A 54,826-nucleotide genomic window follows, 5' to 3' on the forward strand; every position below is an offset into this window, starting at 1 on the left:
GGAGAGCTGGAAGGTGAGCGACCGTACAGCCTTCAGGGCGCTCGCGGCCCCGCGCTCGCCGCGCTCCGCGGCGGCTTCGAGCTCGCCGCGCTCGACGGTCGTCAACGAGAACTCCGCCGCGACGAAGGCACCGCACGCGAGGGAGAGGAGGAGCGCTAGGAGGAGCAGAAGCACTTCGGTCATCGGTTCACCTCCGTCCCATGATCAGTCAGGGGCAGAAGGATCGCTCGGTATCGGCTGTCGAAGCCGGAGCTGTCGGAACCAGTGCTACTGGGAGGCTCGCCCATGGGCGGACGCTCACACCTTTCGGTCGTCGGGATGAGACACCATGGTAAAGGATGGGCAAAGCGCCGTGGTGGACCGGCCTCCCCTCTCTTCCTTCACCCCTCGAGCGGCTTCACCCAGCGGCGCCAGCGCTCCTCGCGCTCGTACCCGGCGGCTGTCCACAGAAGCCTCCCCGTCTCGTTCGCCTCCAGGACCATCGCGTCGGCGCGACGTCCGCCGTGCGCGGCGAACCGCTCCTCCGCCGCGCGCAGCAGAGCCATGGAGATGCCCTGCCTGCGATGGGACGGCAGGACGGCGAGCCGGTACAGCGAGGCACGCCAGCCGTCCCAGCCGGCGATCACGGACCCCACGATCCGCCCGTCCGCCACGGCGAGGATGAGAGCCTCGGGATCGCGCTCGACCAGCCGCGTCACCCCGCTCACATCGTCCGAGATCGAGGTCCCCTCGGCCGACTCCTTCCAGAAGGCCAGGACGTCATCGGCGTCGGCGGGCACAGCGGCACGTATCTGCGGAACGACCATGGCCGGATCCCATCACGGGGAACCGAGACCCCGCCACGGAGTTCCGCCGGGCGGGACACCTCAGGCGTCCCGGCGCCGCACCGCCAGCCATCCGCCGGCCACCGAGACCAGCGCCCACAGGGCCAGGACCCCGATACCGGTCCATGGGCCGAGGCCGTCGGGCGACTCCATCCGCATGACCGCCTGGCCCGCCCGGTCCGGCAGGAAGCGGGCGGCCCCCTCGGAGGCCGAGCCGAGCACGAACGGCACAAGCAGCACGAAGGGTATGAGCAGGCTCAGGACGACCGTCGCGCTGCGCAGCACCGCAGCGAGCCCGGCGGCCAGCAGGGTCATCAGCGCCAGGTACAGGCCGCATCCGAGGATCGCCCGGTAGGTTCCCTCGCCGCCCAGTTCGAGGGCGGAGCGCCCCATGAACGCCTGCCCGCCTACGAAGGCCGAGAGGCCGCCGACCTCTCCGGACAGGAAGGCGAGTCCGCCCACCATCGCGATCTTCGACAGGTAGAAGCGCGCGCGGCTCGGCACCGCGGTCAATGAGGTGCGCAGGGCGCCGTTGTGGAATTCGGAGGACATCGCCGTCGCGCCGAAGGCAAAGGCCGCGATCGTGCCGAAGTTGGCTCCGTAGAAGGCCGCGAGAAGCGGATCGTCCCCTATCGGGCCGGACTCCGCCCCACCGGTCAGGGCTGCCGTCAGCATCTGGATCCCCGCGGTGGCGACACAGACGGCCACCAGCGCCGCGAGGGTGCCGCGCAGGGACCTTATCTTGATCCATTCCGAGTGCAGGACGGGAACGGTGAGCAGAGGGGTGCTCATGACGAATCCTCCTTGACGGTTCGTGTCAGCGGGTAGCGGCGAAGGGGGCGTGCTCGGTGGTCAGATCCAGGTAGGCCTGCTCCAGCGACGCCCGCTCGTCGACCAGTTCCAGCAGCGGGATGCCTTCCCTGGCGGCCATGGCGCCGATTTCTCCGGCGCGTATGCCCTCGACCGTCCAGCGCCCTCCCTCGGCGGCGACCAGTTCGCGGCCGTCCCGGGCAAGAGCCTCCCGCAGCCGGACGGGGTCGGCCGTGCGCAGCCGCGCCCTCGGGGTGCTGCGGGAGTCGATGAACTCCCGCATCGAAGTGTCGGCCAGCAGCCGGCCCTGCCCCAGGACGACCAGGTGGTCGGCGAGGGCGGCGGTCTCGGTCATCAGATGGCTGGAGACGAGGACCGCGCGACCCTCGGCAGCCAGTGACCGCATGAGCTCCCGGATCCAGATGATGCCCTCGGGGTCGAGACCGTTGGTCGGCTCGTCCAGGAGCAGCGCGCCGGGGTCGCCGAGCAGCGCGGCCGCTATGCCGAGGCGCTGGCGCATGCCCAGGGAGAAGGTCTTGATCCTTCGCCGGGCCGCCGAGGCGATCCCCGTCTGCTCCAGGACCTTCTCCACGCGGGTCTGCGGAATGCGGCCGGCCGCCGCGAGGAAGCGGAGGTGGTCCCTGGCCGTGCGACCGCCGTGCGCCGAGTTCGCGTCGAGGAGGGCGCCCACCCGGTGGAGGGGGTCGGGGAGTTCGGCGAAGCGGCGGCCCCCGATCGTGGCTGTCCCCGACGTGACCCGGTCAAGTCCCAGGAGCAGTCGCATCGTGGTGGACTTCCCCGCGCCGTTGGGCCCCAGGAAACCGGTCACCCGGCCGGGCACGACGTCGAAGGTGAGTCGGTCCACGGCCCGGGTGCGACCGAACTCCTTTGTCAGTTCTCGGATCTCGATGCTGTTCATGTCTCAAGGTTCGCCCTTGGCCGCACCCGTCGACCTCCCCCGAGCGAGGGTTCCGTCTCCCCCGTGCAGGGGAGTCGCCCCAGGGCTGTGAACTGCCACGATGAGGACATGCAGCGACTGTTCCGTGCAGCTCTCCGACCCGTCACCTACTCACGCTGGGTGCACCTGTGTGTGCCCGTGCTCATGCTGGCCGTGTGGATGTTCATAGAGCGCGACACGCCGTGGATGCCCCTGCTCCTCGTCATACCGCTGGGACTGCTGCCCTGGATGCGGCTGGCCGAGGGGCTCCAGGCGCAGTTCCTCCTCGCGCCGCACGACCGGGACACCGACAGCGGCCGTTTCAGCACCGTGGCGTCCAAGCGCTGGGGCGACCGCTGGCGGACCCTCCTGTGGCTGGAGATACGGCTCCTCCTCTCGGTGGTGACCGTGGGCGCGAGCGTGGTGCTGCCCGTCGCGACGGTCGACCTGATCCGCGTCGGGGTGGGCGGACAGCCCGTCGAGGACAGCGTCCTGCCCTTCACCCCGCCTTCCTGGGCGGCGTGGCTGCTGGCCCCCGTGCCCCTGCTCCTGCTGGTCGGTGTCGTGATCCTGCTGGGCAAGCTGGTCACCTCCATCGCCCGGCGGCTGTTGGGCCCTTCGTCGGCGGAACGGCTCACGGCGCTCGAAGCCCGCACCGAGCAGCTCCTGGAGCGCACACGCATCGCGCGGGAGTTGCACGACTCGATCGGCCACGCGCTGACCGTGGCGGTGGTTCAGGCCGGTGCCGCGCGGGCGGCCGGCGACCCGGAGTTCACCGACCGCGCGTTGAGCGCGATCGAGGAGACGGGCCGGGCGGCACTAGAGGACCTGGAACGGGTTCTGCTCGTCCTGCGGGAGTCGGGACAACGGCCGTCCCAGCGGCCGACGCTCGCGGAGGCCGATCGCCTACTCGCCTCGGCGAGGGCCTCGGGCGCCACCGTCGACGCGGAACTGAGAGGCCCCCTGGAGCAGTTGACGGGGCCGGTCACTCAAGAGGGGTACCGGATTCTCCAGGAGGCGCTCACCAATGTGCTGCGGCACTGCGGACCGGTGCCGGTGCGCGTCAGGATCGGCATGGTGGCCGACCGGCTGGACCTGGAGGTGATCAATCCGCTGCCGGACAAGCCCTCCACAACGGCCGGCGGCACCGGGGGGAGTGGCAGTGGGTTGCGCGGAATGCGAGAGCGGGCCGCCTTGCTCGGCGGGGAAGTCGACACCGGACCGCACAGAGGGGACTGGAGGGTGCGCGCGAGGCTGCCGCTGGAGCGCATACGCTGACCGGATGTCAGTGACCGTGCTGCTCGTCGATGACGAACCCCTGGTGCGCGCGGGTCTGCGCGCCGTCCTGGAGGCCCAGCCCGACATCGAGGTGGTCGGTGAGGCTGCCGACGGTGCCGCGGTCGTCCCGCTCGTGCGGCAACTGCGCCCGGACGTGGTCGCGATGGACGTCCGGATGCCGCTGCTCGACGGCATCGAGGCCACCAAGGCGGTCCTGCGGACCGTCGACTCACCGCCGAAGATCCTCGTGGTCACCACCTTCGAGAACGACGAGTACGTCTATCAGGCGCTGCGGGCCGGCGCGGACGGCTTCCTGCTGAAGCGCGCTCGTCCGGCGGAGATCGTGCACGCGGTGCGGCTGGTGGCGGAGGGCGAAACGCTGCTGTACCCCGCCGCTGTCCGGGCGCTCGCCGCCGAGTACGGGAACCGGCAGGCTCGCAAGGCACTGGAGCGGGCCGCCCTGACCCAGCGCGAGCAGGCCGTCCTCCGTCTGATGGCGAAGGGCATGACCAACGTCGAGATCGCCCGGGAGCTGATCGTCGGGGTGGAGACGGTGAAGTCCCATGTGAGCGCGGTCCTGGCCAAGCTGGGGGCGCGAGACCGGACGCAGGCCGTCATCACCGCCTACGAGTCAGGTTTCGTCACCCCCGCCTGAACCCCGGCGGCCCGTACAGGAACGGGCGGGCCGTGTATCTGCCCACACGAACGGGCGGGCCAGCCGTCTGCCCTCCCGTACACGAACGGGCGGGCCAGGCGTGCGGCTCCCGTACACGCAAGGGCGGAATAGGTATCCGCCTCACCCATGGTCGCTCACAAGGGCTACTGGCTCGACCCGTGACCGACAAGAGCTCCCTAGGAGGTGCGTGCGATTCGGTAGAGCACGTTCGGACGCAGCGGGCCTTCGGGTGCGGTGGGGTCGTCGAAGTCGTCCTCAGGGGCCCGGGTCATGCCGATGCGGCGCATCACCGCCTGGGAACGGTGGTTGGTGGCCGTCGTCACGGCGAGGATCTCGGGTAGCCCGAGCGTCTCGAAGCCGTGGGCCAGGACCGCCTGCGCGGCCTCGGTGGCGTAGCCGTTGCCCCAGGCCGAGCGGGCGAGCCGCCAGCCGATCTCCACGCCTGTGAACGGCAGGCCGTCGTCCACCTCGTCCAGGCCGGCGAAGCCGGCGAACGCGCCGGTGTCCCGTACCTCGACCGCCAACCACCCGTAGCCGCGCCGGTCGAAGTCGGCCTCGAAGCGGGCCACGGAAGCATCGCTCTGCTCACGGGAGAGGAGGTCGCCCAGGTGCTCCCGGACCTCGGGGTCGGCGTTCATCGCCGCCCACGGTTCCAGGTCGGAGTCGCGCCATCGGCGCAGGATGAGGCGGTCGGTGATGAGTTCGGTCATGGCGCCCAGCCAACGCGAGCCGGGTCCCCGGGGCAATTCCTTTTCCCTCGGGGGTGTGCAGGCCAGGGGTGGTGAGCCCGGCCTGATCGACAGGACAACCCCTAGCGTCGGGCCGTGCCGAGGACGCAGGGGGAGGAGGGCAGGCGGGGGCCTTGTTCGGGGAGGTTGAAGGAGCGGTGGGAGAGGAGGGTGAAGCCGGCGGACGTGATGGCGGAGAGAGGAGCGCGGGAGGTGTGGCAGCCGCCGAAGAGAAGGGGCCAGACCGTGCGGTCGAGGGCGCGTTGTAGTCGGGCCAGTGCGGGGGAGTCGGCGGCACCGTGTTCGAAGAAACGGAGTTCGCCCTCCGGGCGGAGGACTCGGCGCAGCTCGGAGAGGGTCTGGGGCACGTTCCGTACGGTGCACAGGACGAGGGAGGCGACGGCCGCGTCGAAGGATCCGGTGTCGACCGGCAGTGCCTCGGCCGTACCCGGGAGCACGGTCACCGGGACGGGAGCCCGGTGGGCGGCTTCCTCGGCGAGGCGCCGCAGATGGGGTTCCGGCTCGACGGCCACGACCTCGGTGACTCCGGCGGGGTAGTGGGCGAAGTTCAGACCGTTGCCGGCGCCGATCTCGACCACGCGGCCGGTGAGGCCGGAGAGGAGTTCGGCGCGCAGGGCACCGAGACCGCCGTGGGCGTCGGCGGACACACTGACGCGGGCGTAGAAGCGGGCGAACAGGGGGTGATGGACGTGGGGTCCCGGGGCGGAGGGCCGTCGCGGAGTCGGGTTCGGCGTCACGGTGCGCACCTCATCCGGTCACGAAGCAGAACTCGTTGCCCTCCGGGTCCCGCATGACCTGGAAGGAGCCCTGCTCGTCCTTCACGAGGCCGCCGACCCGTACCGCGCCGGAGGGCAGCGCCTCGTCTGCGGCCCGGGATGGGTCGGGGACCTCCAGGTCGAGATGGACCCGGTTCTTCGCCGACTTGCCCTCGGGCACGCGCTGGAAGGCGAGTCGGACGAACCCCGGCGGGTCGACGTACGACCAGTCGTCGCTCCGGTCGACCGGGTCGCCGCCGAGGAGTCCGGACCAGAAGCGGACGAGTGCGGCCGGACCGGCACAGTCGAAGACGATCTCCTGAACATGAGCGCGCATGGACCCCAGCGTACGGAGTCCACGGCCCTCGCCTCAGGCTCCGGCCGCCTCCGCGAAGGCCGCCGCGTCCCAGGTGCCGCCGAGTGCTGGGGCGAGCCAGCCGGCCGCCGCCGTCCGGAACTCCTCCGGGGCGAGCGACCCGGAGCGCTCCGGTACCGCGCCGAGCAGCGGTGCGCCCGCCGATTCGGGCAGGTCGGCGAGGTTGCAGAGGGCCGCGAGGTCGGGTTCGGCAGGCCAGCTGCCGACGACGACACCGAGCTGCTCGATCCGGCGGGCCCGGAGCGCCTCGCCCGTCAGAGCCGTCGAGTTGAGGGTCCCCAGGCCGGCCGGAACGACCACGAGGACCGGCGCGTCGAGGAGAGCGGCCACGTCGGCGAGCGTCCCGCCCTCCTCGTCGAAGCGGACGAGGAGCCCGCCCGCCCCTTCCACGAGCACCAGGTCGTGATCGGCGGCGAGCTTCCTGGCCGCCTCGGCGACCTCCCGGGGCCCGACCGGGGCGAGACCGGCCCGCCGGGCGGCCGTACCAGGGGCCAGCGGCTCCGGGAAACGGCCCAGCTCGGCGGAGGTCACGGCGCCGGAGAGCCGGACGACCTCGTCGGCGTCGCCCCGCTCGTCCGGTCCGACTCCGGTCTGCGCCGGCTTCAGGACGGCGACTGACCGGCCCGCCGCGGTGGCCGCGGCGGCCACCGCGGCGGTCACGACCGTCTTGCCGATCTCCGTCCCCGTACCGCTGACGACGATGATTCCCACTGCTGCCCAGTCCTTCCGTTGAGCCCGCCGACCCCGGGGCCAGTGAGCTTGTCGAGTCCGCCGAGCCGGTGGGTCCGGCGCCCCTTTCGAGGCCGCCCGACCCAGGGGCCGGTGAGCCTTTCGAGTCCGCCGACCCAGGGGCCGGTGAGCCCTTCGAGCCTGCCGAGCCCCGGGAGCCGGCGAGCCTCTTGAGTCCGCTGTGCCCGGCTGACCGGTGAGCCTTGCTAGGCCGGCGCGCCCGGCGGTCCGGTGAGCCTTCTAAGCCCGCCGAGTTCGGGGGTCCTGTGAGCCGTTCGACCCCGCCGAGCCCAGGGGCCCAGTGAGCTGTTCGATCCTGCCGAGCCCGGGGGCCCGGGGAGCCGTTCGGCCCCGCCGGACCCCTGAGCCGGCCTAGTCGGTTCAGCCCGCCGACGCGGCGGCGCGGACGGCGGCGCAGATGCGGGCCAGGTCGTCGTTACCGGTCACGTACGGCGGCATGGTGTAGATGAGGTCCCGGAACGGGCGGAGCCACACGCCCTCCTGGATGGCCGCGCGTGTCGCCGCCTCCATGTCGACCTCGTGGTCGAGCTGGACGACGCCGATCGCGCCGAGCACCCGCACCTCGCGCACGCCCGGGAGGTCGCCCGCCGCGGCGAGCCCCTCCCGCAGGCCGGTCTCGATCCGCTTGACCTCGACCTCCCAGTCCTGGGAGAGCAGGAGGTCGAGCGAGGCGAGGGCGACGGCCGAGGCGAGCGGGTTCCCCATGAAGGTCGGCCCGTGAGCCAGGATCGGCACCTCGCCCTGCGAGATGCCGTCGGCGACCCGGCTCGTGCAGAGCGTCGCGGCCATGGACAGGTAGCCGCCGGTCAGCGCCTTGCCCACGCACATCACATCGGGGGAGACGCCTGCCTGGTCGGCGGCGAACAGCTTGCCCGTCCGGCCGAACCCGGTGGCGATCTCGTCGAAGACGAGCAGCACGTCGTGCGCGTCGCACGCCTCGCGGAGCACCCGAAGGTAGCCGGGGTCGTGGAAGCGCATGCCGCCGGCGCCCTGGACGACGGGTTCCACGACGACGGCGGCCAGCTCGTGCGCGTGGCGACCGATCTCCGTCCGCAGCAGTTCGGCGTAGGACTCCTCGTACGCGGCCGGCGGGGCGTCCACGAACACCTGCCGCTGAAGGACGCCCGACCACAGCTCGTGCATCCCGCCCTGCGGGTCGCAGACCGACATCGGCTGCCAGGTGTCCCCGTGGTAGCCGCCGCGCCAGGTGAAGAGCCGCTGCTTCTCGGGCCGGCCGAGTGAGCGCCAGTACTGGAGGCACATCTTGGCCGCCACCTCGACGGAGACGGAGCCCGAGTCGCTGAGGAAGACGTGCCGCAGCGGCTCGGGGGTGATCTCGACGAGCCGGGCGGCGAGCAGGACGGCCGGCTCGTGGGTGAGCCCGCCGAACATGACGTGGCTCATCTTCTCCAGCTGGCCGCGCACCGCCTCGTTGAGCACGGGGTGGTTGTAGCCGTGGATCGCCGACCACCACGACGACATGCCGTCGACCAGCTCGTCCTGACCCTCCACCGGTTCGGCGAGGCGGAGGCGCACTCCGGACGCGGACGCGACGACCAGCGGCTCCGCACGGCCCGGCATGGGGCCGTACGGGTGCCAGACGTGCGCCCGGTCCAGGGCGAGGAGTTCGTCGTTACGCATTCGGCGCCAGGTCCGTGCCGGCACCGCGGCGGCGTACCGCGACCAGGTCGGTCCGGGCGGCGTTCGGCGCGGCCTCGGCGGCCGGCGCCACAGCCGGCTCCTCCGCCGGCGCCTCAGCGTGACCGCCGCACGGACCGCAGCCGCCACCGGCGTGCGAGCCGCAGCCCGCGCCCTCGGCGGGCGCCTGCGCACCACAGCCGGCGCCCTCGGCGGAGCCGTGCGAGCCGCAGCCGCCGCCCGCCGCGGCGAGCGCGTCCGCGCGGTGCTTCGGCAGCGTGGTCGTGCCGGCGCCCTCCACCTCGAAGCCCGCGTCCGCGATCATGTCCAGGTCGGCCTGGCCGGCCTGGCCCTCGCTGGTCAGGTAGTCGCCGAGGAAGATCGAGTTCGCGATGTTCAGCGCGAGCGGCTGCATCGAGCGCAGGTGCACCTCGCGGCCGCCCGCGATCCGCACCTCGACGTCGGGGCAGACGAACCGGACCATCGCCAGGATCCGCAGGCAGCGCTGCGGGGTGAGGTTCCACTCCTTGGCGAGCGGGGTCCCCTCGAAGGGGATGAGGAAGTTGACCGGCACCGAGTCCGAGTCCAGCTCGCGCAGCGCGTACACGACGTCGACGAGGTCCTCGTCGCTCTCGCCCATGCCCGCGATCAGGCCCGAGCACGCCGACAGGCCGGCGGCGTGCGCCTTCTGCACGGTGTCCACCCGGTCCGCGTAGGTGTGGGTCTTGGTGATCCCCTCGTACGTCGCCTCGGACGTGTTGAGGTTGTGGTTGTACGCGTCGGCGCCGGCCTCGCGCAGCCGCTCCGCCTGGCCGTCCGACAGCAGACCGAGGCAGGCGCACACCTCGACGCCCTCGTTCTGCTCCTTGATCGCCTCGATGGTCTTGCCGACCCGCTCGACGTCGCGGTCCGTCGGACCGCGCCCGCTGGCCACCAGGCAGACCCGCTTGGCACCGCCCGCGACGCCCGCGGCGGCGGCCTGGGACGCCTCGTCCGGCTTCAGCCACGTGTACTTGAGGATCTCGGCCTTGGAGCCGAGCCGCTGGGAGCAGTACGAGCAGTCCTCGGGGCACAGCCCCGACTTCAGGTTGACGAGGTAGTTGAGCTTCACCCGACGCCCGAACCACTGGCGGCGCACCTTGCCGGCCGCCGCCACCACATCGAGCAGTTCGTCGTCGGAGGTCGCCAGGACGGCGAGCGCTTCTTCACGGGTCGGCAGCTCGCGCCGCAGCCCCTTTTCCACCAGCGTGTTCAGCAGGTCCATAACCGCAGATCCTTGCCTACCGCCCGCCCCCGGGCCAAGGAGGAACCGAACAAACGCCTCCGATTGAGGTGTGTGGATGACCACATCCCGACCTCGGCATGCTCCGGTTAGGGTCTGTGCGCTGCCTACAAAAGGATCGCCGTATGCCACAGGCCGACGACGCACGGGCCGCGGGCCCGCGCCGGACCGCGTTCGACTGGACCGACGCCGAGGCGCGCCGCCGGGCGGAGGCCGGTCTCGTCCGTACGCTGCGGCCCCGCGCGGCCGAGTCGGAGCTCCTCGACCTGGCGAGCAACGACTACCTCGGGCTCACCCGCCGCCCGGAGGTCACCGAGGCGGCGGCCGAGGCGGCACGGCGCTGGGGCGCCGGAGCCACCGGCTCGCGGCTCGTCACCGGCACCACCCGGCTGCACACCCGCCTGGAGCGCGAACTCGCCGACTTCTGCGGCTTCGAGGCGGCCCTGGTCTTCTCCTCCGGATACACCGCCAACCTGGCGGCGCTCACGGCGCTCGGCGGCCGGGACGCGCTGATCGTGTCCGACGCCGCCAACCACGCGTCGATCGTGGACGGCTGCCGCCTCGCCCGCGCCGAGACGGCCGTCGTCCCGCACACCGACCCCGAGGCGGTGCGCAAGACGCTGGAGGCGCACCCCGGGAGGCGTGCCCTGGTCGTCAGCGACTCCGTCTTCTCCGTCGACGGGGACAAGGCCCCGCTGTCCGAGCTCGCCGACGCCTGCCGTGCGCACGGTGCCGGGCTCGTCGTGGACGACGCCCACGGCTTCGGCGTCCTCGGTACGGGGGGTAGGGGGGCCCTGCACCAGGCCGGGCTCGCCGGGGACGAGGACGCCGTCGCCACCCTCACCCTCTCCAAGTCCCTGGGCAGCCAGGGCGGCGCCGTGCTCGGCCCCGCGCGGGTGATCGAGCACCTGGTCAACGCGGCCCGCACCTTCATCTTCGACACCGGGCTCGCCCCGGCCGCCGCCGGCGGGGCGCTCGCGAGCCTGCGGCTGATCGCCGCCGAGCCGGGCCTCGCCGAGCGGGCGCGTACCGTCGCGATCACCCTGCACCGGCTGCTCACCGACGCGGGCCTCACCTCTGCCAGGCCCGACGCGGCGGTCGTCTCGGTCCGCGCGCCCTCCCCGGAGGCGGCGCTGGCGTGGGCGGCGGACTGCCGCGACCAGGGCCTCCTCGTCGGCTGCTTCCGGCCGCCGTCGGTGCCCGACGGCATCTCGCGGCTGCGGCTCACGGCCCGCGCCGACCTGACGGACGCGCAGATCGAGCGGGCGGTGGCGACGATCCTGCGGACGGCGCCTGTCGTCTGAGCGGGTGGTGCCGACGATTCTGCGGACGGTGCCTGTCGTCTGAGCGGGTGGTGCCGACGATTCTGCGGACGGTGCCTGTCGTCTGAGTGGGCGGTGGCGACGCTCCTGCGGACGGTGCCTGTCGTCTGAGTGCGTGGTGGCGACGCTTCTGCGGAGCGCACCCGTCGTCTGAGTCGGCGGACCAAGCGCGTTCGCACGTCGCAGAGTTCACCGCTTCGGGCGACAGATGGGGACATATCTTGGTGGAACCCCGCCCCGGGCGGCACGATCGGTGGCACTCTGACGCGAAGCGCAATCCGGGGCAGTGTTCCCGGCGGGAAAGGGACAGCGTCGCCATGGCAGATCACCAGGAAGCATCCGTCACGCTGCCGAGCGAACCCGCCTCGGTCCCCACGGCCCGGCGGTACGTCGCGGAGGTGCTCGCCGGCTGGGGCCTCGACGATGGCGGCGACACCGCCGACGCGATCCGTCTGATCGTCTCGGAGCTGGCCACCAACGCCGTCCTGCACACCTTCGGCCAGTCGCCGACCTTCACGGTCGACGTACGGCTGGTGCGCGAGGAACTCCTGCACGTCGGTGTGACCGACAGCCACCCCCGCCGGCCCCGGCGCCTTCCGGCCGCGGTCCAGCAGGACAACGGCCGCGGCCTCGTCATCATCCGCTCCCTCGCGGCCGAGGCCGGTGGCCGCCTCTCCGTCACGCCGACCGAGGAGGGCGGCAAGACGGTCGCGATCACGCTCCCCTGGACGGCCGCCCGCGTGGCGATCTAGCGCGGGTGGAGGAGCGGGGCGGCGCCACCCCACTCCTCGCCGCGGTCCGGGGCCCGGCTCAGTGGCCGGGGGCCGTCAGCGGACGCGGCCGTAGTAGACCTTGGACGACCAGATCTTGTCGAGCTTCACCCAGGATCCCGTCTTGGGCGAGTGCCAGATCTTGCCGCCGCCGGCGTAGATCCCCACGTGGTAGACCCTTCCACCGGAGTGGAAGAAGACCAGGTCCCCCTGTTGTCTGCTGGACGCGGAGATGTGCCGGGTCTTGTTGTACTGCTGCTGCGCGGTGCGAGGCAGCCACTTGCCCGCCTTCTTGTACGCGTAGAGCGTCAGACCGGAGCAGTCGAACCGGGTGGGTCCGGTGGCTCCGTACCGGTACGGCGATCCCTTCTTCGATACGGCGACGCTCAGTGCCTTGTTCGCGTGTGTGGTCGCTGCCTGGGCCTCCGGCGCCGCTCCTGGTGCGAACAGCGTGCCGCCGACGGCGGCGAGGGTGAGAGCCGAGACGGCTCCGGCCCGGGACAGCAGGGACGGGACGTGCATCTGCGCAGTCATGCGCAACCCTTCGTCAGCCGCCTGCGAAGGATGACCTGTCGGGTTCGGGCTGGCGAAGATGCCCGGCCGCGGCTGCGGCTTCACCCCAAGGAACGGCGTCGCTGCCGGAACAGCGCGTACGTCCCGTAAAAATCGGGTCCTCCACTCCTGCCGATCCAATCCTGTCGACCAGACGTCCGGGACAGCGGCAGGACTCGGCGTCCGCCCGGACCGCCCCGCCGCGGCGGCGGGGGCTTGTCGTCGTCAGGGATCTTGACCCACTACATGGGCGAAAACCGAGTTGAAACGGCGATATGTGAGGCTCCTCACGACTGATCCGTTCGGGTGGACAGAAAGCCTTTGTGATCTTTGGAGGTTTGGCCGACGAGCCCCGTACCTGCGATGGAACGTTCGATTCCGCCAGATGTGTACACCTGCTGTGCAACTTGCCCACGTCGCATGTCGATTCGTCGACTACGCCGAACGGGGGAGGGATTCTGCGGCGCGCGTCGGCCGTACGGACCTTGACGCGACACGCCGGAATGTCAACTCGCGCGAGTGCGGGGAACGGTGACGCGGTCGGTCCGGCGCTCACCGTCCAACACCCGCAGGGCGCGCGCCAATGTCTCGGCGTGCACCTCACTCTCGCCCCGCATATGCATGAGCGTCAGGGCTTCGCACAACGCCTCGGCGCGTCCGACCAGGGCTTGTGCCGCACGGAGCGCCCCATAAGTATGCGAGCTTCTGGATGGGTTGATCCTCCCCAGGAGGTCGACGACTTCGAGGTACGCGTCGACGAATTCGCCCTCGGCCCGCGTCAGGGCGGGCAGGGGCGGCAGTTCGGGGACCACGGCCGCCTCACCGCGCCGCGCCGCCGGCGGAGCCCCGCCGGCTCGTGAGCACGTGGTCGACCAGGCCGTACGCGACCGCCGCCGGGGCGTCCAGGACCGTGAGGCGGTCGATGTCGGCGTCGATCCGTTCCCGGCTCCGGCCGGTGTGTTCGGTGAGCATCGCGGCCACCAGGGCCCGCAGCCGGAGCAGTTCGCTTGCCTGGAGGTCGAGGTCGCTCGGCTGTCCCCGCAGCGGCTCGTCCAGGGTGGGCTGTTCGAGTGTGATCCGGGCGCCGGGCAGCATCATGCGCTTGCCCGGGGTGCCGGCGGCGAGCAGGACGGCGGCGGTGAAGGCGGCTTGGCCCAAACAGGTGGTCTCCACGTCGCTGGAGAGCGTCCGCATCGTGTCGTAGATCGCGGTCATGGCGCTGATCGAGCCGCCGGGGGAGTTGATGTACAGCGAGATGTCCCGGCCCGGTGCCGCGTAGTCGAGGTGCAGCAGCTGGGCGATGACGTCGTTGGACGAGGTCTCGTCGATCGGGGTGCCGAGGAAGACGATCCTCGATTCGAGGAGTTTGGAGTACGGGTCGAGGGTCCGGGTTCCGAAGTGGGTCCGCTCCGTGAACTCGGGCAGGACGTAACGGGCGTCCATGGCGGGCACCTCCATCTGTAAAAAATGTACAGGATGTACAGACCGTAAGCTGTGGAGCATGACCTACGAGATCCCGGTGACGCAAGCCCGGGCCGAGCTCGCCGACCTCATCAACCGCGTCGTGTACGGCGGTGAGCGCGTCGTCGTCACCCGCCACGGGAAGCCGCTCGTCGCCCTCGTCTCCGCCGCTGACCTGGAGGAACTCGAGGCCGCGGAGAAGCCCGCCGACGAGCAGGTGGTCAGTTCGGTCTCCGGACTCCACGCGGTCGACTCCGCTCCCGGCGAACAGCGCCGCTTCGGCATCGCCGCCCACCACCGCGACCCGGGCGCCTCCTGAGGGGCAACGTGAACGCGGGAGCCTCGGGAAGGGCCCGGCCCGCGAACCGGGGCGCCCCGCCGTCGCTGTGCCGCGACCGCCTCGCGCAGTAGCCGACGACGGGGGCTCCCCGCGAACGCGGTCAGGAGCCGCGTGCCGCCGGGGGTGACGGCCACGGCGCCGTATACGTCGCGGACCCGCCCCCCCCGTTTCGGCCATCGCCGGTGCCGCCGCCATCGCGCTCGCCCTGTCCTGCCACCCCGCCGCCCACCCCCGACGTCCTCCTCGGTGCGGTGCTCCGGCTCTGCCTGGAGGAGCGAATCAAGGGAGCGGACCGGCAGGCCTTCGCGCGGTTGATCATCCAGGTGTGGACGGAGACCCCGCGCAGGCGCTCTTCGGTGACGTCGCCGTCGACGTCCTGGAGGACGGCCTGTGCGGGCTGACTCGATGTCCGTGCCGTCGGGCGCGGCCGTGTCCCCGGCCGTGGACGCCTCCCGCGGCGCCGACCCGGTCGGATGATCATGCAAACGCAAAGGCGCAGTTAACGAGCCGGAAAAACTTCCGCCCTAACGTGCAATCTCTGACCGCGCACCGCATCTCCTCAGTTCAACACGGTGTTGACGGTCGGTAGGGTCCGCAGCTGTCCGGGTTCCGTCCCGGTCGACGACTGTGAGGTGGAAGAGTGCAACTGAGCCCGCACGAGCAGGAGCGCCTGCTCATCCATGTGGCGGCCGACGTGGCCGAGAAGCGCCGGGCCCGCGGGGTCCGCCTCAACCACCCCGAGGCCGTCGCGCTCGTGACCTCCCACATCCTGGAAGGTGCCAGGGACGGACGGACCGTCGCGGAGCTGATGGCCTCCGGGCGGAAGGTGCTCACCCGTGACGAGGTCATGGACGGCATCCCGGAGATGATCCACGACGTCCAGGTCGAGGCCACCTTCCCGGACGGCACCAAGCTCGTCACCGTCCACGACCCCATCGTCTGACGGGCGGCCGCAGATGATCCCCGGAGAGATCCTTTACGGGGACGGTCCCGTCACCCTCAACGAGGGGCGCCCCGTCACCCGCCTCACCGTGCTCAACGCCGCCGACCGCCCCGTCCAGGTCGGCTCCCACTACCATTTCGCCGAGGTCAACCCCGGCCTCGCGTTCGACCGCGCCGCCGCGCATGGACAGCGCCTGCACATCGCGGCCGGGACCGCCGTCCGCTTCGAGCCCGGCATCCCCGTCGAGGTCGAGCTCGTCCCCCTGGCCGGCCGCCGGATCGTGCCCGGCCTGCGCGGAGCGACCGCGGGCCCCCTCGACGCCACCGACGAGCACAAGGACGGCGACCGTGCCTGACCTCCACCGTGCCGTGTACGCCGACCTGTTCGGCCCCACGACCGGCGACCGCATCCGCCTCGCCGACACCGACCTCCTCGTCGAGATCGAGGAGGACCGCTGCGGCGGCCCCGGGCGGGCCGGCGAGGAGGCCGTCTTCGGCGGCGGCAAGGTCGTCCGCGAGTCGATGGGCCAGGCGCGCACCACGCGCGCCGAAGGTGCCCCCGACACCGTGATCACCGGCGCCGTGGTGATCGACCACTGGGGCGTCGTCAAGGCCGACATCGGCATCCGGGACGGCCGGATCACCGCGCTCGGCAAGGCCGGCAACCCCGACACCATGGACGGCGTCCACCCCGACCTCGTCATCGGCCCCGAAACCGAGGTCATCGTCGGCAACGGCCGGATCGTGACCGCCGGCGCCGTCGACGCCCATGTCCACTTCATCTCGCCGACCGTCGTCGAACAGGCCCTCGCCACCGGTGTCACCACCCTCGTCGGCGGCGGCACCGGACCGGCCGAGGGCACCAAGGCGACCACGATCACACCGGGCCCTTGGCACATGGCCCGGATGTTCGAGGCCCTGGACACCTTCCCCGTCAACATCGGCCTGCTCGGCAAGGGCAACACGATGTCCCGGGAGGCGATGCACTCCCAACTGCGCGGCGGCGCCCTCGGCTTCAAGATCCACGAGGACTGGGGTGCCACGCCCGCCGTCATCGACGCCTGCCTGGGCGTCTGCGAGGAGACCGGCGCCCAGCTCGCCATCCACACCGACACCCTGAACGAGGCCGGATTCGTCGGGGACACCCTCGCCGCCATCGCCGGCCGCACCGTCCACGCGTACCACACGGAGGGCGCCGGCGGCGGGCACGCCCCCGACATCATCTCCGTCGTCGGCGAGCCGTACATCCTGCCCAGCTCGACCAACCCGACCCGGCCGCACACCGTCAACACCATCGAGGAACACCTCGACATGCTGATGGTCTGCCACCACCTCAACCCGGCCGTCCCCGAGGACCTCGCCTTCGCCGAGTCCCGCATCCGGCCCTCGACCATCGCCGCCGAGGACATCCTCCACGACCTGGGCGCCATCTCGATCATCTCCTCCGACTCCCAGGCCATGGGCCGGATCGGTGAGGTGATCATGCGTACCTGGCAGACCGCCCACGTCATGAAGAAGCGGCGCGGCGCGCTGCCCGGCGACGGCCGCGCCGACAACCACCGGGCCCGCCGCTACGTCGCCAAGTACACGATCAACCCGGCCGTCGCCCAGGGCATGGACCACCTCATCGGCTCGGTCGAACCCGGCAAGCTCGCCGACCTGGTCCTGTGGGAGCCGGCCTTCTTCGGGGTGAAGCCGCTCGTCGTCGTCAAGGGCGGCCAGATCGCGTACGCGCAGATGGGCGACGCCAACGCCTCCATCCCGACGCCCCAGCCGGTGCTGCCCCGCCCGATGTTCGGCGCGCTCGGCCGTGCCGCCGCGGCCGGGTCGGTCAACTTCGTCGCGCAGGCCGCGATCGAGGACGACCTTCCCCGCAGGCTCGGGCTGCACAAGGAGTTCACCGCCATCGGCTCCACCCGCCGGATCACCAAGGCCGACATGCGCGAGAACGACGCCCTGCCCCGGGTCGAGGTCGACGCCGACTCCTTCTCGGTGACCATCGACGGCGAGCCGGTGGAACCCGCACCGGCCGTCGAACTTCCCATGGCCCAGCGTTACTTCCTCTTCTGAGGAGGTGCCTCCGATGACGTCACGATCGGCTCTCCTCGTGCTCGCCGACGGGCGGTTCCCCGCCGGCGGGCACGCCCACTCCGGCGGCGCCGAGGCCGCCGTCCGGGCCGGCCGCATCACGGACGCCGCCGACCTGGAGGCGTTCTGCCGCGGCCGGCTGCACACCACGGGCCTCACCTCCGCCGCCCTCGCCGCCGGGGCCGCGCACGGGCTCGACCCGTACGAGCTCGACGCGGCCGCCGACGCCCGTACCCCCTCGCCCGCTCTCCGCGCCGCCGCCCGCCGGCTCGGCCGCCAGCTGATGCGGGCCGCCCGCGCGACCTGGCCGAGCCCCGAACTCGACGCGCTGGCGGCGGCCTTCCCGCGCGGCGCGCACCAGCCCGTCGTCCTCGGCGCCACCGCCAGGGCCGCCGGACTCGGCCCCGAGGACGCCGCGCACTGCGTCGCGTACGAGACCGTCGGCGGTCCCGCGACCGCCGTCGTACGCCTCCTCGGCCTCGACCCCTACCAGGCCACCGCCGTCCTGGCCCGCCTCGCGCCCGAGATGGACGGGGTCGCCGAGCGCGCGGTCGCCGCAGCCCGGCAGGGCGTCGACGCGCTGCCCGCCGCCTCCGCGCCCCTCCTCGACATCACCGCCGAACAGCACGCGGCCTGGCCCGTCCGCCTCTTCGCGTCCTGACCCGCCCGACCCAACGGAGCCGCCCCATGCACCTCGACCACGACCACACCCACCACGGCGCCGTCTCCGCCGACGCCCACCGCCCCGACGGCACCCGCCGCGCCCTGCGCATCGGACTCGGCGGGCCCGTCGGATCCGGCAAGACCGCGACCGTCGCCGCGCTCTGCCGGGTGCTGCGCGACACGCTCTCCCTCGCCGTCGTCACCAACGACATCTACACCCGGGAGGACGCCGAGTTCCTGCTCCGCAACGCCGTCCTGCCGCCCGAGCGGATCCAGGCGGTGGAGACCGGCGCCTGCCCGCACACGGCGATCCGCGACGACATCTCCGCCAACCTCGAAGCAGTCGAGGAACTGGAGGACGCCGTCGGCCCGCTCGACCTGATCCTCGTCGAGTCCGGCGGCGACAACCTCACCGCCACCTTCTCCAAGGGGCTCGTCGACGCCCAGATCTTCGTCATCGACGTGGCCGGAGGCGACGACATCCCGCGCAAGGGCGGACCCGGCGTCACCACCGCCGACCTCCTCGTGATCAACAAGACCGATCTCGCCCCTTATGTCGGTTCCGACCTGGCGCGGATGGCCCGCGACGCCGAGGAGCAGCGCGGCGAACTGCCCGTCGCCTTCACCTCGCTGCGCGCCGAGAACGGCATCGGCCCCGTCGCCGACTGGGTCCGGGCCCGACTCGGGGCATGGACCGCGTGAGCCTGAGCGCCACCGCACGGATCGCCGCCACCGCCGACGGAGGGCTTCCGCTCCTGGTGAGCGACGGGCCCCTCGCCCTGCGCCGCACCCGAGCGGCGGGACCGTACACCCGGGTCACCGTCGTGGGGGCGATGAGCGCCCCGCTCGGCGGTGACCGGCTCGCGATCGAGACCGAGGTACGGGACGGGGCCCGGCTCCTGGTCGACGCGGCCGCCGCCACCCTCGCCCTGCCGGGCCGGAGCAGCGAGCCGGCCGCGTACGACGTCCGGATCTCCGTCGGCGAGGAGGGCGTGCTGCGCTGGCTGCCCGAGCAGGTGGTCTCCGTGCACGGCTCGGAGCTGCGGATGCGGACCACGGTCGAACTCGCCCCCACGGCCCGGCTCGTCCTGCGCGAGGAGCAGATCCTCGGCCGGCACGGCGAACCGCCCGGCACCCTCGTCACCCGGCTCACCGTCCGCCGGGCCGGCCGTCCGCTGCTCGACCAGGAGCTGGCCTTCGGCGCGGGCGCGCCGGGTGGCTGGGACGGCGGCGCGGTCCTCGGCGGTCACCGGGCCACCGGCCAACTCCTCGTCGTGGACCCCGCGTTCGTCGCGAAGCCGGTGGAGTCCCGGCCGATCGGCGAGCACGCCGTCGTCACCCCGCTCGCCGGGCCCGCCGCGCTCGCCACGGCCGTCGCCCCGGACGCCCTCGCGCTCCGCCGGGCGCTCGACTCGGTGCTGGCCGAGGTCGCCCCCTGCTGACCGGCTCCGACAGGTCACCGCTCAGCGGTACACACCTCTCCGGTTATTGGTTCGGCAAAGAAACGCGCGTTCGCTCTTTCATCGTGAGCCCCAAGGGCGAAAGGATCCCCCGGACAACCCGATACGCGGCGCCGTCACGGGGATGGCGCCCACCCTGGGGGAGGACCATTTGAGACGTACAGCAATGCTCGGCTCGGCCGGCACGCTGATAGCCGGCACGCTGGTCGCCGGCGCCATCGCCGCGCCGGTGGCGAACGCCGACAGCCGGCACCTGCGTGACGCGGAGTCGATCGGCGTCGCCGTCGCCGCCGCGCGCGCCGCCCAGGCGGGCATCGACTGGCAGGACTGCCCCGCCGACTGGGGCCTGGAGAAGCCGATCCAGTGCGGCTGGGTCACCGTCCCGGTCGACTACGCCGAGCCCAACGGCAAGAAGATCAAGATCGCGGTCGACCGCATCAACGCCACCGGCACCCCCGCCGAGCGCCAAGGCGCCCTGCTCTACAACCCGGGCGGCCCCGGCGGCTCCGGCATGCGCTTCCCGCGCCGGGTCACCACCAAGAACAAGATCTGGGCGGGCGCCGCCAAGGCCTACGACTTCGTGGGCTTCGACCCCCGCGGTGTCGGCCACTCGGCCCCCATCTCCTGCGTCGACCCGACCGAGTTCGTCAAGGGCCCCAAGCTCGACCCGGTCCCTGACAGCGAGGCCGACAAGCAGGCGCAGCGCAAGCTGGCCGCCGAGTACGCCAAGGGCTGCGCCGAGAAGAGCGGCGACATGCTGCCCTTCATGACCACGCCCAACACGGCGCGCGACCTCGACGTCGTCCGCGCCGCGCTCGGCGAGAAGAAGCTGAACTTCGTCGGCGTCTCGTACGGCACCTACCTCGGCGCGGTCTACGGCACCCTGTTCCCGACGCACGTCCGCCGCATGGTCCTGGACAGCGTCGTGAACCCCTCGACCCGCAACATCTGGTACGAGGCCAACCTCGGCCAGGACATCGCCTTCGAGGGCCGGCTCACGGACTGGATGACCTGGGTGGCCCAGCACGACGCCACCTACCACCTCGGCGACACCCTCGCCGAGGTCCGCGAGCAGTGGAACACCCTGCGCGCCGACGCCAAGAAGGCGCCCCTCGGCGGCAAGGTCGGTCCGGCCGAGCTCATCGGCTTCTTCCAGAACGCCCCGTACTACGACTCCATGTGGGCCCCGGTGGCCGAGGCGTGGAGCGCGTACGCCGCGGGCGACCCGCAGCCGCTGATCGACAACGCCGCCGCGGACCTCACGGACACCGCCGGCAACATCTCGTCGGAGAACGGCAACGCCGTCTACACCGCCGTCGAGTGCGCCGACGCCCCCTGGCCGACCAGCTGGAAGAAGTGGGACCGGGACAACTCCCGCCTCCACGAGCAGTACCCGTTCATGACCTGGGCGAACGCGTGGATGAACCTCCCGTGCGCGACCTGGGCCGCCCCGAGCCGGCGCCCGGTCGTGGTGGAGACGAACAAGGGCCTGCCGCCCGTGCTCATCACCCAGTCCGAGCGTGACGCCGCCACCCCGTACGAGGGCGCCGTCGAGCTGCACAAGCGCTTCAAGGGCTCGCGCCTGATCACGGAGAAGGACGCCGGCTCGCATGGCATCACCGGCCTCGTGAACCCGTGCCTCAACCCCAAGGTCGAGGACTACCTGCTGACCGGCAAGCTCGACGCCACGGACCAGACGTGCGCCCCGCACGCCACTCCGCAGCCGTAGCACCCGCCACAGCGACCTGAGGGAGGGGCGGCCGTCCGACGGCCGCCCCTTCTGCCGTCCCCCGGCTACCGGGCCGAGGAAGCCGACCAGGCGTCCTCCGCCGCGTAGTCGAAGAAGTCCACCCCGTACTTCGCGAGACCGGGGAACGCCTCCCGCCAGTCACGGTCCGCCAGGTGCCCTACGAGCCACGCCACGGTCTCCGGCAGCGACGCCGCGTACGACACCACCGGCCGGTACCCCAACTCGCGCCCGGCCGCGGCCATGTCGTAGACGACCGGGTGCTCCGCCGTCCACGGGGTGAGCCCCACGACGCCCTCCGGCGGCCCCGCGATCGGCACCGTCTCGCTCTCCACCCCCATGACCGCGTCGATCGCGGCCCCGATCTCCGCCACCGTCGGCGCCTCGGGGTCGGCGCCGTTCAGGACCCGGCTGCCCGGCCGCGCCGCCGCGAGCCGGACGAGCTCCGCCAGGTTGTCCACGTGCGCCGGGTGGAACCGCGAGGCACCGCCGTACGCGAGCGGGCGCACCGGACGCCCGTCGAGCGCCCGCTTCACGAACCACAGTTCGCGCGGACCGGGGCAGTGCGGCCCGTGGATCGCGCCGGCCCGCAGCAGGGTCGTCGGCAGGGCGTCGCCCGCCGCGAGCAGCTCCCGTTCCAGGGCCACCTTCCGCGTGCTGTACGTGGAGTCGCCGGGCGCGACCGTACGCCAGTCCTCCGCGACCGGCACCGGGAAGGCGGGGAAGCCGTCCGGCCGGTCCTGGGTGTCGAAGCTGCGGCCCTTCCCGTCCTCGTAGACCGCGCCGCTCGACACCACGACGGCCGAGCCGATCCGGCCGGCGAGTCCGGTCAACTGCCTTCCGTGCGCGCGGTCGTAGGCGACGATGTCGACGAGCACGTCACAGCCGTCACCGAGCGCCGCCGCGAGCGCCCCCTCCTCGGTCCGGTCGAGCCGCACCGTACGGACCTCGTCGGGCCACCGCCCGTCCCTGCCGCCGCCCCGCGAGGCGGCCGTCACCTCCCAGCCGTCCGCGACGAGGGCCCGTACGGCCGCCCGCCCCACCTGTCCCGACGCACCCAGCACGAACGCGTTTCCCTTGGTCATGATCGCGACGCTAGAGGCGCCGGGACCCGCGGCCCAAGCGATTGCGCCGTGCGCGGATCCGCCCTCAGCGTTCCCCGCGGGGGAACTTCCGCGGATCTCCGTCGTCCGGCGCCTCCGCGGCCTTGACCACCGCCGCGTAGTCGTCGACGTACTCCTGCCCGGACAGGCGCAGGATCTCGTACATGATCTCGTCCGTCACCGCGCGCACCACGGCCCGCTCGTCCGCGGAACCCGCGAACCGGGAGAAGTCCAGCGGCGCGCCGAACCGGATGGTGACGCGGCGGATCCGCGGCACGACCTTCCCCGGCGGCTGGATCTCGAACGTGCCGACCATCGCGCACGGCACCACCGGCACACCGGCGGTCAGCGCCATCACCGCCACCCCCACCTTGCCCTTGTAGAGGCGCCCGTCGTGCGAGCGGGTCCCCTCCGGGTAGATGCCGAGCAGTTCGCCCTTGGCCAGCACGCCGAGCCCCTCGCGGATCGCCGCCTTCCCGGCCTCCTTCCCGGAGCGGTCCACCGGGATCTGCCCGGCCGCCCGGAAGAACGCGGCCGTCAGCCGCCCCTTGAGCCCCGGACCGGTGAAGTACTCCTGCTTGGCGAGGAAGGTGATCCGCCGGTCGAGCACCGCCGGCATCAGGAAGTGGTCGGAGAAGGAGAGGTGGTTGCCCGCGACGATCGCCGCGCCCTCCTCCGGGACGTGTTCGAGCCCCTCGATCCGCGGCCTGAACAACAGCCTCAGGAGCGGTCCGAGCAGTACGTGCTTCATCAGGTGGTAGAACACCCGCGACCCCCGTTCGTCGTCCGTCACGACCCGTTGTATCCGTGCGCGGGCCCGTGGTCCACTGGTGGGGGAGCGTCACCATGACAGGCGAGCGCGGAGCCAGGCGCCCCGGCCGCGTCCTCACCGCGCTGCTGTGCGCGGTGACGGCGGCCGGGTTGTACGGCTGCTCCGACTCGGGCCCGCCGGAGCCGAGCCCCGTGCCGACGCCCCCGCCCGCCACCACGTCCCCGGCGGCGCCCACGTCCCCGCCCCCGGCGTCCACCGGCCGGTCGCCGTTCACCGGGCTGCCCGCGCGCCCCGCCCCCGTCCTGGCCGTGAAGCTCGACAACGTGCCCGCGGCTCGTCCCCACACCGGGCTCGGCGCCGCCGACCTCGTCTACGTCGAGCAGGTCGAGGGCGGAGTCACCCGCCTCCTGGCCGTCTACTCCTCCCGCCTTCCCGAGCTCACCGGGCCCGTTCGCAGCGCCCGCGAGTCCGACATCGCGCTGCTCGGCGACTTCGGGCGGCCCGTCCTCGCCTACTCCGGCGCGCAGTCCGCCCTGAACCCCCTGCTGCGGGCCGCGCCCCTCGACCTCGTCACGGAGACCACCGCGCCCCAGGCCTTCCGGCGCTCGCCCGCCCGGGCCGCCCCGCACAACCTCTACCTGCGTCCCGCCCGGGCGCTCGCCACCGCCCCGGGGGCCGACGACGCACCGGACATCGGCTTCCGCTTCGGGCCGGCGCCGGCCGGCGGCACGCCGGTCGAGACCTCGACCGTCCGCTTCCCGGCGGCGCGCTACACCTTCACCTGGTCCGCCGCCGACCGCGCCTGGCGGGTGGCCATGGACGGCCGCGAGGCCCGCGCCACCGACACGGGACCGCTCGGGCCCGCCACGGTGGTCGTCCAGCGCGTCACCGTCCGGCCGTCCCGCTTCCACGACCGGTTCGGATCGGTCTCCCCGTACAGCGAGACCGTCGGCAGCGGCACCGCGCTCGTGCTGCGCGACGGCCGCGCCCACGAGGCCCGCTGGTCCCGTCCCACGGCCTCCTCCGGCACCACGTTCACCACTCCGGCCGGTGCGCCCATGCCCTTCGCCCCCGGCCAGGTCTGGGTGGTCCTCGCCCCGCGGGCCTGAGGCCGGTCGGGCGGATCGGATCCGGATGCGCCCGGAGGCGTTCAGGGCTGCGTCGGGCCGGGGCGTCCCGGTGGGCGGGCGTGCGGGGCGGGCGTCTCCGAGCTGTCCGCCGCGGCCATGCCGATCGTGGCGACGATCAGCAGCACCAGGCCGAACCAGAGCCAGCCGCTGCTGCCGAGCGCCACCGTGTAGGCCGTCGTGAGCACCAGCGCCGCGCAGGTGAGCACCGTCATCGTCTTCGTGGGACCGGACATGTGTCCGCCCTCCTCCCGACCGGGGGCCGTGGAAGCCGTCCCTGCCATCGTGACCCCGGGAGAGGGGCGCGCGCTACTCCCCGGACGCTCCGGCGTGCGCCGGTACGCGAACCGGGTCCGGCGCCGAGAACGGCACCGGACCCGGAAACGGTCCGCGGGGGAGTCGGCGACGCCGTCAGCGACTCCGGAGCGAGGCCAGGTACGCGTTGTACGCCTCCAGCTCCTTGTCACCGTCGCGGTCGGCGGCCCGGTCCTTGCGGACGGCCTGCCGCTGCTCGGAGTGGTACCACTGGTAGACCAGCGCGATCAGGACGATCACCGACGGGATCTCGCTGAACGCCCAGGCGATGCCGCCCGCCGCGTTCTGGTCGGCGAGCGCGTCGATCCCGAGCGAGGCCGGCGGGTTCTTGTACGCGTCCACCAGCGGCCCGGTCGCCATCATCATCGCGATGCCGAAGAAGGCGTGGAACGGCATCCCCGCGAACAGCTCCAGCATCCGCATCACGTAGCCCGGCCGGTGCGGGCCCGGGTCGACGCCCATGATCGGCCAGAAGAAGACCAGGCCCACCATCAGGAAGTGCACCATCATGCCGATGTGCCCCGCCTTCGAGCCCATCAGGAAGTCGAAGAGCGGGGAGAAGTACAGCCCGTAGAGGCTCGCGACGAACATCGAGATCGTGAACGCCGGGTGCGTGATCACCTTCATGTACCGGCTGTGCAGCAGCTTCAGGAGCAGCTCACGCGGTCCGAGCGAGCCCCGGCCGGCCACCGGGAGCGCCCGCAGCGCGAGCGTCACCGGCGCGCCGAGCAGCAGCAGGATCGGCGACAGCATGGAGATCACCATGTGCTGCACCATGTGCACGCTGAACATGACCATGCCGTAGTCGTTGAGCTTGGTGCACATCATCAGGGCGACGGACAGCACGCCGACCGTGAAGAACACCGTCCGGCTCACCGGCCACGCGTCCCCGCGCCGCCGCAGCCGCGCCACGCCCCACCCGTACAGACCGAGTGCCGCGAGGCAGCCGATCAGGAAGAAGAGGTCGGGAGAGAACTCCAGGCCCCGGCCCAGCGTGAACGGCGGCAGATCCGTGGTCATGCCGTGCCCGCTGTGATCCATCCGTACACTCCTGGAGCCCGATTCGCGCTTGTTGTCCGCACCAGACTAGAACCGCCCCCGGTCGCGACCGCGACCGGGGGCGGATGTCACGTACGGGAGTCGTCAGAGCACGCACTCCGCCTCGGCGTAGCGGTCGGCCGGGACCGTCTTGAGGGTCTCCACGGCCTGGGCCAGCGGGACCATCGTGATCTCGGTGCCGCGCAGCGCGGTCAGCATGCCGAACTCGCCCCGGTGCGCGGCCTCGACCGCGTGCCAGCCGAAGCGGGTCGCGAGGACGCGGTCGTACGCGGTGGGGGTGCCGCCGCGCTGGACGTGGCCCAGGATGACCGGTCGGGCCTCCTTGCCGAGGCGCCGCTCCAGTTCCACGGAGAGCTGGTTGGCGATGCCGGTGAAGCGCTCGTGGCCGTAGATGTCGGTGCCGGCGGTCTTGAAGTCCATCGAGCCCTCGGCCGGCTTCGCGCCCTCGGCGACGACCACGATCGCGAACCGCTTGCCGGCCTCGAAGCGCTCGCCGACCCGGGCGGTCAGCTCGTCGATGTCGAAGGGGCGCTCGGGGACCACCACGGCGTGCGCGCCGGCGGCCATGCCGGAGTGCAGCGCTATCCAGCCGGTGTGGCGGCCCATGACCTCGACGACGAGGACCCGCTGGTGCGACTCGGCGGTGGTCTTCAGCCGGTCGAGGGCCTCGGTGGCCACGGTGACGGCGGTGTCGAAGCCGAAGGTGACGTCGGTGGAGGCGATGTCGTTGTCGATCGTCTTCGGGACGCCGACGATCGGGAGACCGGCCTCGGACAGCAGGTTCGCCGCCTTCAGGGTGCCCTCGCCGCCGATCGGGATGATCGCGTCGAGCCCCAGGTCGGCGACGTGGCCCTTGGCCTTCTCGACGCCGCCGACGAGGTGCGCGGGCTGGACCCGCGAGGAGCCGAGGATGGTGCCGCCCCGGGCCAGGATGCCGCCGACCGCGTCGAGGTCGAGCTTTCGGTAGTCGCACTCCAGGAGGCCCCTCCACCCGTCGTGGAAGCCGATGACCTCGTCGCCGTGGTCGACGACGGCGCGGTGCACGACGGAACGGATGACAGCGTTCAGACCGGGGCAGTCTCCGCCGGAGGTGAGCACGCCAATGCGCATAGCCCAAAAACCTTTGCAACGTGGGCCGACTCCCGGACCACGTCGTCCGGCTGGATCCCCGCCACCCTATAGCCGCAGCGTGGCGGGGCCGAACCGGATGTCCGCACAGTGGACAACGTACCTTCGTACGAGGGACCGGGAGCGGCCCCCGGGGTGACTCAGGCGGGCTGGGTCGCCGCCGCGATGCGCTCGGCGCGCAGCGCCTCGTACCACCGGTCGTCGGTCGGCGGCAGCGCGTTCACGTCGAGGGCCAGCTTCAGGAGCAGGTCCGCGATCTGCGGGTTCCGCGCCATGACGGGGCCGTGCATGTACGTGCCGAAGACGGTGTCGTTGTACGCGCCCTCGGTGCCGTCGCCGGTGCCGTTGCCCTTGCCGAAGACGGTCCGGGCGAACGGCCGGGCCGTCGGGCCGAGATGGGTGATGCCCTGGTGGTTCTCGAAACCGGTCAGCTGGGGGAGGCCGAGGCGCGGGTCGATGTCCGCGAGGACGTCGCCGACGCAGCGGGCGCCCTCGCCGCGGGTGGTGGTGACGTCGAGCAGGCCGAGGCCCGGCTGCCGCTCGCCGAGGTCGTTGATGAACTCGTGGCCCAGGATCTGGTAGCCGGCGCAGACCGAGAAGATGATCGCGCCGTTGGAGGCGGCCCGGGGCAGACCGCCGTCGCGGAGCAGCCGCTCGGCCGCGAGCCGCTGCGGCCGGTCCTCGCCGCCACCGATCAGATAGATGTCGCCGGAGGTCGGGATCGGCTGGTCGCTGCGGACGTCGACGCGCTCGACGCTGAGGCCGCGCTGCTCGGCGCGGCGCTGGACGACGAGCACGTTGCCCTGGTCGCCGTAGGTGCTGAGCAGGTCCGGGTAGACCCAGACCAGGCGCAGGCTGCTGTCACTCATGCTGCAAGTCCTCTACGGGTCAGTTGCCGACGCGGCGGCGGACGTCCTGGAACGCGGTGTAGTTGGCGATCAGCTCGATCTGCCCGGGCGGGGCCATCATGACGGCCTCGTCCAGCGTGTCGCAGACGCGGAAGTCGACACCCGCGACCTCCAGGCGGACCGCCAGGTCGAGCCGGCGGTCGCCGATCACCATGATCGGGTGGCCGGCGAGCCGGCCGTAGTCCACGTCCCACAGCCAGGAGGTGTCCGTGCCGTCGGCGCCGCGCGCGTTGACGGCGAGGATCACCGGGGCGGGCGGCCCGTCGATGAGGGAAAACGTTTCGAGCCAGCCGGCCGGGTTCTTCGCGAGCAGCAGACGCAGGTCGCGGCCCTGGAAGGAGACCACGTCGTAGCGTCCGGCGACGGCCTGCACCTGGTACATCCGCTCCAGGGCGACCTGGGGCGGCACGCCGAAGACGGCGGCGACGGCGGCCGAGGTGGCGGCGTTCGCCTTGTTGGCGCGGCCGGGCAGCTGGAGGCGGATCGGCCAGGCCGAACCGTGCGGGTCGAGCACGTGGTCGCCGCTGAGCGCCCAGCTCGGCGCGGGACGGCGGAAGCCGCACTCACCGCAGAACCAGTCGTCGCCCGGGCGCTGCATCACACCGCCGCAGGCGGGGCACGACCAGGCGTCGTCCTTCCACTCCTGGCCGGCGGCGACCCACACCACGTTGGGGGAGGAGGAGGCGGCCCACACGATCAGCGGGTCGTCGGCGTTGGCGACGACCACGGCCTTGGTGCCGTTGAGGCCCTCGCGCCACTTCTCGGCGAGCATCCGGGTCTCGGCGGCGCGGTCGAGCTGGTCGCGCGAGAGGTTGAGCAGCGCGATCACCTTGGGCGTGGTGTCCCGGGCGACGCCGGCGAGGTACTTCTCGTCGACCTCGATGACGCCGTACTTGGACTCGGAGCCGCCGGCCAGGGCCGAGGTGATGCCCGCGGGCATGTTGGCGCCGAGTGCGTTGGAGACCACGGGACCGGCGGCCCGCAGGGCCTCCGCGATCAGCCGGGTCGTGGTCGTCTTGCCGTTCGTCGCCGACACCAGGACGACGTCCAGATGCTGCGCGAGCCGACCGAGCAGGTCCGGGTCGAGCTTCAGCGCCACCCGGCCGCCGATCACCGATCCGCTGCCGCGTCCCGCCGCACGCGACACCGCGGCCGCGGCCTTGCCCGCCGTCACGGCCAGCTTGGCGCGCGGCGACAGCGGCTCTGGATTACCGGGGTGTCCTGACATCGTTCCTGTTCCTCCTTGCGTCGGTCCGGGCTCAGCCTATCGAGATCCGGCCAGCAGCCCGAACAGCGGCACCGTCGAGCGCCCGCCCGAAACCGGGAGGTCACAGGGACCGTACCCTTACGGCCATGCGAAACCGCCCCATCCCCGGCAGTTCCGGCCTCGTCCGAGCGATGACCCTGCTCGGCGACCCCGTGCTGCACACCCCCTGCGCGCCCGTCACCGACTTCGGACCCGAACTGGCCCGGCTCGTCGAGGACATGTTCGCCACGATGTACGCGGCGAACGGCGTGGGCCTGGCGGCGAACCAGGTCGGCGTGGGCCTGCGGGTGTTCGTGTACGACTGCCCCGACGACGAGGAGGTCCGTCACCTCGGCCATGTGGTGAACCCGCGCCTGGTCGAGGCGGACGGCGATGTGATCAGAGGCCCCGAGGGCTGCCTTTCGCTGCCGGGCCTGGAGGCGCCGACGCCCCGGTACGACCGCGCGGTCGTCGAGGGCGTACGCCTGGACGGGACCCCGATACGGATCGAGGGCACGGGATTCTTCGCCCGCTGCCTCCAGCACGAGGCCGACCACCTCGACGGCGGGGTATACGCCGACCACGTCACGGGGTGGCGCAAGTCACGTCTCCTGCGGGCGATCCGCAAGGAGTCGTGGGGCGGCCGGGCGTCCGTTCTGGAGGACTGACCGGTCGGCCGGGCTGACCGGTCGGCCCGGCCGGGAACCCCGGCCCGGTGCGGTCAGAACCCGGGCCCGCCCGGGAGGTCGTCGGCCTCGGCCAGGCGGCCCCACAGCAGGTCGGCCAGGCTCTTGACCAGGTCGGCGCGGGAGCAGGGGCGTTCGCCGAGCCACCAGTCGCCGGCGGCGTGCATCATGCCGACGATGCCGTGGCCCCAGATGCGGGCCTGGGCCTCGGCGGCGGGGCCGAGGTCGACGCGCTCGGCGATGACCTGGCCGAGCTCCTCGCCCATGCGGCGGAGCAGCGGGGCCGAGTGGCGGCCGACGTCGAAGCCCTGCTCGGCCTGGTGCGACTCCTCCGCCGGGTGCATGAGGAAGCGGTAGACCTGGGGCATCGCCTCGATCGAGGCGAGGTAGGTGTCGAGGGTGGCCTCGACGCGCCGGCGCCGGTCGGCCGGGGCGTCGAGCGCGGCCCGCAGGGCGGCGAGGAGCGCGTCCGTGTGCCGGGTCGCGAGGGCGCGGTAGAGGCCGCCCTTGTCGCCGAAGTGGCGGTAGAGGATGGGCTTGGTGATGCCGGCTTCCGCCGCGATCGCGTTCATGGACGCCTTGGGGCCGTCGCGGAGCACCACCCGGTCCGCCGCCTCCAGCAGTTCGCGGCGTCGCTGTTCGGCGGGCGTCTGCCGGTCGGTGGTCCGGTGTGCGATGTCCATAAGCGTGTCTCCCCGCCCGTGCGATTCCGTGAGGCTGTCGCAACGTAACACCCGGCCGGGATCCGGTGCCGGTCGGGCCGAAGTGCTCCGCTGCTGGTTGACAGCCTCTACCCACCGGTAACAGACTGCTGTTACCGCAAGTAACGTACCGCTGGGAGGGCACATGGGCGAGTTCACGCTCGAACTCAACGAGGACCAGAAGCAGGTCCGCGACTGGCTGCACGGCTTCGCCGCCGACGTGATGCGCCCCGCGGCCGCCGAGTGGGACGAGCGTGAGGAGACTCCCTGGCCGATCATCCAGGAAGCCGCCAAGCTCGGCATCTACTCCCTCGACTTCTACGCCCAGCAGTTCTTCGACCCGACCGGCCTCGGCATCCCGATGGCGATGGAGGAGCTCTTCTGGGGCGACGCCGGCATCGCCCTCTCCATCGTCGGCACCGGCCTCGCCGCCGTCGGCGTCCTCGCCAACGGCACCGAGGAGCAGATCGGCACCTGGGTCCCGCAGATGTACGGCGACGCCGACGACGTCAAGGTCGCCGCCTTCTGCTCCTCCGAGCCCGACGCCGGCTCCGACGTCGCCTCGATGCGCACCCGGGCCGTGTACGACGAGGCCAAGGACGAGTGGGTCCTGAACGGCACCAAGACCTGGGCGACCAACGGCGGCATCGCCAACGTCCACGTCGTCGTCGCCGTCGTCGACCCGGAGCTCGGCTCCAAGGGGCACGCCTCCTTCATCGTCCCGCCGAACACCCCCGGCCTCTCCCAGGGCCAGAAGTTCCAGAAGCACGGCATCCGCGCCTCCCACACCGCCGAGGTCGTCCTGGAGGACGTCCGCGTCCCCGGCCACTGCCTGCTCGGCGGCAAGGAGAAGCTGGACGACCGCCTCGCCCGCGCCCGCGAGAAGGCCAAGGCGGGCGGCGAGCGCGTGAAGAACGCCGCCATGGCCACCTTCGAGGCCTCCCGCCCCGCGGTCGGCGCGATGGCGGTCGGCACCGCCCGCGCCGCGTACGAGGTCGCCCTCGACTACGCGAAGACCCGTGTCCAGTTCGGCCGCCCGATCATCGAGAACCAGGGCGTGGCCTTCCAGCTCGCCGACATGGCCACCCAGATCGACGCCGCCCGCCTCCTCGTCTGGCGCGCCTCCTGGATGGCCACCGCCGGCAAGCCCTTCACGGCCGCCGAGGGCTCCATGTCCAAGCTGTACGCCAGCGAGGTCGCCAAGACGGTCACCGGCCAGGCCATCCAGATCCTCGGTGGCAACGGCTACACCCGCGAGTACCCGGTCGAGCGCATGCACCGCGACGCCGCCATCTACACCATCTTCGAGGGCACCAGCGAGATCCAGCGCATGGTGATCAGCCGCGCGCTCGCGAAGTAGCCGCCCTCACACGAGGCAGAACTCGTTGCCCTCCGGGTCCTGGAGCACCACCGCGTAGTAGTCCATGCCGTCCGGCTCGTCCATCGCGTACAGGACGGTGGCGCCGAGGGCCGTCAGCCGGGCCACCTCGCCGTCCACGCGTGCGCGGCGGAGGGCGAGGGGGGCCTCGCGGCCGCCGCCCACCTTCAGGTCGAGGTGGAGGCGGTTCTTGACGGTCTTGGGCTCCGGGACGCGCTGGAACCAGACCCGGGGGCCGAGGCCCTTCGGGTCGACGATGGACTCCGGGAGCTCCCCGGCGTCGTCGCCCAGCTCCTCCTCGGGGACGCCGACGGCCCGCCAGTACGCCCGCCAGGTGGCGTGCCCGGCCGGCGGCGGTTCGGGGACGTAGCGCAGGGCGTCCAGCCAGAATGGCACCAGGCGCCGGGGGTCCGCGCAGTCGATGGTCAGCTGCAGGGTCAACTCGGGGCGTTCCATGGGTCGAGCCTGCCAGACGGCGCCGACAGTCGACCCGATGGAGCGGGCCCGTTCGAGCCAACAGGCCAGATTCGGTCCACTGTTCGATCATCCCTACCCGTGCGTCACCCCGTCGGGGAGAATCGCTGCGCAGGTGACGATCGAGGGGGAACCGTTCATGGCCAACACCACAGGCACCGAAGCACCCGAACTCGCGGGACTCCCGCTGCTCGGCTCCATGTTCGACCTCAAGAACGACGCACTGGGCACCTTCCTGCGCGCCCGGCGCGAACACGGCGACGTCGTCCGGATCACCGCGGGACCGCCCGGCGTCCGCGCCACCGTCTACGGCGTCTTCTCCGCCGAGGGGGCGCAGCAGGTCCTCGCCGGGGAGTCGGCCAACTTCCGCAAGGACAACGCCTTCTACCAGGAGATCCGCGAGTCCTTCGGCAACGGCCTGCTCACCAGCCAGGACGAGGACTACCTGCGCCAGCGCCGGCTCGTCCAGCCCCTCTTCACCAAGCGCCGCGTCGACGGCTACGCCGCGGCCGTCGCGGCCGAGGTCGCCACCCTCACCGGCGAATGGCGGGACGGCGGGGCCGAGACCGTCGACGTCCTGCACGAGATGACCCGCCTCGCGCTCCGAGCGGTCGCCCGCATCCTCTTCGGCACGGACGTCGACGCGGCCGTCGAGATCGTCGAGCGCAGCTTCCCGGAACTCGCCGCCTACGTGCTGAGCCGCGGCTACGCCCCGCTCAAGTTCCCCCGCGACTGGCCCACGCCAGCCAACCGCAAGGCCGCCGCCGTCCACGAGGCGCTCTACCAGGTCTGCGACCGGATCATCACCGAGCGGCGCGCCGCGGACCGCGCCCCCGGCGACGGCGACGACCTGCTCACGCTCCTCGTCGAGGCCGAGAGCGCCGAGGACGGCAGTTTCGACGCCACCGAGCTCCGCGAGCAGGTCCTCGTCTTCCTGCTCGCCGGGCACGAGACCACCGCCACCTCCCTCGGCTTCGCGCTGCACCTGCTCGGCAAGCACCCGGAGGTGCTGAAGCGGGCCCACGAGGAGGTCGACCGGGTCCTCGCCGGACGCACCCCCGGCGCCGCCGACCTCGACGCGCTGCCCTACGTCACCCAGGTCCTCAAGGAGACCATGCGCCTCTTCCCGGCCGCCCCGGCCATCGGGCGCCGCGCCGTCGCCGCCACCGTGGTCGACGGCGTCACCATCCCGGCCGGCGCGGACGTCATCGTCGCCTCCTACGTCACCCACCGGCACCCCGCCTACTGGGAGGACGCGGAGCGCTTCGACCCGGACCGCTTCACCCCCGAGGCGGAGGCGGCCCGACCCCGGTACGCCTGGTACCCCTTCGGCGGCGGCCCGCGCGCCTGCATCGGACAGCACTTCTCGATGCTGGAGTCGGTGATCGCGCTGGCGATGCTGCTCCAGAAGTACGACTTCGAGGCCGTCGACACGGAGGTGCCCGTCGGCTCCGCGATCACGCTCTTCGCGAAGGGCCCGGCCCGCTGCCGCCTGGTGCCCAGGACGGCGTAGGCACCCCCGGCACGCAAACGGTCCGGCTCCCGCTCGGGGGACCGGACCGCTTCCGTCGGGGAACCGCTCGCTACGGCCGGGTCGCGACGACCACCGTCGCCCACCACTCGTCGGAGGTGAGGACCTCCGGCACCAGGCCGGACGCGGACATCACCGCGGCGGCCGACTCGGCCTGCCGCTCGCTCGTCTCCACGAACAGGTGCCCGCCCGGCGCCAGCCACTCCGGCGCCCCGGCGGCGACCCGCCGCAGCACGTCGAGACCGTCCGAACCGCCGTCGAGCGTGACGCGCGGTTCGTGGTCGCGGGCCTCGGGAGGCAGCAGTCCGATCTCCTCCGTCGGTACGTAGGGCACGTTGGCGACCAGGATGCCGACCCGGCCCCTCAGCTCCGCCGGCAGCGGCGCGAACAGGTCGCCCTCGTACACCCGGCCGCCGCGCGGCTCGACGTTCCGGCGGGCGCAGCGCACCGCCGCCGGCTCGACGTCCGAGGCGTGCACCTCCGCGCCCACGACCCGGTCCAGGAGCACCGCGCCCGCCGCTCCCGAGCCACAGCACAGGTCGACGCAGACGGTCCCCGGCCGGGCCCGCTCCACCGCGAGCCCGACGAGGAACTCCGTACGGCGCCGGGGCACGAAGACCCCGGCGTCGACCTCGATCCGCAGCCCGGCGAACTCGGCCCAGCCCACGATGTGTTCGAGCGGCAGCCCTTCGGCCCGCCGCTCGACCATCGCGTCGAGCTCGGCGGGGTCCGCCGCCGCGGCGAGCAGCATCTCCGCCTCCTCCTCGGCGAACACGCAGCCGGCGGCCCGCAGCCGCTCGACGACCCCCGTGCCGACGCCCGTATCAGACAAGCTGCGCCTCGATCGCGGCCACGACCTCCGGGGCCTCCGGCTCGGTGCGCGGGCGGAAACGGGTGACGGCGCCGTCGCGGCCGATGAGGAACTTCTCGAAGTTCCACTGCACGTCGCCGGCCTCGCCGTCGGCGTCGGCGATCTTCACCAGCTCCGAGTACAGCGGGTGGCGGGCGTCGCCGTTCACGTCCGTCTTCTCCAGGAGCGGGAAGGACACCCCGTACGTCGCCGAGCAGAAGGTGGCGATCTCGTCGGCGCTGCCGGGCTCCTGGCCCGCGAACTGGTTGCAAGGCACACCGAGCACGGTGAAGCCGCGCTCGCCGTACTCCTTCTGCAGCCGCTCCAGACCGGCGTACTGCGGCGTGAGGCCGCACTTGGAGGCGACGTTCACCACCAGGACCGCGCGGTCCTTGTAGTCGGCAAGGGAGACCGGCTCGCCGGTCAGGCTCTTCAGCGGAATGTCGTACAGACTCATGGGCTGCTCCTCGTCGGAATAGGGTTTGATCTCAACATGGGAGACGAACCACTGGCAATCGCGATCGATTCCGCACCGGACGGGCGACCCCGCCGCGTGCCCTGCCGTCTCTGCGGCCGGCCCCTCACGGGCGCCGACTCCCGCCGCACCGGCCTCGGCCCCACCTGCGACGCGAAACTCCACCCCCCGGCCCCCGACATCCGCACCCGCCGCCACGAGGTGACACAGGACACGCTCCCGGGGATCGACCAGGAGCCGTAGGCGGCGCGGTGACCGGAGCCGGATGACGCTACCAGGCCACAAATCGATCGCCCAGGGGGAAACGGGTCGGCACAGTGGGCGGCGATGAGACCGAGATCCCAGCGACCGGAGAACCGAACATGTCGACCCTGCGCGTGACCGCCGAAGTCCTGACCGTGCATCCGCACCCCAACGCCGACGCCCTGGAGCTGGCCCAGGTGGGCCTCTACCGGGCGGTCGTCGCCAAGGGGGCGTACGCGACGGGTGACGCCGCCGTCTACATCCCCGAGCAGGCCGTGCTGCCCGCAGGGCTGATCGACGAGCTGGGGCTGACCGGGCGGCTCGCCGGGGGGAACGCGGACCGGGTCAAGGCGGTTCGGCTGCGCGGGGAGCTGTCGCAGGGGATCGTCTGCAGGCCGGGGGAGCTGGCGGGAGTCGATCTGGAGCGGGCGGCGGCCGAGGGGACCGACTTCGCGGAGCGGCTCGGGATCGTGAAGTGGGTGCCGCCGATCCCGCCGACCATGAGCGGTGACGTGGAGGTGGCGCCCGACCTGCTGCCGTGGGTCGACATCGAGAACCTCCAGCGCTACCCGGACATCTTCGAGCCCGGCGAGCCCGTCGTCCTCACCGAGAAGCTGCACGGCACCGCCTGCCTGGTGACCTACGGCGCCGAGGACGGGCGGGTGCAGGTGTCCTCCAAGGGCTTCGGGGCGAAGGGCCTCGCCCTCCAGGAGGACCCGCGCAACCTGTACTGGCGGGCCGTCCACGGTCACGGCCTGGCGGCCGTCGCGGAGCGGCTGGCGAAACGCCTCGGCGCCCGCCGGGTCGGGTTCTTCGGCGAGGTGTACGGCTCCGGCGTGCAGGACCTCGCCTACGGCGCCGACGCCCGCTCCGAGACCGTCGGATACGCGCTCTTCGACGTGTCCGCCGACATCGACGGCCAGGTCCGCTGGCTGGACCCCGCCGAGGTCCTGGAGCCCGGCGAGGTCCCGCTCGTGCCGCGGCTGTACGCCGGCCCGTACGACCTGGACACGGTCCTGGCGCACGCGAGCGGCCGGGAGACCGTCTCCGGCCGGGAGACGCACCTGCGGGAGGGCGTGGTCATCCGGCCGGCGACCGAGCGGTACAGCCCGGTCACCGGAGGCCGCGCCATCGCCAAGGCGGTCAGCCCGGCCTACCTGACCCGCAAGGGCGCCACCGAGTACGAGTGACCGGAGGGAGTCACAGCTTCCTGAAGAGGCCCTCCTGGACCACCGACACCAGGAGCCGGCCCTCGCGGTCGTAGATGCGGCCGCGGGCGAGCCCCCGGCCGCCGGTGGCGATCGGGGACTCCTGGTCGTAGAGGAACCACTCGTCCGCGCGGAAGGGGCGGTGGAACCACATCGCGTGGTCGAGGGAGGCCATGTCGAAGCCTCGCGGGCCCCACAGCGGCTCGACGGGGATGCGCACCGCGTCGAGGAGCGTCATGTCCGAGGCGTAGGTCAGGGCGCAGGTGTGGACGAGCGGGTCGTCGCCCAGCGGGCCGACGGCCCGCATCCAGACCGCGGAGCGCGGGTCGGCACCCTTGACCTCCGCCTGGGTCCAGCGCAGGCGGTCGACGTAGCGGATGTCGAAGGGCTGGCGGCGGGCCATGCGCTCCAGGGCCTCCGGCAGGACGCCGAGGTGCTCGCGGATCTCGTCCGCGAGGTTCGGCAGGCTCTCCGGGTCGGTCAGGTGGCGCGGCGGCAGCTGGTGCTCGAACCCCGCCTCCTCCGGCTTGTGGAAGGAGGCCGTCAGATTGAAGATCGTCCGCCCCTCCTGGATCGCGGTCACCCGGCGGGTCGTGAACGACCGGCCGTCGCGCACCCGCTCCACCTGGTAGACGATCGGCACGCCGGGCCTGCCGGGCCGCAGGAAGTAGGCGTGCAGGGAGTGCACCGGCCGGTCGCCCTGAGTGGTGCGGCCGGCCGCCACCAGGGCCTGCCCGGCGACCTGCCCGCCGAAGACCCGTTGCAGCGACTCCTGCGGGCTGCGCCCGCGGAAGATGTTGACCTCGATCTGCTCCAGGTCGAGCAGGTCCACGAGCCTCTCGGCGGGGCTGGTCACGGAAGAATCTCCTTCGGGCGGTGGCTACAGCTGTCCGACGGACGTCACGCGGACCACCGCGCGGCCCTCCTCGTCGGAGGCCGCGAGATCCACCTCCGCGCTGATGCCCCAGTCATGGTCGCCGTTCGGGTCGGCGAAGGTCTGCCGGACGCGCCACAGGCCGTGCGCCGCGTCCTCCTCGATGGCGAGCAGCTTCGGGCCGCGCGCGTCGGGACCCGTACCGAGGTCGTCGTACTCGTCCCAGTACGCGTCCATCGCCTCGCCCCACGCGTCCGCGTCCCAGCCGGACTCGGCGTCCAGCTCGCCGAGCGCGTCGACGTTGTCGAGGGCGGCCAGCTCCACCCGGCGGAACATGGCGTTGCGCACCAGGACGCGGAAGGCGCGGGCGTTGGCCGTGACCGGCTTGACCTGGTCGGCCTTCTCCTGGGCCTCCTCGGCCGTCTGGACCTCGGGGTTGGCGAGCTGCTCCCACTCGTCCAGGAGCGAGGAGTCGACCTGGCGCACCATCTCGCCCAGCCAGGCGATCAGGTCCTCCAGGTCCTCGGTCTTCAGGTCGTCCGGGATGGTGTGGTCGAGCGCCTTGTACGCGCCGGCCAGGTAACGCAGGACGATGCCCTCGGTCCGCGCGAGCTCGTACCAGGAGGTGAACTCCGTGAAGGTGAGGGCCCGTTCGTACATGTCACGGATGACCGACTTCGGCGACACCGGGTGGTCCCCGACCCACGGGTGGGACTTCCGGTAGACGTTGTAGGCGTGCCAGAGCAGCTCGTCCAGCGGCTTCGGGTACGAGATGTCCTGGAGCCGCTCCATCCGCTCCTCGTACTCGACGCCGTCCGCCTTCATCTGCCCGACGGCCTCGCCGCGCGCCTTGTTCTGCATGGCGGCGAGGATCTGGCGCGGGTCGTCGAGCGTCGACTCGACGACGGACACCATGTCCAGCGCGTACGAGGGGGACTCCGGGTCGAGCAGGTCGAAGGCGGCCAGCGCGAACGTCGACAGCGGCTGGTTGAGCGCGAAGTCCTGCTGGAGGTCGACCGTCAGACGGATCGTGCGGCCCTCCGCGTCCGGCTCGGCGAGCTGCTCGACCACGCCGCCGTCGAGCAGCGAGCGGTAGATCGCGATGGCCCGGCGGATGTGCCGCAGCTGGGCCTTGCGCGGCTCGTGGTTGTCCTCCAGGAGCTTGCGCATCGCCTCGAAGGCGTTGCCAGGCCGGGCGATCACCGACAGCAGCATGATGTTGGTGACCTTGAAGCGGGAGGTCAGCGGCTCGGGCTCGGCTGCGATCAGCCGCTCGAACGTGGTGTCGCTCCAGGCGACGAAGCCCTCGGGGGCCTTCTTGCGGACGACCTTGCGGCGCTTCTTCGGGTCGTCGCCGGCCTTCGCGAGCGCCTTCTCGTTCTCGATGACGTGCTCGGGTGCCTGCGCCACGACCAGACCCGCGGTGTCGAAGCCGGCGCGGCCCGCCCGGCCCGCGATCTGGTGGAACTCACGGGCGCGCAGGGTGCGCACGCGGTTGCCGTCGTACTTGGTGAGCGCCGTGAAGAGCACCGTACGGATCGGCACGTTCACGCCCACGCCGAGGGTGTCCGTCCCGCAGATCACCTTCAGGAGGCCCGCCTGGGCCAGCTTCTCGACGAGGCGCCGGTACTTCGGCAGCATGCCCGCGTGGTGCACGCCGATGCCGTGGCGGACGTAACGCGAGAGATTCTGGCCGAACTTGGTGGTGAAGCGGAAGTTGCCGATCAGTTCGGCGATCTTGTCCTTCTCCTCACGCGTGCACATGTTGATGGACATCAGCGACTGCGCGCGCTCGACGGCCTGCGCCTGCGTGAAGTGCACGATGTAGACCGGCGCCTGCTTGGTCTCCAGGAGCTCGGTCAGGGTGTCGGTGATCGGCGTCAGCCGGTACTCGTACGACAGCGGCACCGGCCGGGTCGCCGAGCGGACCACCGAGGTCGGCCGGCCCGTGCGCCGCGTCAGGTCCTTCTCGAACATGGCCACGTCGCCGAGCGTCGCCGACATGAGCACGAACTGCGCCTGCGGGAGTTCGAGCAGCGGGATCTGCCAGGCCCAGCCGCGGTCCTGCTCGGCGTAGAAGTGGAACTCGTCCATCACGACCTGGCCGATGTCGGCGTACCTGCCGTCCCGCAGCGCGATCGAGGCCAGCACCTCCGCCGTGCAGCAGATCACCGGCGCGTCCGCGTTCACGGACGCGTCGCCGGTCAGCATGCCGACGTTCTCCGTGCCGAAGAGCTTGCACAGGTCGAAGAACTTCTCCGACACCAGCGCCTTGATCGGCGCGGTGTAGAAGGTCACCTGGTCGTTCGCGAGCGCCGTGAAGTGCGCCCCCGCCGCGACGAGCGACTTCCCGGAACCGGTGGGCGTGGACAGGATCACGTTGGCCCCGGAGACGACCTCGATCAGCGCCTCTTCCTGGGCCGGGTAGAGCGTGATGCCCCGGTCCTCGGCCCAGGAGGAGAAGGCCTCGAAGAGGGCGTCGGGGTCGGCGGTCGGCGGCAGCTGATCGATAAGGGTCACGACCCCATCTTGCCCGCATTCCGCTCGGATGAGGGAACCGGCCGCCTGCCGCCTTGATCACGGGCGATAGGCTCGTCCGTCGACCGGTCGTCAACTGAGCGCCGGCGCACGAGAAACGGGGCGGCAGCGACCATGATGGGACCGGCACACTCACTGTCCGGAGCGGCGGCCTGGCTGGGCGTGGGAGCGGCCGCGGCCGCCTTCGACAAGCCGATGCCCTGGCCGGTCCTCGTCGTCGGCGCGCTCATCTGCGCGGGCGCCGCCCTCGCCCCCGACCTCGACCACAAGTCCGCGACCATCTCGCGCGCCTTCGGTCCCGTCTCCCGGCTCCTCTGCGAGATCGTCGACAAGCTGTCGTACGCCGTCTACAAGGCCACCCGCTCCACCGCGGACCCCCGCAGGTCCGGCGGACACAGGACGCTGACCCACACCTGGCTGTGGGCGGTCCTCATCGGCGGCGGGGCCTCCGCCGCCGCCGTCACCGGCGGCCGGTGGGCGGTCCTCGCCATCCTCTTCGTCCACCTCGTCCTCGCCGTGGAAGGCCTGCTGTGGCGGGCCGCCCGGATGTCCAGCGACGTCCTCGTCTGGCTGCTCGGCGCGACCAGCGCCTGGATCCTGGCGGGCGTCCTCGACAAGCCCGGCAACGGTTCGGACTGGTTCTTCACCGGCCCCGGCCAGGAGTACCTCTGGCTCGGCCTGCCGATCGTCCTCGGCGCCCTCGTCCACGACATCGGCGACGCCCTCACCGTCTCCGGCTGCCCGATCCTGTGGCCCATCCCGGTCGGCCGCAAGCGCTGGTACCCGATCGGCCCCCCGAAGATCATGCGCTTCCGCGCCGGCAGCTGGGTCGAGCTGAAGGTCCTCATGCCCGCCTTCATGCTCCTCGGCGGGGTCGGCGGAGCCTCGGCGCTCGGGTTCATCTAAGGGGGCCCTGTCGATCGAGCCCGGCATGATCGGCAAGGCACCGTCCAAGTTCTGTCCGAACTCTCCGGACAGGGTCTAGGGCGCGGGGACGCCCAGCGTCCGTACCAGCCGGGCCAGCTCCTCCTGGAAGAGCTTGGCCGGGCTCGTCGTCTGGCGGCCGAGATGCCCGTACACCTCCAGGGCCACGAGCCCGTGCAGGTGTCCCCAGAGGCGCAGGGCGAGCGCGACACCGGCGGGCGGCAGGTCGGGGAACGCCGGGCGCACCTTGTCGAGGAGGCCGGCGTCGAAGTCGGACCAGGTGAACGCGCTGTCCCGGTACAGGGGTTCGGCGTGGGGCCAGGCCGCCGCCGCGAGGCCGGCGAGCCCGGTGCACACCCGGCGGGCAGCGTCCGGGGCTGGGCCTGCCTCGGGGGCCCGGTAGCCCGGCACGGGGTCGCCGTAGACGAGGCGGAAGCCCTCGGGGTTCGTGAGCGCCCAGGCGCGGAAGGCGCGGGCCCAGGCCAGGATCCGGGCGGCGGGGTCATCGGCGGGGGCGACGGCCCAGGCCGTCTCCACGGCGTCGGCGAGCGCCGAGTACACGTCGTCGATGAGGGTGGTGACCAGGTCGTCGCGGGTGGCGAAGTAGCCGTAGATCGCGTTGGCCGTCATGCCCATCTCGCGGGCGATGGCCCGCAGGGTGATGGCGTCGGGGCCGCCCGAGGCCATCAGGCGCAGGGCCGTGCCTTTGATCTCGGCCGTGGTCTCGGCCCTTAGCCGCTCACGTCGTCCCCGGGGGGCCTGAGCCGCCCCCGTCCGTGTCTCCGATGTCCCGCTCATCCCGGCACCCTATCGCTTTCTTGGTGGATGTGAGGAAACTGCACGCCGTGCACTTCACGGCGTATAGTTTTTGCACGCCGTCACGTCGGTGTGATCACAGGGGAGAGTCATGCACATCGGAGTCATCGGAGCCACGGGCACCATCGGCAGTCGCGTCGTCGCGGAGGCACTGGAGCGCGGGCACCACATCAGGGCCTTCAGCCGCGACGCCACCGGGGCGGCGGCCGGGGAGACCCGCGAGAACATCACCTGGGCGAGCCTCGACGTCCTCGACCCCGCGGCCGTCGCCGCCGTCCTGCCCGGACTCGACGTCCTCGTCAGCGCCTTCCAGCCCGGCAACGCGTCCCGCGACCTCGCCGACACCGTGCGCCGCTCCATCGCCGACGCCGGGGTCTACGCCACCGCGGCCCGGGCCCTGCTCAAGGCCCTGGAGAGCCACCCGAGGACCCGGCTGATCGTGATCGGCGGCGCGGGCAGCCTGGAGGTCGAACCCGGAGTGGTCCTCGCCGACGCGGAGGAACGACTCCACGAGACCCTCGATGGCGTCGGCCTTCCCCGCGCCTACGCGGCGGCCGTACGCGGCCACCGGGACGCACTGGACGTGCTGCGCACCTCGAACCGCCGGTGGACCTACTTCAGCCCCGCCGAGGACATCGCACCCGGCGAGCGCACCGGCCGCTTCCGCATCGGCGAGGACCAGCCGGTCAGGGACGCCGATGGCCGCAGCCGCGTCTCGGCGGAGGACGCGGCCGTGGCCCTGGTCGACGAGGCGGAGCTGCCCCGCTTCGTCCAGCGCCGCTTCACGATCGGCTACTGAACACCCCCGTACCGGGCCGCCGTACGGCGACTCGGCCCGGGGTCGAGCAGGACCGGCCCGGTCCGGATCCGGTCCCGGGCCGGTCCAGCTCGACCCCGACCGCCCCGGATCCGGCCCGGTTCATCGCGTCAGCCGTGCCACGACCTCCACAGCGCCGCGTACGTGCCGTCCGCCGCGACCAGTTCGTCGTGGCTGCCGAGTTCGCTGATGCGGCCCGCCTCGACGACCGCGATGAGATCGGCGTCGTGGGCGGTGTGCAGGCGGTGGGCGATGGCGACGACCGTGCGCCCGTCGAGGACGCGGCCGAGGGAGCGCTCCAGGTGCCGGGCGGCGCGGGGGTCGAGGAGCGAGGTCGCCTCGTCAAGGACCAGGGTGTGCGGATCCGCGAGGACGAGCCGGGCGAGGGCGATCTGCTGGGCCTGGGCCGGGCTCAGGGCATGGCCGCCCGAACCGACCTCGGTGTCCAGGCCCTCGCCGAGCCCGCGCGCCCAGGCCTCCGCGTCGACCGCGGTCAGGGCGGCCCACAGCTCGGTGTCGTCGGCACCCGACCTGGCGAGCAGGAGGTTGTCCCGGAGCGAGCCGACGAACACGTGGTGCTCCTGGTTGACCAGGGCCACGTGCTCGCGGACCCGCTCGGCGGGCATCCGCGCCAGCTCGGCGGCGCCGAGGGTCACGGAACCGGTGCGCGGGGCGTAGACGCCGGCGAGCAGCCGGCCGAGTGTGGACTTCCCCGCGCCGGACGGGCCGACCAGGGCGAGCCGGGTGCCGGGCGCCACCTTCAGCGACACCTCGTGCAGCACGTCGACGCCCTCCCGGTACCCGAAGCGGACCTCGTCGGCCCGGACGGCCCGGCCGTCGGGCCGTACGTCGCGGTCGCCCGCGGCCGGCTCGATGTCCCGGACGCCGACCAGCCGCGCCAGCGACACCTGCGCGACCTGGAGCTCGTCGTACCAGCGCAGCACGATGCCGATCGGGTCCACCAGCATCTGCGAGAGGAGCGCGCCCGTCGTCAGCTGGCCCACGTCGATCCAGCCCTGGAGCACGAACACCCCGCCGAGCAGCAGCACCGCGCACAGCACCGTCATGTGGGTGAGGTTGACGACGGGGAAGAGCACCGAGCGGAGGAAGAGGGTGTACCGCTCCCAGGCCACCCACTCGGAGATGCGCCGGTCCGACAGGGCGATCCGGCGTGTGCCCAGGCGGTGCGCCTCGACCGTGCGGCCCGCGTCGACCGTCTCGGCCAGCGCGGCGGCGACCGCCGCGTACCCCGCGGACTCCGAGCGGTAGGCGGCGGGCGCCCGCTTGAAGTACCAGCGGCCGCCGACGATCAGCAGCGGCGCGGCGAGCAGCGCGGCGAGCGCCAGCGGCGGCGACGTGACCGCGAGGCCGCCGAGCAGCAGCCCCGCCCACACGACACCGATCGCCAGCTGGGGCACGGCCTCCCGCATCGCGTTGGAGAGCCGGTCGACGTCCGTGGTGATGCGGGAGAGCAGATCGCCGGTCCCGGCCCGCTCCAGCACGCCGGGCGGCAACCCGACCGCGCGGACGAGGAAGTCCTCGCGGAGGTCGGCGAGCATCTCCTCGCCGAGCATCGCCCCGCGCAGCCGGACGAGCCGCACGAAGACGGTCTGGACGAGCAGCGCGACCGCGAACAGCGCGACCGTACGCTCCAGATGCAGCTCCCGCGCCCCGTCCGCGAGACCGTCCACCACCCCGCCGAGCAGGTAGGGGCCCGCCATAGAGGCGATCACGGCGACCGTGTTCACCCCGATGAGCAGCGCGAACGCCCGGCGGTGCCGCCTCAGCAGCTCGCGGACGTAGCCGCGGACGGTCGCGGTGGCGGCGACGGGCAGCGTCGTCGCCGTCGTCGGGGCCGCCGGGTCGTACTCCGGCGGCGCCAGGCCGATCATGCCGATTCCCCTTCCAGTGCTTCGAGTTCGCCGACACGGCCGACGGCCGCCGCGAGCTCCTCGTCGGTCTCGCGGGTGACCACCGAGCGGTAGCGGGCCTCCCCGGCGAGCAGTTCGCGGTGGGTGCCGACCGCGACGGCCTGGCCCTCGTGGACCAGGACGACCCGGTCGGCGCGGTCCAGGAGCAGCGGCGAGGAGGCGAGGACCACGGTGGTCCTGGCCTTCCGCAGCTCCCTGACGCCCTCGGCGACCCGCGACTCGGTGTGCGCGTCGACCGCCGAGGTGGGCTCGTCGAGGACGAGTACCTCGGGGTCGGCGACCAGGGACCGGGCGAGGGCGAGCCGCTGGCGCTGGCCACCGGAGAGCGACCGGCCCCGCTCGGTGATGCGGGTGCGCATCGGGTCGCCGCCGGTGTCCACGGAAGCCTGCGCCAGCGCGTCCAGGACGTCGTCGCAGTGCGCGGCGGCCAGCGCGTCCACGGCGCCGACCGCACCCGATGAGGGCACGTCGAGCAGCTCGCTCAGGGTGCCCGAGAGCAGTACCGGGTCCTTGTCCTGCACGAGGACGGCCGTACGGGCCGCATCGAGGGTCAGCTCGTCGAGCGGTACCCCGCCGAGGAGCACCGAGGTGTGGTCGGGGCCCGGTTCGGCGGGGTGGCCGCCGAGCCGGTCCGCGAGCCGTCCGGCGACGTCCGGGTCGCCGCAGACGACGGCGGTGAACCGGCCGGCCGGGGCGAGCAGCCCGGTCAGCGGGTCGTACAGGTCGCCGGTCGCCCGGCGTCCCCCGTCCCCGTCGGCGGCTGCCGTGGTCGTCGTGGTGCGGGACAGCGCGAGGACCCGGGCCGCCCGCTTCGCGGACGGGCGGGAGAAGGAGTACGCCATGGCGATCTCCTCGAAGTTGCGCAGCGGGTGGTAGGTGAGCGCGACGGCGCTGTACACCGTGACCAGTTCGCCGACCGTGATCCGCCCGTCGAGCGCGAGCCGGGCCCCGTACGCGACCACGACGATGAGCAGGACGCCGGGCAGCACGACCTGGATGGCGGCGATCAGCGCCCACATCCGCGCGCTGTGCACGGCGGCCTTGCGGACCTCCTGGGAGGCGGCGCGGTAGCGGCCGAGGAACAGGTCCTCGCCGCCGATGCCGCGCAGCACGCGCAGTCCGGCGACGGTGTCGGAGGCGAGCTCGGTGGCCTTGCCCGCCTTCTCGCGCTGGACGTCCGCCCGGCGGGTCGCGCGGGGGAGGAGCGGCAGCACCGCGAGGGCCAGGACGGGGACGCCGACGGCCACCACGACGCCCAGGGCGGGCTGGTAGACGGTGAGGCCCACGCAGATGACCACGAGGGCGACGGCTCCGGCGGCGAACCGGGAGAGCGCCTCCACGAACCAGCCGATCTTCTCGACGTCGCCGGTGGAGACCGCGACGACCTCGCCCGCGGCGACCCGCCGGGTCAGCACGGAGCCGAGCTCGGCGGTCTTGCGGGAGAGCAGCTGCTGGACCCGGGCGGCCGCCGTGATCCAGTTGGTGACGGCGGTGCGGTGGAGCATGACGTCACCGGAGGCGATGGCGGCACCGAGGACGACGAGCAGTCCGCCGGCGAGCGCGAGGCGCCCGCCGTCGCGTTCGACGACCGCCTGCACGGCGATGCCGATGCCGAGTGGGAGGCCGGCGATGCCCAGGTGGTGCAGCAGCCCCCAGAGCAGGGACTTCACCTGCCCGCCGAGTTGCTGACGGCCGAGCCAGACGAGGAACCGGGCGCCCGAGCGGATGTCGGGGACCCCTGGGTCGGAGTACGGAAGGTCTCGAATCTGCATGGCGTCCCAGGGTCTCCGGGTGTGTCTGGGGAACCGCGCGCCAGGGTTGGGTGACGGCGGTGCGGGCGGGGGAAACCGTGCAAGGTTCGCTTTTTCGCCGGAGCGCGGCAATCGATTTTCCCCATGAGGGAACAGATCGCGCCATGTCCGCTCATCGTCCTCTGGACCGTGCCGCGGTGGCCGCGCTTCACTCCTGCCCCATGAGATCACTCAAGATCATGAGCATGATCAGCGGCCTGATCCTGGCCGCCGGAGCCCTGCTCGCCGCCCAGCCGGCCGCCGCCGACGGCCCGAACGGCCCGACGCCCCCGACCGAGTTCACCACCGACTGGCACGACCCGGTCACCGCCGCCCCGCCCGTCGCGACTCCGGGAACCCGCAGCTGCGAGGTCACCCTCGCCGCCGCGCAGTTCCGCGACTTCACCCCCTACCAGGGCAGTTACACCCCGCCGAAGGAGTGCGGCACCCGCTGGAACAAGATCGTCCTGCGCCTCGAAGGACACGTGAAGGGCCGCCAGTACGACCGGCTCGGCTACCTCACCGTCGGCGGCGTGGAGATCCTCCGCACGTCCACCCCCCAGCCCTCGCCCGACGGCATCGCCTGGTCGGTCGAGAAGGACGTCACCCGCTACCGCGACACCCTCGCCCGCCCGCAGCCGGTCGAGATGCTCATCGGCAATGTCGTGAACGAGACCTACACCGGCGTCCTCGACGTCCGCGTCACCCTCACCTTCCACACCGCCGAAGGCCGGGTGAAACCCGCCGCCGGTACCCCCGACCGGGTGATCCCCCTCACCGGCTCCACCCTCACCACCCCGCGCAACACCGAACGCCTCCTCGCCGAGGTGTACGCCACCGGCTCGGGCGGCGGCTGCGAGGAGTACTGGTACCTCTCCGCCCCCGACGCCGCCCCGTACTCCTGCCGGGCGAGCGACGGCCCGCACCGCGAGGTCCGCGTCGCCGTGGACGGCAGGCTCGCCGGCATCGCCGCGCCCTTCCCCACGGTCTGGACCGGCGGCTGGTCCAACCCGTTCCTCTGGTACGTCACCCCCGCGCCCCGCGCCTTCGACGTCCAGCCGATCGTCTACGACCTGACCCCCTTCGCCGCCCTCCTCAACGACGGCCGCGCCCACCGCGTGGAGGTCACGGTCGCCGGTGTCCCGGCCGGCCTGGCGGGCTGGTCCACCCCCACCAACGTGCTGCTCTGGCAGGACGAGGGCAGCCGGGTCGTCACCGGCGGCCTCGACCGCCACGAGGAGGGGGACCCGCGCAACACGTCCGTGTACACGGCGGGTTCCGAGGGCACGACCCCGCACCGGCTCGACACGGACGCCGCGCACCGGCTGACCGTCGCCGGCCACCTGAACACCTCGCACGGCCGCGTCGACACCACCGTCGTCCGCGCCGTCGCCCACACCTCCGTCCACCGGTGGGGCGAGGGGGAGAACCCGGACGCCTACACCGCCCGCTGGACCGACGACGAGACCGTGACCAGCGGAAAGGCCGTCACCAGCGTCCGCCGCGCCTCCACCATGGACGGCGAGACGACGGTCGGCGCGGGCGACCGGCTCCGGACGGTCCTCACGCTCGGGGACCGCGCCGACACCCTCGTCGTACGCGACGGGCGTCGCCTGTCCTGGTCGCGCCTCGACGACGCGTACACCGGGGACGCCACGTACACCTCCGGCGTCCCGCGCGACCAGCGGCACGCGGTCGGCACCACGACCGAGCGCTACCGGCTGTACGGCTCCGACGGCTGCTACGACCGGAGCCTGACGACCGTTCAGGGCACGCTCACGGAGGACCTGCGCCGCTGCTGAACCGGCGACGGCGCACGGCCCCCGTCCGTGGGGGCCGTGCGCCCGTCGCTCAGACCGGCCTGACCGAGTCCACGCCCGAACGGGCCTTGGTCCACTCGCCGCGGGTGAAGTCCGGGATCTCCTGCGGCGCGCCCTTGGCCTTGATCGAGGCGTGGCTCAGCGGCACCGGAGCGGTCCAGGTGGCGGCGTCGTACACGTCGAAGTCCGGGACGAGTCCGAGCCGCACGCACTGCATCAGCCGGTAGACCATGATGTAGTCCATGCCGCCGTGGCCGCCGGGCGGGTTGGCGTGGTCCTTCCAGAGCCAGTGGTCGAACTCGGCCGCGTAGGCCGAGAAGTCGCCCCACTGGTCGTCCTTGTGGTCGGGCTCCAGGTAGATCCGGGCCGGATAGTCCTCGAAGACGCCCCGCGTGCCGCCCAGGCTGTTGACCCTGCTGTACGGGTGCGGGGTGGAGACGTCGTGCTCCAGCCGGATCACCCGGCCCTTGGCCGTCTGGACCAGACTGATCGTCCGGTCGCTCTGGATGTACGTCTCCTTCCAGCTCGGGTCGCCGGGTGGCATGTGCTCCGCGCGGTACTCGGCGAGGCCGAGCGCCGGGGTGCCGAAACTGCTGATGCTCACCGCCCGGTCGCCCCGGTTGACGTCCATGTAGTTGGCGACGGGCCCGAAGCCGTGGTTGGGGTAGAGGTCGCCGCGCAGCCGGGTGTGCCACCGTCGGCGCCAGGGCCCCTCGTAGTACGTCGGGGAGAACATCAGGGCCCGCAGGTCGTGGTTGTAGGCGCCGGCCCCGTGCAGCAGGTCGCCGAACCTGCCGGCGTGCGCCATCCGCAGGACCCGCATCTCGTTCCGCCCGTAGCAGCAGTTCTCCAGCTGCATGCAGTGCCGGCGGGTCTGCTCCGACAGGTCGACGAGCGACCACAGTTCGTCGAGCCGCATCGCGACCGGACACTCCACGCCGACGTGCTTGCCGTTCAGCATCGCCGCCCGGGCGATGGCGTAGTGGCTGTCCCACGGGGTGGCCACATGGACGAAGTCGACGTCGGTGCGGGCGCAGAGGTTCTCGTAGTCCTCCTCGCCGTTGGTGTAGACGGCCGGGGCGGGCTGGCCCGCGGCGACGACCTTCGCGGTGGCCCGCTCGGCCTTCTCGCGCACCGGGTCGCAGACGGCGACCACCCGCACCCAGGGGAGGGCGAGGTAGAGGCCGATCATGGCGTTGCCCCGGTTGCCGAGGCCGACGAGCCCGACGCGGACCGTGGAACGGCGCTCGAAGGGGACCCCGGCCATGGTGGCGGCGGCGCGGCGGCGCGGTTCGGCCGCGGCGGCGGGGGGAACGGTGGTCGCGGCCGGGGCGGAGACGGTGGACGCGACGGCGGTCTGGGCGCCCGCGGCGGTGATGCCGATGCCCGCGCCGGCCGCCGCGGTGGTCCGGAGCACCTTGCGGCGGCTGGGGGTGGGCGGTGACTGCTCGTTCATGGAACCTCCCGGAGCTGTGTGCACGGCTGTTTCATGAATCCCGCACAGGACCCTGGCCCCGGTGGCCGATGGTGCGCAAGGGCGCCGATAGGACTCTTGCGACGGGTAGTCGGACCTTACTGTTCCGGATATCGCACCGGGCCGGAGCGACCGGCGATCATCACCCGAACATACGAAGGACCCCTCACCGGCCGGGGTGAGGGGTCCTTCGACCGGCCGTGGCGGCCGGTGCGTGACGGTGGGTCAGGGGCGCGTCGCGTGTTCGAGCGCCAGCAGCACGGAGTGGTAGCTCCGGCCCGTCGCCCGGTCCATCCCGATCTCGCACATGCGGTTGGCCGAGAGGTGCGCGTCGAACGGGCGGGCCGTGACCTCGGCCGCCTCGCGGGCCGTCGCCGACGCCGTCAACTCCGGATGCAGCATGCCCCGGTCACCCGCGAAGGCGCAGCAGCCCGCGTCGGCGGGAACCACGACCTCCTCCGCGCAGGCCCCGGCGACCGCCGTCAGCCGGTCCTCGTCGCCCAGGTGCCGCATCGAGCACGTCGGATGGACCACGGCGGAGCCGACCCGGCGGCGCACGTCGAGCCGGGGGAGCAGCTCGTCCGCCGCCCACACCAGCGAGTCCACCACCGTCAGCTCGGCGTGCAGCTCCCGGTTGTCGTCCGTGAGGTACGGCACCACCTCGTGCGCGATGCCGAGGGTGCACGAGGAGGCGTCCACCACGAGCGGCAGCTTCCCGCCGGCCGTCCACCCCCAGGCCGCCTCGACGATCCGGTTCGCCATCACCTCGTTGCCCCGCTCGTACCCCTTGGAGTGCCAGATCGTGGCGCAGCACGTACCGGCGACGTCGTCCGGGATCCACACCGGCTTCCCGGCCCGCGCCGACACCGCGACGACGGCCTCGGGCAGCGACGGGCCGGTGTGCCCGTCGGGGCCGGCGAAGACGCGGTTCACACAGGCCGGGTAGTAGACGGCGACGGCCGCCGGCCGGTGCGTGCGGGGCAGCCGCCGGGCCGCCGCGCCGGGGATCTCCGGCAGCCACTCCGGGACGAGGTCGGGGCGCACCACGCGCCGCGCCAGGCCCGTCGCCGACTCCAGGACCCGGTCGCCGATCCGGTCCGCCGCGGCGAGCGCGAGCCGGGCGGAGGCCTCCACCGCTCGGAAGTTCCTCGCGGCCAGGGCGGCGATCCGCTCCTCGCGCGCCGAGTGCCGCTCGTGCCGGAACTCCTTCATCAGCGCGCCGGTGTCGATCCCGACCGGACAGGCCAGCTTGCAGGTGGAGTCGCCGGCGCAGGTGTCGACGGCGTCGTAGCCGTACGACTCCAGGAGGCGCGCCTCGACGGGGGAGCCGTCGGCCTGGCGCATCATCTCGCGGCGCAGCACGATCCGCTGGCGCGGAGTGGTCGTCAGGTCGCCGCTGGGGCAGGTCGGTTCGCAGAAGCCGCACTCGATGCAGGGGTCGGCGATCCGCTCCACGGTCGGGATCGACTTCAGGCCGCGCAGATGGGCCTGCGGGTCCCGGTCCAGCACGATCCGCGGGGCGAGCACCCCGTCGGGGTCGACGGCCTCCTTGACCCGCCACATCAGATCCGTCGCGCGCGTGCCCCACTCCAGCTCCAGGAAGGGCGCGATGTTGCGGCCGGTGGCGTGCTCGGCCTTCAGCGAGCCGTCGAAGCGCTCCACGGTCAGCTTGCAGAACTCGTCCATGAAGGCCGCGTACCGCTCGACGTCGGACGGGTCGGCGGGGTCGAAGGCGAGCAGGAAGTGGAGGTTGCCGTGGGCGGCGTGACCGGCGACGGCCGCGTCGAAGCCGTGTCGGGACTGGAGGTCGAGCAGTGCGGCGCAGGCCTCCGCCAGGCGGTCCGGCGGCACCGCGAAGTCCTCGGTGATCAGCGTCGTACCGGAGGGGCGCGAGCCGCCGACCGCCGTCACGAACGCCTTGCGTGCCTTCCAGTACCCGGAGATCCGCTTCGGGTCCCTGGTGAACGCGTTCTCCACGGACGGGACCGGCGCGACCAGGCCGAGCCCGGTGAGGACGGCCCCGGCCGCCCGCTCGTACGCGTCGAGGGCCGCCGCGTCCGGGGCCCGGAACTCGACCAGGAGCGCCGCCGTCTCCTTCGGCAGGTCCGCCCAGTCGGCGGGCACGCCCGCGACGCGCACCGAGGCCCGCAGGGTGTTGCCGTCCATCAGCTCGACCGCGAGCGCCCCCGCCTCGTTGAACAGCGGCACGGCCGCGGCGGCGGCCGGCAGCGAGGGGAAGAAGAGCAGCCCGGTGGAGACCTCGCGGTCCAGCGGCAGGGTGTCGAAGACGACCTCGGAGATGAAGCCGAAGGTGCCTTCGGAGCCGACCATGAGGCCCCGCAGGATCTCCGCGGGCGTGGCGCCGTCGAGGAAGGCGTCGAGCCGGTAGCCGTTGGTGTTCTTGATCGCGTGCTTGGCCCGGATCCGGGCGGTGAGCTCGGCGTCGGCCTCGATCTCGGCCTTCAGCGCGAGCAGCTCCGCGCACAGCCTCGGCTCGGCGTGCGCGAGCTCCTCGTCGGCGTCCGGGGCGCCGGTGTCCACGACGGTGCCGCTCGGCAGCACGAAGGTGAGGGAGGAGACGGTCCGGTACGAGTTCCGGGTCGTCCCGGCCGTCATGCCCGACGCGTTGTTGGCGACGACCCCGCCGATCGTGCACGCGACCGCGCTGGCCGGATCGGGCCCGAGCACCCGCCCGTACGGGGCGAGCGCGACATTGGCCCGGACGACCGTGGTGCCGGGCCGGATGCGGGCGCGGGCGCCGTCGTCCAGGACCTCGACGCCCACCCAGTGGCGGCGGACGTCGACGAGGATGTCCTCGCCCTGCGCCTGGCCGTTGAGGCTCGTCCCTGCGGCCCGGAACACGACCTCGCGGCCCTTGCCGTGCGCGTACGAAAGCACCGTGGAGATGTCGTCGATGTCCTCGGCGACGATGACGACCTGCGGCACGAAGCGGTACGGGCTCGCGTCCGAGGCGTACCGCACCAGGTCGGAGATCTTCGACAGGACCTTGTCCGGGCCGAGGAGCTCGGTCAGCTCCTCGCGCAGCGCCCGGGGCGTGCCCCGAGCCTGGAGTTCCGGCACCCGGTCCGGTGCCGGAGTCCGCTTCGTCCTGGAACGGAGGGCCTGCGGGCTCGGCTCAAGGAGTGGCATGGCACGGCTCCCCTTCGGCGCGTCCCCGGGCCGGGTGGATCAGCAGCCGCTCTCCGGGCCGCGGTCGACCAGGGCGGACAGCAGACCTCCGAGCACCTCGCGCTGTTCGACGGTCAATGGAGCAAGGATGTCCTCTGCCGCCGCCCGGCGCGCGCTGCGCAGCTCCCGCAGCGTGGCGCGTCCCGCGTCGGTGAGCTCGATCCGTATCACCCGGCGGTTGTTCGGATCGGGCACCCGGCGCACCCGGTCGCCCGCCTCAAGACCGTCGACGAGACTGGTCACGGCCCTGGGGACGACTTCGAGGCGGGCGGCGAGGTCGGCCATCCGGGGCGGCTCGCCGAAGTGCGCGACCGTGCGCAGGAGCCTGGACTGGGCGGGGGTGATGCCGACCGGTTCCAGGTGGTGCTTCTGGATGCGGTGCAGACGGCGGGTGAGCCGCAGCAGCTGCTCGGCGAGGAGCCCGTCGGCGTCGGGCGTGCCCGGTCCGCCGTCCGGCCCGTCGCTCGTGCGGTCGGGCGCGCCCGTACGGTCGGAGATGGTCATGCGGGAACAATATCAGGACCACGTTCATTGTGAGTATAGGTAACAATGAGCTATGCTCTGCTGGAATCATCGATCCTCCGAAGGAGCCCATGCGCCCCCACGACCAGTCCGACTGGACGCCACCGTCCCGTGACTCCACCCGGCCGAAGGAGCCCGCCCAGCTGCGGCGCATCCTGCGGCTGTTCCGTCCCTACCGCGCGCGCCTCGCGCTCGTCGGCCTCCTGGTCGGCGCCGCCTCGCTCGTCTCGGTCGCCTCGCCGTTCCTGCTGAAGGAGGTCCTGGACACCGCGATCCCGCAGGGCCGCACCGGGCTGCTCAGCCTGCTCGCCCTCGGCATGATCGCCACCGCCGTGCTGAACGGCGTGTTCGGCGTCCTCCAGACCCTCATCTCCACCACGGTCGGCCAGCGCGTCATGCACGACCTGCGCACCGGGGTGTACGAGCAGCTCCAGCGGATGCCGCTCGCCTTCTTCACCCGCACCCGCACGGGCGAGGTCCAGTCCCGCATCGCCAACGACATCGGCGGCATGCAGGCGACCGTGACCTCGACGGCGACCTCGCTCGTCTCCAACCTCACCGCCGTCGTCGCGACCGTGGTCGCCATGCTCGCCCTCGACTGGCGCCTCACCCTCGTCTCGCTGCTCCTGCTGCCCGTCTTCGTCTGGATCAGCCGCCGCGTCGGCCGCGAGCGCAAGCAGATCACCACCCAGCGCCAGAAGCAGATGGCCGCCATGGCCGCCACCGTCACCGAGTCCCTCTCGGTCAGCGGCATCCTGCTCGGCCGCACCATGGGCCGAGCCGACTCCCTCACGAAGTCCTTCGCCGCGGAGTCCGAGCGCCTCGTCGACCTCGAAGTGCGCTCCTCCATGGCCGGACGCTGGCGGATGTCCACCATCAGCATCGTCATGGCCGCCATGCCCGCCCTGATCTACTGGGCCGCCGGCATCGCGCTCGGCCCGGGCGGCGCCACGATCTCGCTCGGCACGCTCGTCGCCTTCGTCACGCTCCAGCAGGGCCTCTTCCGGCCCGCCGTGAGCCTGCTGTCGACCGGCGTCCAGATGCAGACCTCCCTCGCGCTCTTCCAGCGCATCTTCGAGTACCTCGACCTGCCCGTCGACATAGACGAGCCCGCCGAGCCGGTCCCGCTCCCGCAGGTCCGCGGCGAGGTCTCCTTCGAGAAGGTCGAGTTCCGCTACGACCCCGAGGCGACGGGCCGCCCGACCCTCGACGCCATCGACCTGACCGTCCCCGCCGGCGGCAGTCTGGCCGTCGTGGGCCCCACCGGCTCCGGCAAGTCCACCCTCAGCTACCTCGTGCCCCGCCTGTACGACGTGACCGGCGGCCGGGTCACCCTCGACGGCGTCGACGTGCGCGACCTGGACTTCGACACGCTCGCCCGCGCGGTCGGCGTGGTCTCCCAGGAGACGTACCTCTTCCACGCCTCCGTCGCCGACAACCTGCGCTTCGCCAAGCCGGACGCCACCGGCGAGGAGATAGAGGCCGCCGCGCGCGCCGCCCAGATCCA

54 protein-coding genes and 1 riboswitch (2 of these 55 cut by a window edge) are annotated in these 54,826 nt (G+C 72.5%); of the genes, 22 read left to right on the forward strand and 32 right to left on the reverse strand.

What is annotated here, in order from left to right; all coding sequences use genetic code 11:
• The 4 genes from MRBLMG1_RS06740 to MRBLMG1_RS06755 form a co-directional block, all read right to left on the reverse strand.
• Positions 1 to 183: the beginning of a hemolysin family protein gene (locus MRBLMG1_RS06740; RefSeq protein WP_367821719.1), read on the reverse strand. Its footprint begins 1,170 nt before the window's first position; 183 of the gene's 1,353 nt are visible here — the first part of the coding sequence; it begins with the start codon at positions 181 to 183; its stop codon lies off the left edge, out of view.
• A gap of 197 nt (positions 184 to 380) precedes the next feature.
• Positions 381 to 806, reverse strand: a complete 426-nt coding sequence (locus tag MRBLMG1_RS06745; RefSeq protein WP_367821720.1) for a GNAT family N-acetyltransferase — start codon at positions 804 to 806, stop codon at positions 381 to 383.
• Between the two features lie 60 nt (positions 807 to 866).
• Positions 867 to 1,616: an ABC transporter permease gene (locus tag MRBLMG1_RS06750; RefSeq protein WP_367821721.1), complete on the reverse strand. Its 750-nt coding sequence runs from the start codon at positions 1,614 to 1,616 to the stop codon at positions 867 to 869.
• Between the two features lie 25 nt (positions 1,617 to 1,641).
• Positions 1,642 to 2,553, reverse strand: coding sequence for an ABC transporter ATP-binding protein (locus MRBLMG1_RS06755; RefSeq protein WP_367821722.1), 912 nt, complete (start codon positions 2,551 to 2,553; stop codon positions 1,642 to 1,644).
• 108 nt (positions 2,554 to 2,661) lie between these two features.
• On the opposite strand from MRBLMG1_RS06755, the gene MRBLMG1_RS06760 reads away from it, so the two are divergent.
• Both MRBLMG1_RS06760 and MRBLMG1_RS06765 read left to right on the forward strand, forming a co-directional pair.
• Positions 2,662 to 3,849 (forward strand): sensor histidine kinase, encoded by a 1,188-nt coding sequence (locus tag MRBLMG1_RS06760; RefSeq protein ID WP_367821724.1) that lies wholly within the window; start codon positions 2,662 to 2,664, stop codon positions 3,847 to 3,849.
• Between the two features lie 4 nt (positions 3,850 to 3,853).
• Positions 3,854 to 4,504: a response regulator gene (locus MRBLMG1_RS06765; protein WP_367821726.1), complete on the forward strand. Its 651-nt coding sequence runs from the start codon at positions 3,854 to 3,856 to the stop codon at positions 4,502 to 4,504.
• Positions 4,505 to 4,701: 197 nt separating this feature from the next.
• On the opposite strand, the gene MRBLMG1_RS06770 is transcribed toward MRBLMG1_RS06765, so the two are convergent.
• The 6 genes from MRBLMG1_RS06770 to bioB all read right to left on the reverse strand — a co-directional run bounded on the left by MRBLMG1_RS06770 (position 4,702) and on the right by bioB (position 10,057).
• A complete protein-coding gene (locus MRBLMG1_RS06770; protein WP_367821727.1) occupies positions 4,702 to 5,235 on the reverse strand; it encodes a GNAT family N-acetyltransferase in 534 nt (177 codons plus the stop codon).
• A 101-nt stretch (positions 5,236 to 5,336) separates the two neighbouring features.
• Positions 5,337 to 6,011 (reverse strand): class I SAM-dependent methyltransferase, encoded by a 675-nt coding sequence (locus tag MRBLMG1_RS06775; RefSeq protein ID WP_367821728.1) that lies wholly within the window; start codon positions 6,009 to 6,011, stop codon positions 5,337 to 5,339.
• A gap of 10 nt (positions 6,012 to 6,021) precedes the next feature.
• Positions 6,022 to 6,366, reverse strand: a complete 345-nt coding sequence (locus MRBLMG1_RS06780; RefSeq protein WP_367821730.1) for a VOC family protein — start codon at positions 6,364 to 6,366, stop codon at positions 6,022 to 6,024.
• Between the two features lie 33 nt (positions 6,367 to 6,399).
• On the reverse strand, positions 6,400 to 7,116 hold the full coding sequence (bioD, locus tag MRBLMG1_RS06785; RefSeq protein WP_367821732.1) for a dethiobiotin synthase: 717 nt from the start codon (positions 7,114 to 7,116) through the stop codon (positions 6,400 to 6,402).
• Between the two features lie 399 nt (positions 7,117 to 7,515).
• Positions 7,516 to 8,796 carry an adenosylmethionine--8-amino-7-oxononanoate transaminase gene (locus tag MRBLMG1_RS06790; RefSeq protein WP_367821733.1) on the reverse strand — a complete coding sequence of 427 codons (1,281 nt, stop codon included), beginning with the start codon at positions 8,794 to 8,796 and terminating at the stop codon, positions 7,516 to 7,518.
• Complete coding sequence (gene bioB, locus MRBLMG1_RS06795; protein ID WP_367821734.1) at positions 8,789 to 10,057, reverse strand: biotin synthase BioB; 1,269 nt, start codon at positions 10,055 to 10,057, stop codon at positions 8,789 to 8,791. The genes MRBLMG1_RS06790 and bioB overlap by 8 nt, the downstream gene beginning before the upstream one ends.
• Before the next feature lie 143 nt (positions 10,058 to 10,200).
• Between bioB and MRBLMG1_RS06800 the strand changes: the two genes are divergently transcribed.
• Positions 10,201 to 11,379: an 8-amino-7-oxononanoate synthase gene (locus MRBLMG1_RS06800; RefSeq protein WP_367821736.1), complete on the forward strand. Its 1,179-nt coding sequence runs from the start codon at positions 10,201 to 10,203 to the stop codon at positions 11,377 to 11,379.
• 335 nt (positions 11,380 to 11,714) lie between these two features.
• Positions 11,715 to 12,149 (forward strand): ATP-binding protein, encoded by a 435-nt coding sequence (locus MRBLMG1_RS06805; RefSeq protein WP_367821738.1) that lies wholly within the window; start codon positions 11,715 to 11,717, stop codon positions 12,147 to 12,149.
• A 75-nt stretch (positions 12,150 to 12,224) separates the two neighbouring features.
• On the opposite strand, the gene MRBLMG1_RS06810 is transcribed toward MRBLMG1_RS06805, so the two are convergent.
• From MRBLMG1_RS06810 to MRBLMG1_RS06820, 3 genes are all read right to left on the reverse strand, one after another.
• The gene (locus MRBLMG1_RS06810; protein WP_367821740.1) at positions 12,225 to 12,701 is read right to left on the reverse strand and encodes a C40 family peptidase; all 477 of its coding nucleotides are present in this window, start codon (positions 12,699 to 12,701) and stop codon (positions 12,225 to 12,227) included.
• Positions 12,702 to 12,704: 3 nt separating this feature from the next.
• A riboswitch (cyclic di-AMP (ydaO/yuaA leader) is annotated at positions 12,705 to 12,886 on the reverse strand.
• 339 nt (positions 12,887 to 13,225) lie between these two features.
• The gene (locus MRBLMG1_RS06815; protein ID WP_367821742.1) at positions 13,226 to 13,531 is read right to left on the reverse strand and encodes a hypothetical protein; all 306 of its coding nucleotides are present in this window, start codon (positions 13,529 to 13,531) and stop codon (positions 13,226 to 13,228) included.
• Positions 13,532 to 13,538: 7 nt separating this feature from the next.
• Entirely contained in the window at positions 13,539 to 14,177 is a 639-nt protein-coding gene (locus tag MRBLMG1_RS06820; protein WP_367821743.1) for an ATP-dependent Clp protease proteolytic subunit, read from the reverse strand.
• A 43-nt stretch (positions 14,178 to 14,220) separates the two neighbouring features.
• On the opposite strand from MRBLMG1_RS06820, the gene MRBLMG1_RS06825 reads away from it, so the two are divergent.
• The 8 genes from MRBLMG1_RS06825 (at position 14,221) to MRBLMG1_RS06860 (ending at position 21,402) form a co-directional block, all read left to right on the forward strand.
• On the forward strand, positions 14,221 to 14,499 hold the full coding sequence (locus MRBLMG1_RS06825; protein ID WP_367821744.1) for a type II toxin-antitoxin system Phd/YefM family antitoxin: 279 nt from the start codon (positions 14,221 to 14,223) through the stop codon (positions 14,497 to 14,499).
• 661 nt (positions 14,500 to 15,160) lie between these two features.
• Positions 15,161 to 15,463, forward strand: coding sequence for an urease subunit gamma (locus MRBLMG1_RS06830; RefSeq protein ID WP_017241412.1), 303 nt, complete (start codon positions 15,161 to 15,163; stop codon positions 15,461 to 15,463).
• Positions 15,464 to 15,476: 13 nt separating this feature from the next.
• Complete coding sequence (locus MRBLMG1_RS06835; protein WP_367821745.1) at positions 15,477 to 15,818, forward strand: urease subunit beta; 342 nt, start codon at positions 15,477 to 15,479, stop codon at positions 15,816 to 15,818.
• Positions 15,811 to 17,532: an urease subunit alpha gene (locus tag MRBLMG1_RS06840; RefSeq protein WP_367821747.1), complete on the forward strand. Its 1,722-nt coding sequence runs from the start codon at positions 15,811 to 15,813 to the stop codon at positions 17,530 to 17,532. Before MRBLMG1_RS06835 ends, MRBLMG1_RS06840 begins: the two co-directional genes overlap by 8 nt.
• A gap of 13 nt (positions 17,533 to 17,545) precedes the next feature.
• A complete protein-coding gene (locus tag MRBLMG1_RS06845) occupies positions 17,546 to 18,211 on the forward strand; it encodes an urease accessory protein UreF (protein ID WP_367821748.1) in 666 nt (221 codons plus the stop codon).
• Positions 18,212 to 18,237: 26 nt separating this feature from the next.
• A complete protein-coding gene (gene ureG / locus MRBLMG1_RS06850; RefSeq protein ID WP_367821749.1) occupies positions 18,238 to 18,915 on the forward strand; it encodes an urease accessory protein UreG in 678 nt (225 codons plus the stop codon).
• Positions 18,912 to 19,655, forward strand: coding sequence for an urease accessory protein UreD (locus tag MRBLMG1_RS06855; protein WP_367821897.1), 744 nt, complete (start codon positions 18,912 to 18,914; stop codon positions 19,653 to 19,655). The genes ureG and MRBLMG1_RS06855 overlap by 4 nt, the downstream gene beginning before the upstream one ends.
• A gap of 169 nt (positions 19,656 to 19,824) precedes the next feature.
• On the forward strand, positions 19,825 to 21,402 hold the full coding sequence (locus MRBLMG1_RS06860; RefSeq protein ID WP_367821750.1) for an alpha/beta hydrolase: 1,578 nt from the start codon (positions 19,825 to 19,827) through the stop codon (positions 21,400 to 21,402).
• A gap of 65 nt (positions 21,403 to 21,467) precedes the next feature.
• On the opposite strand, the gene MRBLMG1_RS06865 is transcribed toward MRBLMG1_RS06860, so the two are convergent.
• Positions 21,468 to 22,505 carry an NAD-dependent epimerase/dehydratase family protein gene (locus MRBLMG1_RS06865; RefSeq protein ID WP_367821752.1) on the reverse strand — a complete coding sequence of 346 codons (1,038 nt, stop codon included), beginning with the start codon at positions 22,503 to 22,505 and terminating at the stop codon, positions 21,468 to 21,470.
• 64 nt (positions 22,506 to 22,569) lie between these two features.
• Positions 22,570 to 23,289: a lysophospholipid acyltransferase family protein gene (locus tag MRBLMG1_RS06870; protein ID WP_367821899.1), complete on the reverse strand. Its 720-nt coding sequence runs from the start codon at positions 23,287 to 23,289 to the stop codon at positions 22,570 to 22,572.
• An 80-nt stretch (positions 23,290 to 23,369) separates the two neighbouring features.
• On the opposite strand from MRBLMG1_RS06870, the gene MRBLMG1_RS06875 reads away from it, so the two are divergent.
• On the forward strand, positions 23,370 to 24,404 hold the full coding sequence (locus MRBLMG1_RS06875; protein WP_367821754.1) for a DUF3048 domain-containing protein: 1,035 nt from the start codon (positions 23,370 to 23,372) through the stop codon (positions 24,402 to 24,404).
• Positions 24,405 to 24,445: 41 nt separating this feature from the next.
• Here the strand turns inward: MRBLMG1_RS06875 and MRBLMG1_RS06880 are convergent, their stop codons facing one another.
• From MRBLMG1_RS06880 to MRBLMG1_RS06900, 5 genes are all read right to left on the reverse strand, one after another.
• On the reverse strand, positions 24,446 to 24,658 hold the full coding sequence (locus MRBLMG1_RS06880) for a hypothetical protein (protein ID WP_367821907.1): 213 nt from the start codon (positions 24,656 to 24,658) through the stop codon (positions 24,446 to 24,448).
• Between the two features lie 175 nt (positions 24,659 to 24,833).
• Positions 24,834 to 25,778, reverse strand: a complete 945-nt coding sequence (locus MRBLMG1_RS06885; protein ID WP_367821756.1) for a cytochrome c oxidase assembly protein — start codon at positions 25,776 to 25,778, stop codon at positions 24,834 to 24,836.
• Positions 25,779 to 25,880: 102 nt separating this feature from the next.
• Entirely contained in the window at positions 25,881 to 26,906 is a 1,026-nt protein-coding gene (locus MRBLMG1_RS06890) for a 6-phosphofructokinase (RefSeq protein WP_367821758.1), read from the reverse strand.
• Positions 26,907 to 27,064: 158 nt separating this feature from the next.
• A complete protein-coding gene (locus MRBLMG1_RS06895) occupies positions 27,065 to 27,793 on the reverse strand; it encodes a type 1 glutamine amidotransferase (RefSeq protein WP_367821760.1) in 729 nt (242 codons plus the stop codon).
• A 19-nt stretch (positions 27,794 to 27,812) separates the two neighbouring features.
• Positions 27,813 to 29,060 (reverse strand): Mur ligase family protein, encoded by a 1,248-nt coding sequence (locus MRBLMG1_RS06900; protein ID WP_367821762.1) that lies wholly within the window; start codon positions 29,058 to 29,060, stop codon positions 27,813 to 27,815.
• A 125-nt stretch (positions 29,061 to 29,185) separates the two neighbouring features.
• Between MRBLMG1_RS06900 and def the strand changes: the two genes are divergently transcribed.
• Positions 29,186 to 29,746, forward strand: coding sequence for a peptide deformylase (gene def, locus MRBLMG1_RS06905; RefSeq protein ID WP_367821764.1), 561 nt, complete (start codon positions 29,186 to 29,188; stop codon positions 29,744 to 29,746).
• Between the two features lie 53 nt (positions 29,747 to 29,799).
• Here def and MRBLMG1_RS06910 read toward each other — a convergent pair whose 3' ends face one another.
• Entirely contained in the window at positions 29,800 to 30,447 is a 648-nt protein-coding gene (locus tag MRBLMG1_RS06910) for a TetR family transcriptional regulator (RefSeq protein WP_367821765.1), read from the reverse strand.
• A gap of 163 nt (positions 30,448 to 30,610) precedes the next feature.
• Here MRBLMG1_RS06910 and MRBLMG1_RS06915 point away from each other — a divergent pair, with 163 nt between their 5' ends.
• Entirely contained in the window at positions 30,611 to 31,825 is a 1,215-nt protein-coding gene (locus MRBLMG1_RS06915; RefSeq protein WP_367821767.1) for an acyl-CoA dehydrogenase family protein, read from the forward strand.
• A gap of 6 nt (positions 31,826 to 31,831) precedes the next feature.
• Here the strand turns inward: MRBLMG1_RS06915 and MRBLMG1_RS06920 are convergent, their stop codons facing one another.
• A complete protein-coding gene (locus tag MRBLMG1_RS06920; RefSeq protein WP_367821769.1) occupies positions 31,832 to 32,299 on the reverse strand; it encodes a VOC family protein in 468 nt (155 codons plus the stop codon).
• 157 nt (positions 32,300 to 32,456) lie between these two features.
• Between MRBLMG1_RS06920 and MRBLMG1_RS06925 the strand changes: the two genes are divergently transcribed.
• On the forward strand, positions 32,457 to 33,830 hold the full coding sequence (locus MRBLMG1_RS06925; protein ID WP_367821771.1) for a cytochrome P450: 1,374 nt from the start codon (positions 32,457 to 32,459) through the stop codon (positions 33,828 to 33,830).
• Positions 33,831 to 33,900: 70 nt separating this feature from the next.
• On the opposite strand, the gene MRBLMG1_RS06930 is transcribed toward MRBLMG1_RS06925, so the two are convergent.
• Complete coding sequence (locus MRBLMG1_RS06930) at positions 33,901 to 34,680, reverse strand: putative protein N(5)-glutamine methyltransferase (RefSeq protein ID WP_367821773.1); 780 nt, start codon at positions 34,678 to 34,680, stop codon at positions 33,901 to 33,903.
• The gene (locus MRBLMG1_RS06935; protein WP_367821774.1) at positions 34,673 to 35,155 is read right to left on the reverse strand and encodes a glutathione peroxidase; all 483 of its coding nucleotides are present in this window, start codon (positions 35,153 to 35,155) and stop codon (positions 34,673 to 34,675) included. Before MRBLMG1_RS06935 ends, MRBLMG1_RS06930 begins: the two co-directional genes overlap by 8 nt.
• Positions 35,156 to 35,191: 36 nt before the next feature.
• On the opposite strand from MRBLMG1_RS06935, the gene MRBLMG1_RS06940 reads away from it, so the two are divergent.
• A complete protein-coding gene (locus MRBLMG1_RS06940; RefSeq protein WP_367821776.1) occupies positions 35,192 to 35,416 on the forward strand; it encodes a DUF6011 domain-containing protein in 225 nt (74 codons plus the stop codon).
• Between the two features lie 119 nt (positions 35,417 to 35,535).
• On the forward strand, positions 35,536 to 36,606 hold the full coding sequence (locus MRBLMG1_RS06945; protein WP_367821778.1) for an RNA ligase (ATP): 1,071 nt from the start codon (positions 35,536 to 35,538) through the stop codon (positions 36,604 to 36,606).
• Between the two features lie 10 nt (positions 36,607 to 36,616).
• On the opposite strand, the gene MRBLMG1_RS06950 is transcribed toward MRBLMG1_RS06945, so the two are convergent.
• Together MRBLMG1_RS06950 and MRBLMG1_RS06955 are read right to left on the reverse strand one after the other, a co-directional pair.
• The gene (locus MRBLMG1_RS06950) at positions 36,617 to 37,480 is read right to left on the reverse strand and encodes an acyl-CoA thioesterase (RefSeq protein WP_367821780.1); all 864 of its coding nucleotides are present in this window, start codon (positions 37,478 to 37,480) and stop codon (positions 36,617 to 36,619) included.
• A 24-nt stretch (positions 37,481 to 37,504) separates the two neighbouring features.
• Positions 37,505 to 40,018, reverse strand: a complete 2,514-nt coding sequence (locus MRBLMG1_RS06955; protein ID WP_367821782.1) for a DEAD/DEAH box helicase — start codon at positions 40,016 to 40,018, stop codon at positions 37,505 to 37,507.
• Between the two features lie 132 nt (positions 40,019 to 40,150).
• On the opposite strand from MRBLMG1_RS06955, the gene MRBLMG1_RS06960 reads away from it, so the two are divergent.
• Positions 40,151 to 40,942, forward strand: a complete 792-nt coding sequence (locus MRBLMG1_RS06960; RefSeq protein ID WP_367821784.1) for a metal-dependent hydrolase — start codon at positions 40,151 to 40,153, stop codon at positions 40,940 to 40,942.
• Between the two features lie 75 nt (positions 40,943 to 41,017).
• On the opposite strand, the gene MRBLMG1_RS06965 is transcribed toward MRBLMG1_RS06960, so the two are convergent.
• Entirely contained in the window at positions 41,018 to 41,758 is a 741-nt protein-coding gene (locus MRBLMG1_RS06965) for a TetR/AcrR family transcriptional regulator (RefSeq protein WP_367821786.1), read from the reverse strand.
• Positions 41,759 to 41,867: 109 nt separating this feature from the next.
• Between MRBLMG1_RS06965 and MRBLMG1_RS06970 the strand changes: the two genes are divergently transcribed.
• A complete protein-coding gene (locus MRBLMG1_RS06970) occupies positions 41,868 to 42,575 on the forward strand; it encodes an NAD(P)-dependent oxidoreductase (protein WP_367821788.1) in 708 nt (235 codons plus the stop codon).
• A gap of 128 nt (positions 42,576 to 42,703) precedes the next feature.
• Here the strand turns inward: MRBLMG1_RS06970 and MRBLMG1_RS06975 are convergent, their stop codons facing one another.
• Positions 42,704 to 44,485: an ABC transporter ATP-binding protein gene (locus tag MRBLMG1_RS06975; protein WP_367821790.1), complete on the reverse strand. Its 1,782-nt coding sequence runs from the start codon at positions 44,483 to 44,485 to the stop codon at positions 42,704 to 42,706.
• Positions 44,482 to 46,296 (reverse strand): ABC transporter transmembrane domain-containing protein, encoded by a 1,815-nt coding sequence (locus tag MRBLMG1_RS06980; protein WP_367821792.1) that lies wholly within the window; start codon positions 46,294 to 46,296, stop codon positions 44,482 to 44,484. Before MRBLMG1_RS06980 ends, MRBLMG1_RS06975 begins: the two co-directional genes overlap by 4 nt.
• A gap of 200 nt (positions 46,297 to 46,496) precedes the next feature.
• Here MRBLMG1_RS06980 and MRBLMG1_RS06985 point away from each other — a divergent pair, with 200 nt between their 5' ends.
• A complete protein-coding gene (locus tag MRBLMG1_RS06985; RefSeq protein WP_367821794.1) occupies positions 46,497 to 48,116 on the forward strand; it encodes a peptide-N4-asparagine amidase in 1,620 nt (539 codons plus the stop codon).
• 49 nt (positions 48,117 to 48,165) lie between these two features.
• On the opposite strand, the gene MRBLMG1_RS06990 is transcribed toward MRBLMG1_RS06985, so the two are convergent.
• The 3 genes from MRBLMG1_RS06990 to MRBLMG1_RS07000 all read right to left on the reverse strand — a co-directional run bounded on the left by MRBLMG1_RS06990 (position 48,166) and on the right by MRBLMG1_RS07000 (position 53,301).
• Positions 48,166 to 49,590: a Gfo/Idh/MocA family protein gene (locus tag MRBLMG1_RS06990; protein WP_367821796.1), complete on the reverse strand. Its 1,425-nt coding sequence runs from the start codon at positions 49,588 to 49,590 to the stop codon at positions 48,166 to 48,168.
• A gap of 243 nt (positions 49,591 to 49,833) precedes the next feature.
• On the reverse strand, positions 49,834 to 52,758 hold the full coding sequence (locus tag MRBLMG1_RS06995; RefSeq protein WP_367821798.1) for an FAD-binding and (Fe-S)-binding domain-containing protein: 2,925 nt from the start codon (positions 52,756 to 52,758) through the stop codon (positions 49,834 to 49,836).
• A 39-nt stretch (positions 52,759 to 52,797) separates the two neighbouring features.
• Positions 52,798 to 53,301 (reverse strand): MarR family winged helix-turn-helix transcriptional regulator, encoded by a 504-nt coding sequence (locus MRBLMG1_RS07000; protein WP_367821800.1) that lies wholly within the window; start codon positions 53,299 to 53,301, stop codon positions 52,798 to 52,800.
• Positions 53,302 to 53,390: 89 nt separating this feature from the next.
• On the opposite strand from MRBLMG1_RS07000, the gene MRBLMG1_RS07005 reads away from it, so the two are divergent.
• Positions 53,391 to 54,826: the 5' portion of an ABC transporter ATP-binding protein gene (locus MRBLMG1_RS07005; RefSeq protein WP_367821802.1), read on the forward strand. It continues 409 nt past the right edge of the window; the window shows 1,436 of its 1,845 coding nt (coding positions 1–1,436); its start codon is at positions 53,391 to 53,393; its stop codon lies off the right edge, out of view.

It is taken from the genome of Streptomyces sp. LMG1-1-1.1 (genome assembly GCF_040815545.1).
GTDB lineage: Bacteria > Actinomycetota > Actinomycetes > Streptomycetales > Streptomycetaceae > Streptomyces.

What these genes read in the sequence shown, in the direction of transcription:
- MRBLMG1_RS06925 (WP_367821771.1), top strand. Translation starts at nt 32,457, where the DNA reads ATGGCCAACACCACAGGCACCGAAGCACCCGAACTCGCGGGACTCCCG.
- MRBLMG1_RS06805 (WP_367821738.1), top strand. Translation starts at nt 11,715, where the DNA reads ATGGCAGATCACCAGGAAGCATCCGTCACGCTGCCGAGCGAACCCGCC.
- MRBLMG1_RS06780 (WP_367821730.1), bottom strand. Translation starts at nt 6,366, where the DNA reads ATGCGCGCTCATGTTCAGGAGATCGTCTTCGACTGTGCCGGTCCGGCC.
- MRBLMG1_RS06890 (WP_367821758.1), bottom strand. Translation starts at nt 26,906, where the DNA reads ATGCGCATTGGCGTGCTCACCTCCGGCGGAGACTGCCCCGGTCTGAAC.
- MRBLMG1_RS06745 (WP_367821720.1), bottom strand. Translation starts at nt 806, where the DNA reads ATGGTCGTTCCGCAGATACGTGCCGCTGTGCCCGCCGACGCCGATGAC.
- MRBLMG1_RS06920 (WP_367821769.1), bottom strand. Translation starts at nt 32,299, where the DNA reads ATGGAACGCCCCGAGTTGACCCTGCAGCTGACCATCGACTGCGCGGAC.
- MRBLMG1_RS06980 (WP_367821792.1), bottom strand. Translation starts at nt 46,296, where the DNA reads ATGCAGATTCGAGACCTTCCGTACTCCGACCCAGGGGTCCCCGACATC.
- MRBLMG1_RS06760 (WP_367821724.1), top strand. Translation starts at nt 2,662, where the DNA reads ATGCAGCGACTGTTCCGTGCAGCTCTCCGACCCGTCACCTACTCACGC.
- MRBLMG1_RS06970 (WP_367821788.1), top strand. Translation starts at nt 41,868, where the DNA reads ATGCACATCGGAGTCATCGGAGCCACGGGCACCATCGGCAGTCGCGTC.
- MRBLMG1_RS06910 (WP_367821765.1), bottom strand. Translation starts at nt 30,447, where the DNA reads ATGGACATCGCACACCGGACCACCGACCGGCAGACGCCCGCCGAACAG.
- MRBLMG1_RS06985 (WP_367821794.1), top strand. Translation starts at nt 46,497, where the DNA reads ATGAGATCACTCAAGATCATGAGCATGATCAGCGGCCTGATCCTGGCC.
- MRBLMG1_RS06935 (WP_367821774.1), bottom strand. Translation starts at nt 35,155, where the DNA reads ATGAGTCTGTACGACATTCCGCTGAAGAGCCTGACCGGCGAGCCGGTC.
- MRBLMG1_RS06995 (WP_367821798.1), bottom strand. Translation starts at nt 52,758, where the DNA reads ATGCCACTCCTTGAGCCGAGCCCGCAGGCCCTCCGTTCCAGGACGAAG.
- MRBLMG1_RS06765 (WP_367821726.1), top strand. Translation starts at nt 3,854, where the DNA reads ATGTCAGTGACCGTGCTGCTCGTCGATGACGAACCCCTGGTGCGCGCG.
- MRBLMG1_RS06880 (WP_367821907.1), bottom strand. Translation starts at nt 24,658, where the DNA reads ATGTCCGGTCCCACGAAGACGATGACGGTGCTCACCTGCGCGGCGCTG.
- MRBLMG1_RS06865 (WP_367821752.1), bottom strand. Translation starts at nt 22,505, where the DNA reads ATGACCAAGGGAAACGCGTTCGTGCTGGGTGCGTCGGGACAGGTGGGG.
- MRBLMG1_RS06755 (WP_367821722.1), bottom strand. Translation starts at nt 2,553, where the DNA reads ATGAACAGCATCGAGATCCGAGAACTGACAAAGGAGTTCGGTCGCACC.
- MRBLMG1_RS06770 (WP_367821727.1), bottom strand. Translation starts at nt 5,235, where the DNA reads ATGACCGAACTCATCACCGACCGCCTCATCCTGCGCCGATGGCGCGAC.
- MRBLMG1_RS06750 (WP_367821721.1), bottom strand. Translation starts at nt 1,616, where the DNA reads ATGAGCACCCCTCTGCTCACCGTTCCCGTCCTGCACTCGGAATGGATC.
- MRBLMG1_RS06810 (WP_367821740.1), bottom strand. Translation starts at nt 12,701, where the DNA reads ATGACTGCGCAGATGCACGTCCCGTCCCTGCTGTCCCGGGCCGGAGCC.
- ureG (WP_367821749.1), top strand. Translation starts at nt 18,238, where the DNA reads ATGCACCTCGACCACGACCACACCCACCACGGCGCCGTCTCCGCCGAC.
- def (WP_367821764.1), top strand. Translation starts at nt 29,186, where the DNA reads ATGCGAAACCGCCCCATCCCCGGCAGTTCCGGCCTCGTCCGAGCGATG.
- MRBLMG1_RS06820 (WP_367821743.1), bottom strand. Translation starts at nt 14,177, where the DNA reads ATGGAGGTGCCCGCCATGGACGCCCGTTACGTCCTGCCCGAGTTCACG.
- MRBLMG1_RS06945 (WP_367821778.1), top strand. Translation starts at nt 35,536, where the DNA reads ATGTCGACCCTGCGCGTGACCGCCGAAGTCCTGACCGTGCATCCGCAC.
- MRBLMG1_RS06960 (WP_367821784.1), top strand. Translation starts at nt 40,151, where the DNA reads ATGATGGGACCGGCACACTCACTGTCCGGAGCGGCGGCCTGGCTGGGC.
- bioB (WP_367821734.1), bottom strand. Translation starts at nt 10,057, where the DNA reads ATGGACCTGCTGAACACGCTGGTGGAAAAGGGGCTGCGGCGCGAGCTG.
- MRBLMG1_RS06825 (WP_367821744.1), top strand. Translation starts at nt 14,221, where the DNA reads ATGACCTACGAGATCCCGGTGACGCAAGCCCGGGCCGAGCTCGCCGAC.
- MRBLMG1_RS06900 (WP_367821762.1), bottom strand. Translation starts at nt 29,060, where the DNA reads ATGTCAGGACACCCCGGTAATCCAGAGCCGCTGTCGCCGCGCGCCAAG.
- MRBLMG1_RS06885 (WP_367821756.1), bottom strand. Translation starts at nt 25,778, where the DNA reads ATGGATCACAGCGGGCACGGCATGACCACGGATCTGCCGCCGTTCACG.
- MRBLMG1_RS06875 (WP_367821754.1), top strand. Translation starts at nt 23,370, where the DNA reads ATGACAGGCGAGCGCGGAGCCAGGCGCCCCGGCCGCGTCCTCACCGCG.
- MRBLMG1_RS06975 (WP_367821790.1), bottom strand. Translation starts at nt 44,485, where the DNA reads ATGATCGGCCTGGCGCCGCCGGAGTACGACCCGGCGGCCCCGACGACG.
- MRBLMG1_RS06940 (WP_367821776.1), top strand. Translation starts at nt 35,192, where the DNA reads ATGGGAGACGAACCACTGGCAATCGCGATCGATTCCGCACCGGACGGG.
- MRBLMG1_RS06790 (WP_367821733.1), bottom strand. Translation starts at nt 8,796, where the DNA reads ATGCGTAACGACGAACTCCTCGCCCTGGACCGGGCGCACGTCTGGCAC.
- MRBLMG1_RS06965 (WP_367821786.1), bottom strand. Translation starts at nt 41,758, where the DNA reads ATGAGCGGGACATCGGAGACACGGACGGGGGCGGCTCAGGCCCCCCGG.
- MRBLMG1_RS06845 (WP_367821748.1), top strand. Translation starts at nt 17,546, where the DNA reads ATGACGTCACGATCGGCTCTCCTCGTGCTCGCCGACGGGCGGTTCCCC.
- MRBLMG1_RS06915 (WP_367821767.1), top strand. Translation starts at nt 30,611, where the DNA reads ATGGGCGAGTTCACGCTCGAACTCAACGAGGACCAGAAGCAGGTCCGC.
- MRBLMG1_RS06990 (WP_367821796.1), bottom strand. Translation starts at nt 49,590, where the DNA reads ATGAACGAGCAGTCACCGCCCACCCCCAGCCGCCGCAAGGTGCTCCGG.
- MRBLMG1_RS07000 (WP_367821800.1), bottom strand. Translation starts at nt 53,301, where the DNA reads ATGACCATCTCCGACCGTACGGGCGCGCCCGACCGCACGAGCGACGGG.
- MRBLMG1_RS06835 (WP_367821745.1), top strand. Translation starts at nt 15,477, where the DNA reads ATGATCCCCGGAGAGATCCTTTACGGGGACGGTCCCGTCACCCTCAAC.
- MRBLMG1_RS06895 (WP_367821760.1), bottom strand. Translation starts at nt 27,793, where the DNA reads ATGAGTGACAGCAGCCTGCGCCTGGTCTGGGTCTACCCGGACCTGCTC.
- MRBLMG1_RS06800 (WP_367821736.1), top strand. Translation starts at nt 10,201, where the DNA reads ATGCCACAGGCCGACGACGCACGGGCCGCGGGCCCGCGCCGGACCGCG.